Annotated in this window: 54 protein-coding genes and 7 pseudogenes (1 of these 61 running past the window's edge); 42 read left to right on the forward strand and 19 right to left on the reverse strand. The window is 69.2% G+C overall.

Going from position 1 to position 55,895, the window contains the following annotated elements; translation table 11 throughout:
• Positions 1 to 63: 63 nt before the first annotated feature.
• Both ACFVX4_RS31840 and ACFVX4_RS31845 read left to right on the forward strand, forming a co-directional pair.
• On the forward strand, positions 64 to 270 hold the full coding sequence (locus ACFVX4_RS31840; RefSeq protein WP_389983892.1) for a hypothetical protein: 207 nt from the start codon (positions 64 to 66) through the stop codon (positions 268 to 270).
• A gap of 69 nt (positions 271 to 339) precedes the next feature.
• A complete protein-coding gene (locus ACFVX4_RS31845) occupies positions 340 to 681 on the forward strand; it encodes a hypothetical protein (protein WP_389983895.1) in 342 nt (113 codons plus the stop codon).
• 71 nt (positions 682 to 752) lie between these two features.
• Here the strand turns inward: ACFVX4_RS31845 and ACFVX4_RS31850 are convergent, their stop codons facing one another.
• A complete protein-coding gene (locus tag ACFVX4_RS31850; protein WP_389983899.1) occupies positions 753 to 887 on the reverse strand; it encodes a hypothetical protein in 135 nt (44 codons plus the stop codon).
• 55 nt (positions 888 to 942) lie between these two features.
• Between ACFVX4_RS31850 and ACFVX4_RS31855 the strand changes: the two genes are divergently transcribed.
• The 4 genes from ACFVX4_RS31855 (at position 943) to ACFVX4_RS31870 (ending at position 3,998) form a co-directional block, all read left to right on the forward strand.
• Positions 943 to 2,040 carry a thiamine pyrophosphate-dependent enzyme gene (locus tag ACFVX4_RS31855; protein ID WP_389983902.1) on the forward strand — a complete coding sequence of 366 codons (1,098 nt, stop codon included), beginning with the start codon at positions 943 to 945 and terminating at the stop codon, positions 2,038 to 2,040.
• Positions 2,041 to 2,622: 582 nt separating this feature from the next.
• Positions 2,623 to 2,889, forward strand: coding sequence for a hypothetical protein (locus ACFVX4_RS31860; protein WP_389983905.1), 267 nt, complete (start codon positions 2,623 to 2,625; stop codon positions 2,887 to 2,889).
• Between the two features lie 24 nt (positions 2,890 to 2,913).
• Positions 2,914 to 3,786: an IS4 family transposase gene (locus ACFVX4_RS31865; RefSeq protein ID WP_389983907.1), complete on the forward strand. Its 873-nt coding sequence runs from the start codon at positions 2,914 to 2,916 to the stop codon at positions 3,784 to 3,786.
• Positions 3,783 to 3,998 (forward strand): hypothetical protein, encoded by a 216-nt coding sequence (locus ACFVX4_RS31870; RefSeq protein WP_389983910.1) that lies wholly within the window; start codon positions 3,783 to 3,785, stop codon positions 3,996 to 3,998. Before ACFVX4_RS31865 ends, ACFVX4_RS31870 begins: the two co-directional genes overlap by 4 nt.
• A 200-nt stretch (positions 3,999 to 4,198) precedes the next feature.
• On the opposite strand, the pseudogene ACFVX4_RS31875 reads toward ACFVX4_RS31870, so the two are convergent.
• Positions 4,199 to 5,885 (reverse strand): annotated as a pseudogene (locus tag ACFVX4_RS31875) (CocE/NonD family hydrolase).
• A gap of 99 nt (positions 5,886 to 5,984) precedes the next feature.
• Between ACFVX4_RS31875 and ACFVX4_RS31880 the strand changes: the two are divergent.
• From ACFVX4_RS31880 to ACFVX4_RS31905, 6 genes and pseudogenes are all read left to right on the forward strand, one after another.
• Positions 5,985 to 6,701 carry a TetR/AcrR family transcriptional regulator C-terminal domain-containing protein gene (locus ACFVX4_RS31880; RefSeq protein ID WP_389983913.1) on the forward strand — a complete coding sequence of 239 codons (717 nt, stop codon included), beginning with the start codon at positions 5,985 to 5,987 and terminating at the stop codon, positions 6,699 to 6,701.
• Positions 6,701 to 6,928: a helix-turn-helix domain-containing protein gene (locus ACFVX4_RS31885; RefSeq protein WP_389983915.1), complete on the forward strand. Its 228-nt coding sequence runs from the start codon at positions 6,701 to 6,703 to the stop codon at positions 6,926 to 6,928. The genes ACFVX4_RS31880 and ACFVX4_RS31885 overlap by 1 nt, the downstream gene beginning before the upstream one ends.
• 141 nt (positions 6,929 to 7,069) lie before the next feature.
• Positions 7,070 to 7,647, forward strand: a pseudogene (locus ACFVX4_RS31890) (Tn3 family transposase).
• Between the two features lie 175 nt (positions 7,648 to 7,822).
• Positions 7,823 to 8,629: a MerR family transcriptional regulator gene (locus tag ACFVX4_RS31895; RefSeq protein WP_389983918.1), complete on the forward strand. Its 807-nt coding sequence runs from the start codon at positions 7,823 to 7,825 to the stop codon at positions 8,627 to 8,629.
• Complete coding sequence (locus tag ACFVX4_RS31900; RefSeq protein ID WP_389983920.1) at positions 8,626 to 9,639, forward strand: BtrH N-terminal domain-containing protein; 1,014 nt, start codon at positions 8,626 to 8,628, stop codon at positions 9,637 to 9,639. Before ACFVX4_RS31895 ends, ACFVX4_RS31900 begins: the two co-directional genes overlap by 4 nt.
• A 380-nt stretch (positions 9,640 to 10,019) precedes the next feature.
• Entirely contained in the window at positions 10,020 to 10,382 is a 363-nt protein-coding gene (locus ACFVX4_RS31905) for a hypothetical protein (RefSeq protein WP_389983922.1), read from the forward strand.
• An 840-nt stretch (positions 10,383 to 11,222) separates the two neighbouring features.
• Here ACFVX4_RS31905 and ACFVX4_RS31910 read toward each other — a convergent pair.
• Positions 11,223 to 11,780, reverse strand: coding sequence for a TetR/AcrR family transcriptional regulator (locus ACFVX4_RS31910; RefSeq protein WP_389983925.1), 558 nt, complete (start codon positions 11,778 to 11,780; stop codon positions 11,223 to 11,225).
• Between the two features lie 5 nt (positions 11,781 to 11,785).
• Positions 11,786 to 12,013: pseudogene (locus ACFVX4_RS31915) on the reverse strand (DUF1304 domain-containing protein); the annotation flags it as partial.
• A 296-nt stretch (positions 12,014 to 12,309) separates the two neighbouring features.
• On the opposite strand from ACFVX4_RS31915, the gene ACFVX4_RS31920 reads away from it, so the two are divergent.
• Entirely contained in the window at positions 12,310 to 12,672 is a 363-nt protein-coding gene (locus ACFVX4_RS31920; protein ID WP_326763259.1) for a hypothetical protein, read from the forward strand.
• A gap of 120 nt (positions 12,673 to 12,792) precedes the next feature.
• Positions 12,793 to 13,227: a hypothetical protein gene (locus ACFVX4_RS31925; RefSeq protein WP_389983928.1), complete on the forward strand. Its 435-nt coding sequence runs from the start codon at positions 12,793 to 12,795 to the stop codon at positions 13,225 to 13,227.
• Positions 13,228 to 13,230: 3 nt separating this feature from the next.
• On the opposite strand, the gene ACFVX4_RS31930 is transcribed toward ACFVX4_RS31925, so the two are convergent.
• The 3 genes from ACFVX4_RS31930 to ACFVX4_RS31940 form a co-directional block, all read right to left on the reverse strand.
• Positions 13,231 to 13,395, reverse strand: coding sequence for a hypothetical protein (locus tag ACFVX4_RS31930; protein ID WP_389983931.1), 165 nt, complete (start codon positions 13,393 to 13,395; stop codon positions 13,231 to 13,233).
• Positions 13,396 to 13,728: 333 nt separating this feature from the next.
• Positions 13,729 to 14,307 (reverse strand): hypothetical protein, encoded by a 579-nt coding sequence (locus ACFVX4_RS31935; RefSeq protein ID WP_389983934.1) that lies wholly within the window; start codon positions 14,305 to 14,307, stop codon positions 13,729 to 13,731.
• 452 nt (positions 14,308 to 14,759) lie between these two features.
• Complete coding sequence (locus tag ACFVX4_RS31940; RefSeq protein WP_389983937.1) at positions 14,760 to 15,488, reverse strand: SDR family oxidoreductase; 729 nt, start codon at positions 15,486 to 15,488, stop codon at positions 14,760 to 14,762.
• A gap of 734 nt (positions 15,489 to 16,222) precedes the next feature.
• On the opposite strand from ACFVX4_RS31940, the gene ACFVX4_RS31945 reads away from it, so the two are divergent.
• Complete coding sequence (locus tag ACFVX4_RS31945; protein ID WP_389983940.1) at positions 16,223 to 16,630, forward strand: hypothetical protein; 408 nt, start codon at positions 16,223 to 16,225, stop codon at positions 16,628 to 16,630.
• A gap of 451 nt (positions 16,631 to 17,081) precedes the next feature.
• On the opposite strand, the pseudogene ACFVX4_RS31950 reads toward ACFVX4_RS31945, so the two are convergent.
• Positions 17,082 to 17,345 (reverse strand): annotated as a pseudogene (locus tag ACFVX4_RS31950) (VOC family protein); the annotation flags it as partial.
• Positions 17,346 to 17,768: 423 nt separating this feature from the next.
• Here ACFVX4_RS31950 and ACFVX4_RS31955 point away from each other — a divergent pair.
• Together ACFVX4_RS31955 and ACFVX4_RS31960 are read left to right on the forward strand one after the other, a co-directional pair.
• A complete protein-coding gene (locus ACFVX4_RS31955; RefSeq protein ID WP_389983943.1) occupies positions 17,769 to 17,984 on the forward strand; it encodes a hypothetical protein in 216 nt (71 codons plus the stop codon).
• Between the two features lie 33 nt (positions 17,985 to 18,017).
• On the forward strand, positions 18,018 to 18,257 hold the full coding sequence (locus ACFVX4_RS31960) for a hypothetical protein (protein WP_389983946.1): 240 nt from the start codon (positions 18,018 to 18,020) through the stop codon (positions 18,255 to 18,257).
• Between the two features lie 199 nt (positions 18,258 to 18,456).
• Here the strand turns inward: ACFVX4_RS31960 and ACFVX4_RS31965 are convergent, their stop codons facing one another.
• Entirely contained in the window at positions 18,457 to 20,010 is a 1,554-nt protein-coding gene (locus tag ACFVX4_RS31965; RefSeq protein WP_389983949.1) for an MFS transporter, read from the reverse strand.
• 181 nt (positions 20,011 to 20,191) lie between these two features.
• Here ACFVX4_RS31965 and ACFVX4_RS31970 point away from each other — a divergent pair, with 181 nt between their 5' ends.
• The 3 genes from ACFVX4_RS31970 (at position 20,192) to ACFVX4_RS31980 (ending at position 22,741) form a co-directional block, all read left to right on the forward strand.
• Positions 20,192 to 20,560 (forward strand): YciI family protein, encoded by a 369-nt coding sequence (locus ACFVX4_RS31970; RefSeq protein ID WP_389983952.1) that lies wholly within the window; start codon positions 20,192 to 20,194, stop codon positions 20,558 to 20,560.
• Positions 20,557 to 21,858, forward strand: a complete 1,302-nt coding sequence (locus ACFVX4_RS31975) for an RNA polymerase sigma factor (protein ID WP_389983955.1) — start codon at positions 20,557 to 20,559, stop codon at positions 21,856 to 21,858. The genes ACFVX4_RS31970 and ACFVX4_RS31975 overlap by 4 nt, the downstream gene beginning before the upstream one ends.
• Before the next feature lie 322 nt (positions 21,859 to 22,180).
• Entirely contained in the window at positions 22,181 to 22,741 is a 561-nt protein-coding gene (locus ACFVX4_RS31980) for an SMI1/KNR4 family protein (protein ID WP_389983957.1), read from the forward strand.
• 274 nt (positions 22,742 to 23,015) lie between these two features.
• Here ACFVX4_RS31980 and ACFVX4_RS31985 read toward each other — a convergent pair whose 3' ends face one another.
• Positions 23,016 to 23,228 (reverse strand): DUF5988 family protein, encoded by a 213-nt coding sequence (locus ACFVX4_RS31985; protein WP_389983960.1) that lies wholly within the window; start codon positions 23,226 to 23,228, stop codon positions 23,016 to 23,018.
• Positions 23,229 to 23,517: 289 nt separating this feature from the next.
• Positions 23,518 to 23,880, reverse strand: a pseudogene (locus tag ACFVX4_RS31990) (transposase); the annotation flags it as partial.
• Positions 23,881 to 23,937: 57 nt separating this feature from the next.
• Here ACFVX4_RS31990 and ACFVX4_RS31995 point away from each other — a divergent pair.
• Together ACFVX4_RS31995 and ACFVX4_RS32000 are read left to right on the forward strand one after the other, a co-directional pair.
• Positions 23,938 to 24,606: a response regulator transcription factor gene (locus tag ACFVX4_RS31995; RefSeq protein ID WP_389983962.1), complete on the forward strand. Its 669-nt coding sequence runs from the start codon at positions 23,938 to 23,940 to the stop codon at positions 24,604 to 24,606.
• A 191-nt stretch (positions 24,607 to 24,797) separates the two neighbouring features.
• Complete coding sequence (locus tag ACFVX4_RS32000) at positions 24,798 to 25,346, forward strand: GNAT family N-acetyltransferase (protein WP_389983964.1); 549 nt, start codon at positions 24,798 to 24,800, stop codon at positions 25,344 to 25,346.
• A gap of 60 nt (positions 25,347 to 25,406) precedes the next feature.
• On the opposite strand, the pseudogene ACFVX4_RS32005 reads toward ACFVX4_RS32000, so the two are convergent.
• Positions 25,407 to 25,574: pseudogene (locus tag ACFVX4_RS32005) on the reverse strand (ISAzo13 family transposase); the annotation flags it as partial.
• 604 nt (positions 25,575 to 26,178) lie between these two features.
• On the opposite strand from ACFVX4_RS32005, the gene ACFVX4_RS32010 reads away from it, so the two are divergent.
• Together ACFVX4_RS32010 and ACFVX4_RS32015 are read left to right on the forward strand one after the other, a co-directional pair.
• Positions 26,179 to 28,950, forward strand: coding sequence for a hypothetical protein (locus ACFVX4_RS32010; protein ID WP_389983966.1), 2,772 nt, complete (start codon positions 26,179 to 26,181; stop codon positions 28,948 to 28,950).
• A gap of 319 nt (positions 28,951 to 29,269) precedes the next feature.
• A complete protein-coding gene (locus ACFVX4_RS32015) occupies positions 29,270 to 30,334 on the forward strand; it encodes a 2,3-butanediol dehydrogenase (protein ID WP_389983968.1) in 1,065 nt (354 codons plus the stop codon).
• Positions 30,335 to 30,704: 370 nt separating this feature from the next.
• On the opposite strand, the gene ACFVX4_RS32020 is transcribed toward ACFVX4_RS32015, so the two are convergent.
• On the reverse strand, positions 30,705 to 31,649 hold the full coding sequence (locus ACFVX4_RS32020) for a LysR family transcriptional regulator (RefSeq protein ID WP_389983971.1): 945 nt from the start codon (positions 31,647 to 31,649) through the stop codon (positions 30,705 to 30,707).
• A gap of 25 nt (positions 31,650 to 31,674) precedes the next feature.
• On the opposite strand from ACFVX4_RS32020, the gene ACFVX4_RS32025 reads away from it, so the two are divergent.
• Positions 31,675 to 32,466 (forward strand): SDR family NAD(P)-dependent oxidoreductase, encoded by a 792-nt coding sequence (locus ACFVX4_RS32025; RefSeq protein WP_389983974.1) that lies wholly within the window; start codon positions 31,675 to 31,677, stop codon positions 32,464 to 32,466.
• 220 nt (positions 32,467 to 32,686) lie between these two features.
• On the opposite strand, the gene ACFVX4_RS32030 is transcribed toward ACFVX4_RS32025, so the two are convergent.
• Both ACFVX4_RS32030 and ACFVX4_RS32035 read right to left on the reverse strand, forming a co-directional pair.
• A complete protein-coding gene (locus ACFVX4_RS32030) occupies positions 32,687 to 33,673 on the reverse strand; it encodes an LLM class flavin-dependent oxidoreductase (protein ID WP_389983977.1) in 987 nt (328 codons plus the stop codon).
• A gap of 43 nt (positions 33,674 to 33,716) precedes the next feature.
• Entirely contained in the window at positions 33,717 to 34,445 is a 729-nt protein-coding gene (locus tag ACFVX4_RS32035; protein ID WP_385550315.1) for a glucose 1-dehydrogenase, read from the reverse strand.
• Between the two features lie 264 nt (positions 34,446 to 34,709).
• Between ACFVX4_RS32035 and ACFVX4_RS32040 the strand changes: the two genes are divergently transcribed.
• Entirely contained in the window at positions 34,710 to 35,534 is an 825-nt protein-coding gene (locus ACFVX4_RS32040; RefSeq protein ID WP_389983980.1) for an LLM class F420-dependent oxidoreductase, read from the forward strand.
• 63 nt (positions 35,535 to 35,597) lie between these two features.
• Entirely contained in the window at positions 35,598 to 36,026 is a 429-nt protein-coding gene (locus ACFVX4_RS32045; protein ID WP_389983983.1) for a TIGR03668 family PPOX class F420-dependent oxidoreductase, read from the forward strand.
• Positions 36,027 to 36,343: 317 nt separating this feature from the next.
• On the opposite strand, the gene ACFVX4_RS32050 is transcribed toward ACFVX4_RS32045, so the two are convergent.
• Positions 36,344 to 36,811 carry a transposase gene (locus ACFVX4_RS32050; RefSeq protein ID WP_389983986.1) on the reverse strand — a complete coding sequence of 156 codons (468 nt, stop codon included), beginning with the start codon at positions 36,809 to 36,811 and terminating at the stop codon, positions 36,344 to 36,346.
• A gap of 213 nt (positions 36,812 to 37,024) precedes the next feature.
• Here ACFVX4_RS32050 and ACFVX4_RS32055 point away from each other — a divergent pair, with 213 nt between their 5' ends.
• From ACFVX4_RS32055 to ACFVX4_RS32065, 3 genes are all read left to right on the forward strand, one after another.
• A complete protein-coding gene (locus tag ACFVX4_RS32055; protein WP_389983989.1) occupies positions 37,025 to 38,269 on the forward strand; it encodes an MFS transporter in 1,245 nt (414 codons plus the stop codon).
• A gap of 118 nt (positions 38,270 to 38,387) precedes the next feature.
• Positions 38,388 to 38,987, forward strand: coding sequence for a cysteine hydrolase family protein (locus tag ACFVX4_RS32060; RefSeq protein WP_389983992.1), 600 nt, complete (start codon positions 38,388 to 38,390; stop codon positions 38,985 to 38,987).
• Positions 38,988 to 39,281: 294 nt separating this feature from the next.
• Entirely contained in the window at positions 39,282 to 39,521 is a 240-nt protein-coding gene (locus ACFVX4_RS32065; protein WP_389983995.1) for a hypothetical protein, read from the forward strand.
• A 290-nt stretch (positions 39,522 to 39,811) separates the two neighbouring features.
• On the opposite strand, the pseudogene ACFVX4_RS32070 reads toward ACFVX4_RS32065, so the two are convergent.
• Positions 39,812 to 40,909, reverse strand: a pseudogene (locus ACFVX4_RS32070) (methyltransferase domain-containing protein).
• Positions 40,910 to 41,541: 632 nt separating this feature from the next.
• On the opposite strand from ACFVX4_RS32070, the gene ACFVX4_RS32075 reads away from it, so the two are divergent.
• The 3 genes from ACFVX4_RS32075 to ACFVX4_RS32085 all read left to right on the forward strand — a co-directional run bounded on the left by ACFVX4_RS32075 (position 41,542) and on the right by ACFVX4_RS32085 (position 43,803).
• Positions 41,542 to 42,300 carry a GntR family transcriptional regulator gene (locus ACFVX4_RS32075; protein ID WP_389983998.1) on the forward strand — a complete coding sequence of 253 codons (759 nt, stop codon included), beginning with the start codon at positions 41,542 to 41,544 and terminating at the stop codon, positions 42,298 to 42,300.
• A gap of 50 nt (positions 42,301 to 42,350) precedes the next feature.
• A complete protein-coding gene (locus tag ACFVX4_RS32080) occupies positions 42,351 to 43,610 on the forward strand; it encodes an MFS transporter (protein WP_389984001.1) in 1,260 nt (419 codons plus the stop codon).
• A gap of 76 nt (positions 43,611 to 43,686) precedes the next feature.
• Positions 43,687 to 43,803: a DUF6191 domain-containing protein gene (locus tag ACFVX4_RS32085; protein ID WP_389984072.1), complete on the forward strand. Its 117-nt coding sequence runs from the start codon at positions 43,687 to 43,689 to the stop codon at positions 43,801 to 43,803.
• Positions 43,804 to 44,136: 333 nt separating this feature from the next.
• Here the strand turns inward: ACFVX4_RS32085 and ACFVX4_RS32090 are convergent, their stop codons facing one another.
• Positions 44,137 to 44,442, reverse strand: a complete 306-nt coding sequence (locus ACFVX4_RS32090) for a hypothetical protein (RefSeq protein ID WP_389984004.1) — start codon at positions 44,440 to 44,442, stop codon at positions 44,137 to 44,139.
• 311 nt (positions 44,443 to 44,753) lie between these two features.
• Between ACFVX4_RS32090 and ACFVX4_RS32095 the strand changes: the two genes are divergently transcribed.
• A complete protein-coding gene (locus tag ACFVX4_RS32095; protein WP_389984007.1) occupies positions 44,754 to 45,470 on the forward strand; it encodes a hypothetical protein in 717 nt (238 codons plus the stop codon).
• 128 nt (positions 45,471 to 45,598) lie between these two features.
• Here ACFVX4_RS32095 and ACFVX4_RS32100 read toward each other — a convergent pair whose 3' ends face one another.
• Positions 45,599 to 46,372, reverse strand: a complete 774-nt coding sequence (locus ACFVX4_RS32100) for an SMI1/KNR4 family protein (RefSeq protein ID WP_389984010.1) — start codon at positions 46,370 to 46,372, stop codon at positions 45,599 to 45,601.
• Positions 46,373 to 46,818: 446 nt separating this feature from the next.
• On the opposite strand from ACFVX4_RS32100, the gene ACFVX4_RS32105 reads away from it, so the two are divergent.
• The 8 genes from ACFVX4_RS32105 to ACFVX4_RS32140 form a co-directional block, all read left to right on the forward strand.
• Positions 46,819 to 47,595, forward strand: coding sequence for a (5-formylfuran-3-yl)methyl phosphate synthase (locus tag ACFVX4_RS32105; RefSeq protein WP_389984013.1), 777 nt, complete (start codon positions 46,819 to 46,821; stop codon positions 47,593 to 47,595).
• Between the two features lie 7 nt (positions 47,596 to 47,602).
• Positions 47,603 to 49,009, forward strand: coding sequence for an aldehyde dehydrogenase family protein (locus ACFVX4_RS32110; protein ID WP_389984075.1), 1,407 nt, complete (start codon positions 47,603 to 47,605; stop codon positions 49,007 to 49,009).
• 2 nt (positions 49,010 to 49,011) lie between these two features.
• The gene (locus tag ACFVX4_RS32115) at positions 49,012 to 50,115 is read left to right on the forward strand and encodes an NAD(P)-dependent alcohol dehydrogenase (protein WP_389984078.1); all 1,104 of its coding nucleotides are present in this window, start codon (positions 49,012 to 49,014) and stop codon (positions 50,113 to 50,115) included.
• Between the two features lie 165 nt (positions 50,116 to 50,280).
• Entirely contained in the window at positions 50,281 to 51,189 is a 909-nt protein-coding gene (locus ACFVX4_RS32120) for a class I SAM-dependent methyltransferase (RefSeq protein WP_389984015.1), read from the forward strand.
• A 286-nt stretch (positions 51,190 to 51,475) separates the two neighbouring features.
• Positions 51,476 to 53,095 carry a hypothetical protein gene (locus tag ACFVX4_RS32125; RefSeq protein ID WP_389984018.1) on the forward strand — a complete coding sequence of 540 codons (1,620 nt, stop codon included), beginning with the start codon at positions 51,476 to 51,478 and terminating at the stop codon, positions 53,093 to 53,095.
• Positions 53,096 to 53,888: 793 nt separating this feature from the next.
• Entirely contained in the window at positions 53,889 to 54,449 is a 561-nt protein-coding gene (locus ACFVX4_RS32130; RefSeq protein ID WP_389984021.1) for an RNA polymerase sigma factor, read from the forward strand.
• The gene (locus ACFVX4_RS32135; protein ID WP_389984024.1) at positions 54,446 to 55,264 is read left to right on the forward strand and encodes a zf-HC2 domain-containing protein; all 819 of its coding nucleotides are present in this window, start codon (positions 54,446 to 54,448) and stop codon (positions 55,262 to 55,264) included. The genes ACFVX4_RS32130 and ACFVX4_RS32135 overlap by 4 nt, the downstream gene beginning before the upstream one ends.
• A protein-coding gene (locus ACFVX4_RS32140) for an ABC transporter ATP-binding protein (protein ID WP_389984027.1) crosses the window boundary here: on the forward strand, positions 55,261 to 55,895 show its 5' portion. It continues 199 nt past the right edge of the window; only the first 635 of its 834 coding nucleotides appear in the window; the start codon lies at positions 55,261 to 55,263; its stop codon lies off the right edge, out of view. Before ACFVX4_RS32135 ends, ACFVX4_RS32140 begins: the two co-directional genes overlap by 4 nt.

Here is a 55,895-nt window from a genome sequence, read left to right on the forward strand (position 1 = left end):
CGCGTTCACGCAGTTCGTCGGGGTACTTACGGGGAGCAGCCATGATTGGCATCCTTCCGGGTCTTGATGATCTCCATCAAACCCGGGGCGGTTCACACCCCCAACAACGTCGACTTCAAGGTTCGTGTGGTCAACGCGGTCGGCTACAACGACTCACCGTGGGCGCGAGGCGGCACGGGCAACGGACTCTCTGTGGGCGGGATCTGGCCGTCAGACATCCGTGGTGGACATCTGATCTACGCAAACGGACAGGACCTGTCCGTATGGTGATTTAGCCGGGGCGGTGCTGCCATCGGCCAGCTCATGCCAGCGGGTGCACGCTCCGCAGTCGGGCATCGGATGGGAATACCTCACATCCGATGCCCCTTCGAGCGGCTGCAGTCCCGCATGGGCCTGACCGGATCCCCGGCGAAGGCCGCCCGCATGGCCCAGGTCGTGCCCGCCCACCTCGTCCTCTTCGACGCCGTGCACCTGGACGGCCACAGCCTGACCGGGCTGCCGTACACCGAACGCCGGGCCCTCCTGGAGAGCCTGGGACTGGACGGGACGCACTGGTCGACGCCGGCGGCGGTCGTCGGGCACGAGGACGACCCGGACTTCGTCGCCCGGTACCACCAGGCCGTCGAGGACTACCGCGAGCAGCTCGCCCTCGAACGACGCAAGAAGCTCCGGGTCGCCTGACCCTGGTCGTCGAAACGTACGGCGCTGTACCCCCAGGGATGCTGTTGGCGAATTCGGGGCCCGGTGTCGGCTTACCCGAGAACGAACGTGCCCAGCAGCGCGCTGGACAGGCCACCGCCCATGGAGGCCCAGCTGCCCCAGCCGCTGTTCGGTGACTGCTGCTCGATCTTCCAGTTCGCGGTGTCGGTGCCGCAGGCATTGACCACCAGGCGGCCGTCAGCACCTGGCGTGCGGGCTCAACGAGCTCGACGGCCTCCGAACATGCTTCGGCACCATCCGTACGGCGGTCCCGTCGCACTCGCGCGGCCGCACGGCCGGGGTTCAGCGGGGCATGAACGGCGCGAGTGGGAAGAGCGCGCCGGGCTCGAATCGGACCTTCAGAAGGTGCTGGACGCCTCCGGAATCCCCTTCGCCACGATGATGGCCGACAAGGGCGTCCTGAACGAGCACCAGGACTCGTACGTGGGCATGTACGACGGCAAGCTGATGGACGAGAGCGTCCGCGCGTTCGTCGAGGGCGCGGACCGGGTCCTGCTGGTCGGCGCGCTGATGAACGACTTCAACACCGGGGCGTTCACCGCCCGGCTCGACCCGGCCCGGGTCATCGACATCCGCCACCACCACGTCCGGGTGGGCCCAGTCACGTACCAGAGCGTGGAGATGAAGGACCTGCTGGACCGGCTTGCGCGCGAGCTGCCGAAGCGGTCCTGGCCGAAGCCGTCCGGGCCGGTGACGCGTATCGCTGCCGGGAACGGGAACGGGAAGATCACGGCGGACAGCCTCTACCCGAGGTGGGAGGGGTTCCTGAAGCCGGAGGACATCGTGGTCGCGGAGACCGGGACCTCGTCCATGGGCATGGTGTTCGCCAAGCTGCCCGAGGGGGCCACCTTCCACAACCAGACCCTGTGGGGATCGATCGGCTGGGCGACCCCGGCCGCCTTCGGCGCGGCCCTGGCCGCCTCAGCGAACGGCGGGAAGAAGCGGGTCGTCCTGATCACCGGCGAGGGCTCGCACCAGCTCACCGCCCAGGAGATCAGCCAGATGGGCCGCTACGGCCTCAAACCGGTCGTGTTCCTCCTTAACAACAACGGCTTCCTCATCGAACGCCTGCTGTGCAAGGACCCGGACATCGAGTACAACGACCTCGCCCAGTGGCACTACGCGAACTTGCCGAAGACCCTGGGCTGCGACGACTGGTACACCGCCCGCGTCACCACCCTCACCGAACTCGACCAGGCCCTCGAACAGGCCCAGAACGCCGACAGCGGGGTCTACATCGAGATCGTCACCGGTGAGTACGAATCCCCGCCGCTGGCGAAGAAGATGCACGACAGCGTCGACACCCTCTACACCGCATAACCCCGGTGGCTCGGCCATGGATGCTTCTCCCCTCCGGCCGAGCCACAGACCGTTCGCCGAGCACCCTCCACCCGGCGCTCCTTCGGCCACCGCGACGCGGTCCACCTGGCCCCCACCATCGAGCACGACACACCGATGTCCTCGGCCAGACGAAACAGCGAGTCCTTGACCTGCACGACGGCGGTCCCCGCTCGCAGCCCCGGGACGTGCAAACGGTCTGGGGCTACCTCAACCGGATCCGGCCCGTGCTGCTGGAGTGGTCCAACCGGCTACGACCACCTTCGCGAGATCACCCGCGACGACATCCTCGGCCACCTGAGTACCGTCCACGGCTCGCAGCGGAAGCACACGCAGGTCACCCTGCGATCGCTGTTCACCCGGGCGAAGAAGAACGGCACGATCCTCAAGAACCCGACCAGTCGCATACGGGTTGGCCAGCAGGAGCCTGGCGTCATCCAGCCCTTGCCCCCGGGCACGTCCAGGCCTCACTCGCCGTGGTGGCCCGGCCGGCGGACCGGATGGTTCTCGCCCTCGCAGCCGTCCACGCCGCCCGCCCCGGCGCGATCCGCCGCCTGGCTCTTGGTGGACTGCAAAGCCACCATCCGCCCCCACAAGATCGGCCGAGCCGAAGTACAGCAGCTCGCCGGCTACCTCCTGCTCGACTACGACGACACTCATGCGATCAACCGGGTCGGCTTCTGCCTCTCCCGCCAAGGTGCCCTCACAAGCTGGAGCGTGCCCGACCTCCTCACCGCCCTCGGCGCCGAGGTACCGCTCCCCCGGCTTCGTGTGCTGCTACGGACACACTTGCGCCACGCCCGCCACGCGGACCATGGAGGGAAGGCCTGATCCGGCACCCCCCGAGTGGTCGCGGTGGCCGAGTGCTCCTCCCACGCCGTCCTCGACGCCGCGATCGGCGGGTTCAAGGACTCCGAACGCATCGTCTCCGACGCGCTGGAGGCCCATGTCGGGACCGGCACACTCTTGCTGGCCGACCGGGGGCTGTGGGGTCTGGTCCGCTGGCACCGGCTGCGGGACCACGGCACTCACCTCCTGTGGCGAGTCGAACGGCGCAAGGCCCGCCGGGTCCAGGACGTCCTGCCCGACGGCAGCTACCTCGCCCGGATCGAGGCGAACAAACACAGCAAGGCCACCGGGACCGTCAAGGCCCCGCCTGCGCTGGTACGGGTGATCGAGTACCGCGTCGACGGGCAGGCCGACATCGTCCGGCTCATCACCAGCCTGACCGACCACGAGAAGTACCCCGCCGAAGAACTCGCCGTCCTCTATGCCCGGCGATGGGAGATCGAGCTGGTCTTCGACGAGATCAAGACCCACCAACGCGGCCGACCAGTCCTCAGATCGCAGACACCGGACGGCGTACGGCAGATCTACGCGCATCTGATCGTGCACCACGCCACCCGGGATCTGTTCGACGAGGCCGCCCGCCTGCACCACAGCACAGCCGAGCGGACCTCATTCACCCGGGCCCTGCACGTCGTCCGCCGCACGGTGATCTCACCGAGCGGCTTTTCCCCCTCCACCCGTCAGCAGGACCGGATCCTCGGGCTCGCCGAGATCGGTCGCAGCCTGCTGCCCCGCCGCTCTCGGTGCCGGGTACTGCTGCCCAACGGCGACAAGGTCGCCACCGCCCCGCGTTCTCCGGGCAGGCGGTCCGATGCGGGCGCGCTGAAAGCCGCGGAGCGGGGAAGACTGCGGTACACGCGGTCGATGGGGTCGCCGTGACCGCGTCCAGTACTACGGACGCGGCGCTCAAGCAGGCCCGGCTCGCACGGAACATGACGCTGGAGGAGGCCGCCGACGCGCTGAACGCGATCACCGGCGGGCAGTCGGACGCGAACCTGATGAACACGTGTGGGAGTCGGGTCGGCGCCGTACGGGCAAGCGGAACCGCGTGGGCCTGTGCCAGCTGTGCCGCGAACGGCCGGAAGTACTGACCGCCCACCAGGACGGCGTGGCCACCAGCATGCGGGAGACCTCCGGCACCGCGGTGGCGGTCAGGATGCCGAGCCGCCGGACGGACCTGGTCGAGGTGATGGTCGATGTCGCCGCCGGGGCGCGCGAGCAGTTGGTCGTCGAGGAGCGAGCCGGGCCGTCCGGCCCGGCTCGTCAGTCCGTTCTCCGGAGAGCAGAGGAATTACGCGAGCCCAGAGCTAAAAGGGAGCATCAGTGCCGAGTTCGTGTGGAGTGTGATGCGCGCCGGTGTGAAGGTGGTGGCGTCCACCGGCGAGTCCCCGGTGCCGGGATTGCGGGCGTAGCGCGGATGGGCGCCTCCGCTGATCTGCCAGCGTATGCGGTGACCCGCGGCGAAGCGATGGGCGGTGGAGCTCATCGGCACGGTGACCTGCGAGGGCACATGTGCAGTCGTTTCGAATTCGGCCCAGCCCGTCACAGACGTTGACTGAGCGTCCATGTGCGTCCACGTCGCACAAGCGGGTGAAGACATCAGCGTGCCCGGTGTCCGTGGAGATACTCAGCCGTGCGGAGACCTGGCCCAGGATGTCCACGGGCTCGGTCAGCGGTGGGCCGGTGAATGTCAGGACATCGTCTCGGGCCTCCAGGCTGCTGTTGTCGCGAGGTCCGGCGGTGCGGGAGAGCAGCGGACCGCCGATGGACGGGGTTGGGTCGGCCGGGTCGTAGCGGAATGACGTCAGTGGTGCGGAGTCCGTGGGGGCCTGTTCGGTGAGGTGCCCGCCGGAGATGGGGTACCACGAGGTGGCAGCAAGGGCCGGTGGCCAGTTGTCGAGGTCCCGCCAGGTGTGGTCGCCGCCGATGTACACGCGCACCCCGGTGGGGCGCAGGCCGGATGGGTCGGCGTAAAGGTGGGCACGCAGCCAGGCGAGGCTTTCGGCGAACACCTCGGGCCATCCCTGTTGCAGGGCGGAGGTGTGGGTCCAGGGGCCGACGAGCAGGGCGGTCTCGCATCCGGCCCGACGCAGCCGGTCGTACTGCTCGAAGGTCTGGTCGACCAGTGCGTCGTGCCATCCGGTGATCAGAGCTGTGGGCACGCGGAGCCGCTCTGCCGAATCCGCCAACGACGCGCTGGCCCAGTAGGCGTCGTTGGCGTCCGGGTGCGTCATCACGTCGTCCAGCCAGGGCACTTCGCCCCCGAAGGCGGACTCGTACGCACCGCGCAGGGGCTGAGCGGTGGTGACGGCGCGCAGGCGGCGCTGAAGGCGCAGCGTCGCCCTCAGGAACGGTCCCATGCCCTGGTGCTGGTAGGTCATGCCCATACCGACGGCGAGGGCGTTCTCCAGGCGTAGCGCACCGTCCGCGTGGAACAGGGCGTAGGGATCGTGCAGGCCCACCTGCACCACCATTGCCTTCAGTTCTGGTGGCGGGTCCAGGGCAAGGGCCCATTGCACGTAGCCCAGGTAACTGGGGCCGACGGTCCCCAGTGTTCCGTTGAACCAGGGTTGCTCGCGCAGCCACGACACCGTGGCCTGCCCGTCGGCGGCCTCGTTGCGCCACAGGTCGAACGCGCCTCCCGAACCGCCGGTGCCGCGGCAGCTCTGCAGGACCACGTGAAAGCCCTGTTCGGCGAAGAGCAGGCCGTACTGGGGAGCCCATGGCAGGCCGCGGCCATAAGGGGAGCGGACCAGGAGGGTCGGGAAGTTGCCCTCCGTACGCGGGAAGTAGTGATCAGTGATCAAGGGGCTGCTGTCGGCGGCCGACACCACCAGCCCCGGTTCCCATCCGACCTCGTGCCGTTTCGCCGGCAGGCCGCGCCAGGTCGCCCTCATCATCCGTGAGGACAGCGGCGGTTTTCCGGCAGGTGGCACCCATGCCGGTCCGGCTACGGCGTCGGGCGTGCGTGATGGCATCGTTCCCCTCCTCTATTCTCGTACGATGTACGAGAATAGAGGATGCTTGGATGGCCTTCGCAAGAACCGTCTCAGGAACAGGGGAAGGAGCGCGAGACCGTGCCCAGTGACGGAAGGTCCGGTGCCGCGGGCGCCGACCCCGAACAGCTCTGGCTGCGCACCACCGAACCCCGCAGGGGCCGCAGGCCCTCCTTCAGCCGGGAGGCGGTCACCGCAGCAGCCGTCACCCTGGCGGACGCCGAAGGCCTCGAAGCGGTCACCATGCGGCGGGTGGCCGCCCAGGTCGGAGCCGGCGTCATGTCGCTCTACAGCTACGCCCCCGACAAGGAGACACTGCTGGAACTGATGGTCGACCACGTCAGCGGAGAACTCACGTTCACGGACCCACCCAGTGGTGACTGGCGTACCGATCTGAAGACCATCGCCCACCTGCAGCGCGCCCACATGCTGCGGCACCCCTGGCTGCCCGCCGCCTTGTCCACCCGTCGCGTTCCAGGCCCTAACACGCTGGCCTTTTTGGAACATGCTCTCGCCGCCTTGCGGCCCACCGGGCTGGACGGTGCAGCGAAGCTAGAGGTCTTCGCCCAACTCACCGCATTCGTGGCCGGACACGTCGCTCACGAGATCACGCAGGCCGCAGCCTCACAATCCCCGGACCGGGTCGCAGCCGAGGCCCGCTACCTCGCCGCTGTCGCCGCCGACGGCCGCCACCCGGAACTCGCCGAAGCCCTCTCCGCCCCCGGACGCCCGCTCACCGCCGAAGCCACCTTCGCCCGGTTCCTGGGCCGCCTGGTTGACGGTCTCGACGCTGGCTGATGCCACGCACCTGTGGATGCGCCCTGTCCACGGCACCTCGGAGAAACAAGCCGTCGACCTTGTGCTCTCCGCACGAGCGGAGGCGAGCCGAGGTCGCACTCCGGGTTGGCATCACGCTCGGCCCGTACAACCGGATCGAGCAAGGCCACGCCGCGACGCGCATCAACACCCTGACCCTCATCGCCGACGCAATCGGCGTACCGCTCGCTGACCTTGTCCGCGAGTAGGGGTCCCTGGAGGGATCGCAGCGGTGTCATCCGTAGACCGTGCCGCACTTCTGGCACGTGCCCCGAACCCTGAGAGTCCGTGTACACGGGCCGTCCGCACCAGCAGATCTCGCGCTGTTCACGCACTTCGTGCCGTGCGGCATGTGGGAGGCCGTCTACACCATCGAGGGCCTGCTGAAGAACACCTCCGAGGTCCGCCCGACCACGATCCACGCGGACACCCAGGGCCAGAGCTACCCGGTCTTCGCCATCGCCCACCTGCTCGGCATCGATCTGATGCCCCGCATCCGCAACTGGAAGGACCTGCTGTTCTTCCGCCCCTCCCGCACCACGCAGTACGAGCACATCGACGCCCTGTTCGGCGAGACGGGGCGCACCGTCATCGACTGGCGCCTGATCGAGACCCACTTCCGGGACTTGATGCGCGTGATCGTCTCGATCCGCGAGGGCACCATCTCCTCCGTCCTGCTGCTTCGGCGGCTGCGGTCCGGCTCGCGGCGCAACGCCCCTACACGGGCTTCCGCGAGGTCGGCAAGGTGATCCGTACTGTCCAGCTGCTGCGCTACCTCTCGGACGCGCCGCTGCGGGACCGGGTGACGGCGGCGACCCACAAGGTCGAGGCGTTCAACGGCTTCTCGGACTGGGTGCGCTTCGGCCAACACGGCACGGTGGCGGCGAACGACCCGGTCATTCTCGGCGGCCACGAGGCGGCGGCATAGCGATGAAGCCAACCGGCGACAAGCCCAGTCGGCCATACGCCGCCTCGCTGCCCGGGGACTGTGCCCGCTTGTATGACCCGTACGCCCGAAACGATGACGGTAGCGAAGAGGACGTCCTCGAGCCCGTTGAGGCAGCGCTGGACTCTCCCATCGTGGGAGAGTCCACCATGATGGTGTGCAAGACGAACTTCTCACCATCGGGCGCTTCGCCCGCCTGTGCCGCCTCAGCGTCAAACAGCTACGGCACTACGACGAAATAAGATTGTTGGCCCCGGTCCGCGTAGACGTCAGCTCGGGCTACCGCTATTACGCACCCGAACAGGCGCGTGATGCCCTGACCATCGCCCTGCTCCGCGAGATGGACCTTCCCTTGGCTGTGATCGCCCGGGCGCTGGCTGCCGAACCTGAGCGCAGGGCACACATCCTGCACGCTGAGCGGGACCGGCTGGCCGAGCGGATCAGCAGGGACCAGGCCCGGCTGGAGATGCTGGAGCGACTGGCGGAGGGCGGTCTGCCCGGCTATGAGGTGACGATGAACAGAGAGCCGGAGCGACGGCTGGCAGTGGTGCGAGCGGTCTGCACCCCTGCGGAGATCGGAGGCAAGGTCGAGGAGTGCGTAGGCCGACTGCTGCCCGTGCTCGGTAGGACGGGAATCGCATGGGAGCCGCCGCTGTGGGGACTGTACCCGCTGGATCTGGAAGAGCGGATGGAGATCACCGTCGGAGCGCAGACCCCGCAGGGAGAAGGCATGCCCGGCCTGGAATTTGAGGTGCTGCCCGGCGGACTCGTTGCCGAGACCATGCACATCGGGCCCTACGCGCAACTGCCTTTGGCCTACAACGCGCTCTTCGCCGCCATCCACGAGCGCGGACTGCGCCCGCAAGCACCCGTACGCGAGGCGTATCTCGTCGGACCGGCAGAGGCACCGCAAGAAGAACTGATGACCCGATTGATCATCCCCGTCAAGGAGAGCATGGCATGACCGCGATAATAGACATCGATGCCCACGGTACGCAGCACTGCGAGACGGCAGCCCTGGGGGTGCTGCTGCGGCACCAAGGACTTGATCTGTCCGAGCCCATGCTGTTCGGCCTCGGCTCTGGTCTGTCCTTCATCTACTGGGACGGCAAGAACATGGGCTTCCCCTTCCTCGGGGGACGGGTCAAGCCTTTCGACCTCACCAGAAAACCGGCCACCAGGCTCGGGCTGGAGCTCCTGGTCCAGGAGACCACCTCCCCGCGCAAGGCATGGGACAACGTGGTGGCCTCCATCGACGCCGGCCGCCCGGTCGGGCTGCAGCTAGACAACTACTACCTGGACTACTTCGGCTCGAAGATCCACTTCGGTGGCCACGTCCTAGCCATGTACGGCTACGACGACCACAACGCCTACCTGGTGGACACCGACCAGCAAGGCGGAGCGGTATCCACCAGCCTGACCAGCCTCGCCCAGGCCAGGGCCGCGCGCGGACCGATGACCGCCAAGCACCGCTCCTTCACCCTCACCGTACCGAGGAACCCGCCCTCCCCACAGGGCCAGATCATCCCCGCCATCACCGCCTGCGCCGACGCCTTCCTCAACCCGCCCATTGCCAACCTCGGCCACCGAGGCGTTGAGAAGGCGGGCAAGCTGGTGCGTACATGGTTACAGCGCACCGACGCCCCGCAGCGGGACCTGCCGCAGGCTGCCCTCTTGATGGAGAAGGCCGGCACCGGCGGCGCCCTGTTCCGTAACCTCTACCGCGACTTCCTCGCCGAATGCACCAATCTGCTCGACAGTAGCCACCTGCGCACCGGCCACACGCTGTACACCGAGGCAGCCAGCCTGTGGACGGAAGCGGCAGCAGTGATCGAGAAGGCTGGCGAATCGGGCAATGCGCAGTGCCTCGTCCAGGCCGGCTCGGTCCTCGACGATCTTTCACGTATAGAGCGAGAGGCCATGCAGGCGCTGAGCTGCCTGGGGAGTGAGACCCCAAGAGTGATCCAGCCCTGACAGCCTTCAAGAAACCTTGGGGAGTTCAGGTGAACGACGTGCGGCCCAGTCAGCGAATGCGAGACCTCGGCGTCGTCCAATTATTGGATGTGCCGCAGGCCGCAGGGCTCGCGGGACTGGCTCGGCCGGGTGCCGGATCCGGTGGGCGAGGTCCGGGCGACGGCCGCCGCCGGTGGGGCATCGGTGTGCCCCATGGCCTGGAGCGGGTGCTGCAGGTGCTTGGTGATTGTGGGCGCTGATTCGACCGTGGTGTCGCACTCGCATTGGCCGTGTCACTCACAAGGGCGGACTGTGTCATCCCTTGGGGGTAGGCCTGCTCTGTCTGGGGCGAGAACGATCTACGTTCGCTCCAGGTGGAGTCCACGGAAGGAAGATCCCTCATGCGCCTGTCCCCAACTCTTCGTACCGCTCTGGCTGCTGTTGTGCTGGTCGGTGGGGCGGTGGTGAGCACCGCCCCACCGGCCAGTGCGGCAACGTGCCCGCGCAGCGATTCCCCCAAGATCGATGGCGGGGTGGCCTCGTGGAAGCTGTCGTGCAGGAAGGTCGAGGGCGTCGAGACGCTGTTCATCGACGGGTGGGTGGAGGACACCCGGACTGACGGGGTGTGTGCAGCCGTGACGATCAGGCCTGACGGGATGACGTACCCGGACGTGGTGAAGGCGTGCGGGTCCGGTACGCGCGAGCAGATCCACAAGTCGTACACCGGCAGGAGCGCCACGGTGAAGCTGAGCTTGAGCCGCTGAGCGGAAGGTTCGGCGCGTTCCTGCGCCGCGGTCTGACCTACGCTTCGCTGGCGGCCGGCTGGAAGAGGACGGCCTGGTCGACAGGCGTGCAACACATGGCGCGGCATCCGGCTGCAACAGACCTCTGTTGCAGCCCTGAACTGCGGAAACAGGAACCGTACGGGTGCGCGTCGCCCGGCCGGTCCGGAACCGGCCGGGCACGTTCGCGATTCGCCCTACCCCGCGCGCGGGCCCTCTGCCCGCCGGCTGCCTTTCACCTCCCAGATCGCCCGGGGCCGGGACTGCAGTTCGCGGGTCTTGGGAGTCCCGAAGGAACCGGTCCCCCGCAGGGCTTGGGAGGAGGACTTGGTCTCCACGAGAACGACATTGCCGTCGGGGCCGAGGAAACTGACGTCCGGGCCCCGCCGGGCTGGCAGGCGGTCCGCTTCGATGAGCAGAGCCCTTGCTGTTCGCATGATGTGGTCCAGAGCGCGGGGTGGGGCAGTGCCGTTGCGGTGCGCCTCGTCAGCGATGAGGAAGGCGGTGCCAGCCGTGAGGGCGGTCTCGATGTCCTCGGGGACATGGCGTCCAGCAGGTCCTTGAACCAGGGGGTGATCTTGTCGGTGCCCCGGCCGCGTACGGCAACGGGCGCGGGGCGGACGCTGTGGCGCGGAGGTGCGGGGCGCCGGCCTCGGGCCGCGGGCGAGGGGCCGCGGGCGAGCCGATCGGTCGAGGCGGAACCAGAAGCGCGGGGTCGGAACATGCAAGAAGACCACTCCACGGGCGTGCGGAGGGGGCAGGGGACATACCGAGGACGGGTGAACGCACTGCAGACGACAGCCGGTTGGGACGGCTGGCTCGTCAGGGCAGCGGGGTGCGGTGCAGGGTGACGAGCAGGCGCCAGACCCGGTGTGTGATCTCGGCGGGGGCGGCCTGAATAAGGCCGTGCAGCCAGTCGGCGAGCACTCCGGTGAAGGTCGCGGCCACGGCTGAGGCGACCAGGTCGGGCTCCGGCGCGCCGGCCAGAGTGCGCTCGGTGTGGCTGCGGGCGCGCAGGTCCTGGTGGAGTACCAGGCCGAGCGGGCCGCCGCCGCCCGGACGCAGCAGTTCCCGGTAGAGCCCGGCGTGCGGGGCCAGGCCGTCGAAGAAGGCGAGCAGGGCGGGTGGCGGGGCAGCGGGGTCGGGGGTGCCACGCCAGGAGTGCAGGGCGTCCACGGCGTCTCGGACCACATCAGCGCAGGCGTCGACGGCCAGCGCTTCCAGGTCGACATAGTGAAGGTAGAACGTGGCGCGGCCGACCCCGGCCCTGCGCACCAGAGCGGCGACGCTGACCTTGGTCAGCGGGCGCAGGGCGCACTCCTCCAACAGGGCCCGGCGCAGCTTGGCCCGGGTCCGGGCCGTACGGGGATCTCCTGGCACCGCGGTCACCGGGCCGCCAGGACGGCGGCCAGCGCCAGCGCCCCGGGCAGCGCCTGGGCCAGGAGGATGCGCCGGTTGGTGGTGATGCCGCCGTACAGGCCGGCGACGAGCACGCAGGCAAGGAAGAAGACCTGGACCCGGAACCCCGTCGAATCCCCGGCGATCAGACCCCAGACCAGCCCCGCCGCCAGGAACCCGTTGTAGAGGCCCTGGTTCGCGGCCAGCGGCGCAGTGAGGCACGACCGGAAAGGCACCGGGAACTGGCCTGCCCCGGGCTTTTCCGGGGCAGGCCAGGATAGGTCGGCGGCCCGCGCGGCGGCTTCGGCTTCAGCAGGCACGCAACAGCAGGTGCCCTGGTCTCCGGGTACTGAACCCGGTGCGCGGGGGAAGAGGCGTGCGGGCGCGATGGAAACCTCCAGGCGTACTTCAGGTCCGCTCAAACCGGGGGTTTGACCTCAGCAGGGGGTCAAGAGAGCAGTCCTGCTCATACCGTGTGATGTGCCGCACCCCTGCTGAGCAAGGAGTATCCGTGGCCAACAACTTTCAACTCGGTGAGATCCCGCACGGCTTCGCGTTCACCGAGACCGGCGGTCTCATCCACTACAAGCACACCATCATCCTGACCGTGCCGCCGCCCAACGCCGGCCCATGGGGCGACTGCTGGCTCAGCTTCGGCTGCGCCTGGGCGGACACCAAACTCGGCGTAAGCATCTACACCGGCAGCACCTGGGGCGGTGTCCAGCCCCGAACCGTCCCCGACAACGGCAACCGCCTCGGCGAACGGCTACCCGCCGGCACCCAGAAGGTCGTCATCGGCCGCATGAAGAAAGACGGCGGAGACTCGGCGGACGACGTACCCATCAGCTGGCTCCTCGAATACCTCGGAACCTGACACACCCCCACCGGTGCCCCGGCCCGGCCAAGGGCCCGTCCATTACGGACGGGCCCCCCCTAGGACTTGTCCGGGCGATTGCGGTGGAGGTCGGTCGGGGCAGTCAGACATCATGCCCCGGTGAGTATCGTGGTCAAGTTCTTCGTAGCGCCGGATGACACGTCAGCGGCTCTGGCGCTTCAAACCGGGCCGGGACGTGCATTCGAGTCCCGCTCGTTCGGCAACTTCGATCCTGAGGAGGCCGTCGTCGAGTGGGAATGCCTCCTTGTCGGCGGCAGCTTCGAGGAACTTGTCCAAGTGGGTGAGCCACGTATCGTTGCTGGTCAGGATGATGACGGGTGCGTCGTGTTCGCGATCTCGTCGCGTCTGCTCACCGCCCTCGCCGGGGCCGAGCGGTCCCGGTTGCGTGACGTCGCCGCATCGTGGGTCAAGCAGCGTTCGGAGGACGGCGAGGTGGTCGAGGCTGAGATCGCCCATGGGATCGTGAGTGGACTGGCTGCCCTTGCCAGAAGTGCCAGAAGTCAGAGCCAAGGCGTCTACTGCTGGGTCGCGTAGTGATCACGTTCGGAGCCGGATGACCAGGGCTGCGGCGGTCGCGGTGACGAGAAAGACGCAGCCGCGCTTGTCGTCTCTGGTGGCCACGGCTCGGCACTGCTTGAGCTGGTTGATTGCTCGTTCGACGGTGTTGCGTTTCTTGTACCGCCCCACGTCGAAGCCGGGCATTCGCCCGCCCCGTGAGCCTTTGCGCAGGCGGGGCGGGCGGCCTGGCGGTCGGTCTCTTCCGGAATGGTGTGCCGGATGCCGCGTCGTCTCAGGTATTCGCGGCAGGGCGTTGCTGTATGCCTTGTCCGCCGCGAGGCTGTCGGGTTTCTTTCAGGGTCGGCCAGGTCCGGCCCGGCCCACGCTTCGGAACGCGGATCTTCTCCAGCACGAGCTTGAACTGTGTGCAGTCCGCCCGCCGCCCTGGCGTGACGATCAGGGAGGGGGGTCGGCCGCGGCCGTCCGCGCTCCGGTGGATCTTGCTGGTGAACCCGCCCCGCGAGCGGCCCAGGCCCCTCACCTGCCGCACCACCCCCACCAGACGGGCGTGCAGACTCTGCCACGCGATTTCGCCCTGGTGATCTGGCAGTTCGGCCCCTTTGACTCCGGGGCCGACGGTGGATCGGTGCGGGCGCCGGCCGCGTGCTGATGCGCGCGGACGATGGTGGAGTCCACCGAGATGTCCCAGACGACCTCACCTACGGCGTCCGCACCTACGGCGTCCGCCGCGGCCTGGACCTGCAGGAGTAGGCGCTCCCAGGTGCCGTCGGCCGACCACAGCCGGTGCCAAGGGGGGTGTCGTAGCAGTCCCGCCCGGATCCCGGTCGCGTAGCGAGCTTCGCCGACCGAACGCGGTAACACCCACCGCGCTTCGCCGATCGAACGCGGAGACACCCACCGCGCTTCGGCCGTGCCCGGCGCCGTCTCGAAGGGGCACTCGTCGATTCCTGCGACTTCGAGCAGGCCGGCGAGTGTGGTGCGTTCGGTGTCGCTCCATCCGGTGCCGACGCTGCCCACGTACCGCAGGCCGCACCCATGCGCCTCTCCTACCACCAGGGCGCCGGGCAGGCCGGTGGGCCGGCCGTGGCCGGGCACTCACCCGCCCGCGATGCGCATCCACCGACGACATGGACGTTTCGGAACTTGACCCGTGCGCGGGATCCGAAGCCGAGCACGTTTCCCCGCCTGCGAACCGGCCTTGCCGTCACATCTCGCCCCGGGTAGGAGCGCATTCCGTCGCAGAGACGGCCCTCCTGATGTCCGGCCCGCCAACTGGCGGTCCGGAGTGGCGTGTTGCGGACCCGACCGACGCGACGGACAGTGCTGCTCCCGGCGGGAAGACCCTCTCGCCGAGGGTGTGCGGGCTGTACGCGGGGCGCTGGCTGTCCCCGGCGAGATCGCGCCGCACCGCCATCCTGGCGCGGACCGCCACCCATTGTCGCCGGGTAGCCGGACCGCGTCCGTTGTGACGCTCGGAACGTGGAGCGCTGTCGGCTACCCGGATCGTCCGCGTCTGGCCGAACTGGAAGGTCGAGAGCGCGAGCGGTTCAGGAGAGCCAGTCGGCGTAGCGGGTAGGGGCGAGGTGAGCGTCCTTGTCGGTGAGGACGTCACCCTTGACGACGGCGAACATGCCAGCGGTCGGGTCGGTGACGACGGTACGGCCGTCGCCTTTGCGGGACAGGGTGATCCGGCCCAGCTCGTCCAGGGAGAAGATCTCGGGGCCGGCGATGTTGCGAATGCCATTCAGCGGGGCGCCCGCGGCGACCTCCGCCACCGCGTTGGCCACGTCCTTGGAGGCGATCGGCTGGATCGGTGTTGCGGGCAACCCGACGGTGTCGCCGTCGGCGGTCCAGGACAGGACGGCGTCCATGAACTCCATGAACTGCGTCGCCCGGACGATCGAGTAGGGGATCGGCCCGGCCGCGAGGAGCTTCTCCTGGAGCACCTTGGCCCGGTAGTAGTCCAGCTCCGGCACCTGGTCCGCGCCGACGATCGAGAGGATGACGAAGTGGCCGACGCCACTCTTATGGGCCGCGGCCAGAAGGTTGTCCATCGAGGTCTGGAAGAAGGCCGGGGAGGCTTCGTCGAAGGTCGGGGAATTCGTCAGGTTGACGACCACGTCGGCTCCCGCCACCGCCGCGTCCAGTCCCTGGCCGGTGAGGACGTCGACACCGGTGGACTGCGAGTGCGGTACCGCCTCGTGCCCGGCGGCGTTCAGATTCTTGACGACCTGCGACCCGATCAGCCCGGTACCGCCGATGACCGCGAACTTCATGACATGCCTTTCATCGGGAGGAGTGTCCGCAATATGGCACATGATTCCTATATGAGTGTTTGATATGAAGCTAGGGTCGTATATCTGGACAACTTGTTGCTCAACTGGCCGACTCCCGCACTCAGTGGCCAACTGCGACGCTCAAGTTTCCGCAGGCATTCGGCGCGGCCCGGAAACCCCGTAACCGGCGGAACCGCAGCGCCTGGTCCCCGCCGCCGTCGACCCGTACATCGACCGTGCCGCACTCGCGCAGCAGGATCGCGTCGCCGGTGTGCAGTGGTTCCGGTCGGCGGTACTGCCGCAGCCGGTAGAAGCGAACCGTCGGCGTCGTTGAACCCGAGGCGCTGGTCGCCGTGCGGGTTGATTAGCTGGATGGTGAAGGGCACATCGTTCGGGCCCGGCTGCCAGGTTGTTCCTGCTGGCTCAACGCGTCCTTCGCCAGCATTTCGGTGATCACAACGGTGTCGAGTGTGCCAGCGCGGTTCGGGGACGGGCAGGGCTTCCGGACACCTCGGCCGCCCCCGCCCCGACCAGCACCCATCACGCCGGGACCGCGCCCGGCTTCGGGCGAAGCGAGCCGAGCCGAACCCCGATCAAGACTGAAGACCGCCCCGCGCACCTCTCCGGCGTCGAAACTCCCGCACGGGACTATGCAGTGTCCTGTCGATCAAGGCTTGCTCATGAGCAGAAGAAGTCAGTGGCTTCGGTGCCTACCGCGCTGGGATGCTCGGGTCGTGAGCGACTTCAATGAGATGCCGCCACCCAGCCGTGAAGAAGTATCGGCTCGCTGGAAGGCGCTGATCTCTGGCGACCTGAGCCGCGAGGCTGCCCATGCCTGGGCGAGTCCCTGGGTGGAAGGCCCCAGTGATCCCGACTGCCCGGACCCCCTGGTCCTGACAGCCCTGCAGTACCTGCACGGTTTTGACCTGAGTGTCGACCCGCAGCACCCCGGGCTCATGAGACATGGACAGGGCATCGCCTGGTACCGCTCGATCAAGGAGTTCAGCGACGAGTTCAGCCGATGGCAGGCGAACTGCGCCCTCTACGATTCCGACCCTCAGCTCTGGCAACAGTCCAGGTTGAGGCGGGCTCGGTCCTTTGCCGAGGCAGAGAGGGCCGACGGCCGCCAGGACGGCGAATGATCACTCCCGGCGAGCCGGTCAGGAGCGGAGCCGGACGACGAGAGCGGCCGTTGTGACGGTGCCGAGGCGGACGTAGGCGCGCTTGTCGTACCTGGTCGCCCCGCACGAAAGGCCTTGACCTTGTTGATCGCACGCTCAGCGGTGTTGCGTTTCTCGTACCTCTCCTTGTCGAATCCGGGAGGTCGGCCGTCGGCGCTTACCCGGCGGACCCGGTTGGCCACTTGGCCGGCCTTCTCCGGGATCCCATGGCGAATTCCACGTCTGCGCAGCTAGAGCGTGTCTCTTTGAACGGCTGGCAAGTTGATCGGATGTGTCTGTCCGGATAGTGATCACTGATGCGATGTGGGATCGGATCGAGCCGCTGATGCCGGCCGATCCGGTCCGAGGGAGTAATTGTCAATACCTGTGGATCAGTTGATCTCGCATTCGCCCGGGTGGGTGGGCTGACTATGACGGGTTCGACCTCGAAGCCGTCGTCGTTCTCCAGGTAGGCGGCGTAGTGCTGTCCGCCGCCGGCGTGTGGGTGCAGCTCGGGGAACATCAGGCGCCAGCCATGCTGGGCGGCCTCGACGGCCGGCTTCTCGACAGCAGCGGCGTCCTCGACGTGGAACGCGAGGTGGTTCAGGCCGGGGTGATGGCGGTCGTGTCGGTCGGTGGTGAGGGCCGGAGACTGTTCGAGGACGAGGTAGGTCGGCCCGAGCAGCCAGCTGCGACCGGTCGCCAAGCTGGTGGATGAAAGAGCTGCCGCCATCTTGAAGTGGCAGGTCAGGGGCCTGGTGTGACGTTGTTCGGGGGTGCTCGTGCTGGTCGGGGGCGGCAGTCTGCCGTGCAGATCGTTTGGCAGGGCGGTTTCGGGGTTTTCCGCTCGACGTCGCCGGTGTTGTTCGCACGATCAGGCCCATGACGAACCCCGAGGTGCTGGAGCGGATCGCCACGCGTCGTGCGGAGCTGGACGGACTCGAAGAGCAGTTGGCCAAGCAGCTGGAGGAGGTGCGCGCCGAGCGGGACGAGCTCGCAGTCGCCGAGAAGGTGCTGGCCCGGATGAGCCAGCAGGTCGCCGCGGAACAGGCGTCGACCGAGCCAGTGTCTGCGCAGGTGGGCGGGCGCGGGGTGCTGTTGGTCCCGCACCGCGCCGGGGGTGGACAAGGGAGCGCTGCCGCCGGAGTACCAGCGCATCCTCGCCGTCGTGCAGCAGGCCGCGGGGCCGGTGATGACCCGACAGGTCGGCGAGGCGCTCGGGCTGGACACCGGGGGGCGGGGAGCCCTGGAGCCGCTGCGCGGGATGCTGACCAAGCTGGCCGACCGTGGCTGGCTGCGGAAGCTCACCGCCGGGAAGTTCACCGCCCGGCTGTGAGCGCAACCGCAGTGCGCCGGGCGGACGTTGAGTTTGTGCGACCAAAACCAAAGAGCCCGCAGGGGCGCCGTCTCCCTTGTCTACCAGTGTCGTCTGCCGCTGTCCACGTGCACCCTGACCCACGTCGCCGACCTGCTGCGCCGCCACCTGAAGGCGATACGCTCACGCTGGCGGGCGCTGCCGCCCGGGAAGATCGCGCTGATCGTCCTCGCGGTGTTGCGACACGACCAGCGCCTGGCCGACATGGCCGGCGGCAACAACATCTCGGCATGAAGTGCCCGTGCACGGGGCCGCCCTGGGACGGGCCGCGGACAGGCCTTCCTCGAACGCGACGTCCTGGTGAGACCACACCTCCGACGGTTGTCATCTGGGTGTCGGGCACGGCGCTTTGGGCGAGGAACCGCAGGTGGAACGCTTCCTCGGCCGCAGCGATGACCCGCTCCGGGGCCGGTGCGGATGCGCCGGGCGCCGGTCAGCCCCGCTGGGATCGGCAGTGCACCCGCAGGAACCACACCGCAAGGCCCGCGAAGATGACCGCGCCGGCGACGCCGGCCACCTGCAGCCCGGCGGTGAACGCGTCGTGCGCCGCGCGCAGCAGGCCGGCCGCAGCCCGGTCGGGAAGCTGGTGCGCCGCGCCGACTGCGCCGGCCAGCGTCTCCCGGGCCGGGCGTGCCGCTTCCGCGGGCAGACCGGCCGACGTTGCGTTCGCCACCGGGCCTGCCATCCGCTGGTGGTAGAGGCCGGCGCCTGCCGCGCCTAGCAGCGCCATGCCCAGCGACGCGCCGAAGAAGTTGCTGGTCTCCGACATCGACGCGGCCGAGCCGGCCCGCTCCGCCGGCACCGCGCCCACGACCACGCCGATGCCGAGCGCGAACAGCGGACCGGTTCCCAGCGCCAGCACCGCCACCCCGATTGCCAACGGCAGTGGCCCGCCGCCGGCGCCGACCTGGGTGATCAGCAGACAGCCCAGCACCGAGCCGGCCAGCCCGACCGCGATCGCGGCGGACGTCGTCAGCCTCCGGCCCAGCGCCGGTGCCAGCATCGTGCCCAGCCCAACGGCCAGCCCCATCGGCGCGAACCACAGCGCCGCGGTGCTCGGCGACAGGTCGAGCACGCTCTGCAGGAACTGGGTGCCCAGCAGCGCGGTGCCAGCCATCACGAGGCCGGCCAGCACCAGCGCGCACAGCACTGCGGCGAAGGTCGGGTTCCGGAACAGTCGCAGGTCCAGCAGCGGTGTGGCCAGGCGCAGTTGCCGCCGGACGAACAGCGCGCCGACGCCGGCGCCGACCACGATCGCGACCACCGGTAGCGCCGGGCCGCCGCCCTCGGGCACGGCCAGTCGCTTGATCCCGTAGACGATCGGCAACACGGCCGCCATCGACAGCGCCGCGCTGACCAGATCCAGCCTGCCCCGGTCCGGGTTGCGGTACTCCGGCAGCAGCACCGGCCCGGCCACCAGCACCAGCAGCATCACCGGCGCGGCCACCAGGAACACCGAACCCCACCAGAAGTGCTGCAGCAGGAACCCGCCGAGCACCGGCCCGACAGCCGCGCTGGTGAAGTTGCAGGTGGCCCAGATCGAGATGGCCCGCCCGCGCTGCCGGCCGTCGGCGAACATGCTGGTGATCAGCGCCAGCGTGGACGGCATCAGGGCGGCAGCGGCCAGGCCGAGCAGCAGCCGCGCCGCGATCAGCATCGTCGCGCCCGTCGAGAACGCGGCCAGCACGGACGCGGCGCCGAACCCGGCCGCGCCGATCAGCAGCAGCCTTCGCCGGCCGATCCGGTCGCCCAGGGTGCCCATCGTGATCACGAACCCGGCCGTCATGAACCCGTAGCTGTCGGTGATCCACAACTGCTCGGTGCCGCTCGGCCCCAGGTCCGCCGTCAGCCTCGGCAGTGCCAGGAACAGAACGTTCATGTCCAGGCCGACCAACAGGGTGGGCAGCGCCAGCAGGGCCAGGCCGAGCCAGGCCCGCCGCCCGGCGCGGTCCACGGCTGGTGCCGTCTTGGTCGTCGTCGTGCTCATGGGGCAACCTCCTCTGAGTGGATCGTCGCGGTACGGTCGGAGCCGATCGACGGATCTTGACCCGCGCCAGCAGAAACATCTGATCTGCTGAACCCGTCGCCGGTATGTCAAGACCGTTCGGTCCGCGACGACTACCCGATGACGGGGCCCGACCGGGCGCCGCGACGGTGAGGAGTTGGACATGAAGTTCCTGCTGATCATGCACATCAACCCGGCCATCATGGAGGAACTGACGGAGGTCGAGCGCCAGGAGATCATGGACGGCCACGGCACGTTCATGAAGACGACCCGCGAGTCCGGCGAGATGATCGGCACCGAGGCGCTGGCCGACCCGTCCCAGAGCTCGGTGGTCCGCGTACGCGACGGTGTGCCGGTCGTCACCGACGGCCCCTACTTGGAGGCCAAGGAGTTCCTGGGCGGCTACTACCTGGTCGACGTCGCGAGCAGGGACCGCGCGCTGGAACTGGCCGCGATGATCCCGGACGCCCGGTTCAACGGCCTGGGCATCGAGGTCCGCCAGGTGATCTTCTCCGGCGGCCCGACCGCGTGAGCGCCGACCGCGCCACCGTCGAGGGCCTGCTGCGCGCACTCGCGCCGCAGGCCCTCGGCGTGCTGGTGCGCCGGTACGGGCAGTTCGACCTGAGCGAGGACGCCGTGCAGGAGGCGCTGCTCGCCGCGGCGACACGCTGGCCGGCCGAGGGCGTCCCGGACAACCCGCACGGCTGGCTGACCACAGTCGCCGGCCGCCGCCTGGTCGACCAGATTCGCAGCGAACAGGCCCGGCGCCGGCGCGAGGACGCGGTGGCCGCCCGGGAGCCGGAGCCGACATCGCCCGGCCCCGGCGAGGACACCCCGGCCGACCGGGACGACACCCTCACCCTGCTGTTCCTGTGCTGCCACCCGGCGCTGAGCCCGGCCTCGCAGGTCGCGCTGACACTGCGCGCGGTCGGCGGCCTGACCACCGCGGAGATCGCCCGCGCCTACTTCGTGCCGGAACCGACCATGGCGTCCCGGATCAGCCGGGCCAAGCAACGGATCAGGGCCGCCGGCAGCGAGTTCACCATGCCGGTCGGGCAGGACCGGGCGGAACGACTGCGGGTCGTACTGCACGTGCTGTACGTGATCTTCAACGAGGGCTACACCGCCAGCTCCGGCGACCGGCTGCGCCGCGACGACCTGGCCGCCGAGGCCATCCGGCTGACCAGGCTGCTGCACCGGCTGCTGCCGGACGACGGCGCGGTGGCCGGCCTGCTGGCCCTGATGCTGCTCACCGACGCCCGCCGGGCCGCCCGCACCGGCCCACACGGCGAGCTGATCCCGCTCGACGAGCAGGACCGCTCGCGCTGGGACCGCGGTCGCATCGTCGAGGGCGTCGCGCTGGTCACCGACGCGATGACCCGCTCGACGCTCGGCCCCTACCAGTTGCAGGCCGCCATCGCCGCGCTGCACGACGAGGCGCCCAGCACCGGCGAGACGGACTGGCGCCAGATCAACACGCTGTACAAGATCCTGGAGCGGCTCTCGCCGAACCCGATGGCCAGCCTGAACCGGGCGGTGGCGGTCGCCGTGATCGACGGACCGCAGGCCGGCCTGGCCCTGCTGGACCATCTGGCCGCGGACGACCGGATCACCGACCACCACCGGCTGCACGCGGTCCGCGCACACCTGCTGGAGATGGCCGGCGACCACCCGGCGGCCCGGGAGTACTACCACCGCGCCGCCCACGGCACGACCAGCCTGACCGAGCGCCGTTACCTGGAAACCCGCGCCGCCCGACTGACGCCACGTCCCGCCTCCGGCCGGCCCTTACCACGCCACCCGGTCGGGACCGCCACCACGCCGTCCTGAGGGCACCAAGCTCGACCGCCCCGAACACGCCCCGGAGGACGTCATCGAGCTGTCCAAGCGGCTGGAGGCCGACGGCGCCGACCCGGTCGTCCTCGACCAGAGGCATCGACACCTCCACCGCCATCGACATCTCCACCGCCATCGACTCGATGCTCTTCCGGTCCTGCTCCTGGGCGCCATCACCGAGTTCGAGTACCCCTTGATGTCCGGACGCACCATGGACGGCCTCGCCGCCACCCGCGCACGGGGCCGCACCGGCAGACAGAGACCCAAGCCGATGTGCTGGGGTCGCTGTCACTGCTGGCTGATACCAATAGGCCGCATGAACACCGAGCACGCAGACCCTGACGACCTCGCTGCGATTCGTGCGGCCTTCGACATCGACGACGGCGGTGAGTCCGCGCTGGGTTGGGAAGCGGTGCAAGCCTTCGAAGCGGAGCACGGCATAGTCCTGCCGGAGCCCTATCGGACCTTCGTTGCGGAGGTCACCGACGGGTCGCACTCCGGTCCACCGGATTATGGGTTGGTGGGACTGGCAGAGCTGCCTGCCGACTGGGGTGACGGCCGGGACGAACGCGACCTGAGTCGGCCCTTCCCGCTCACCTCGAGTTGGCTGTGGGATGAGGACTCAAGGCCGTCGGAGGAGATTGAACCGATCCTGGACCAGATGTTCAATCACGGGACAATCGTGCTCGGGACGGACGGCTGCGGTATGTACTGGCATCTCGTCGTCACCGGCCCGCATCGCGGACACGTTTGGTTCATCACTGGCGAGGGGGCGACTCCATTCGGAGCCGGGTTCGGGTTCACCACGGCTGAACCCGGGTTCGCAGGGTGGGTCGAGCACTGGGCTGCCAACAAGCCCTGGTTCGACTTGGAATGACGCGTAAATGATGCTGATCACGGTCGGCCTGCGCTGCCGGAATTGACTCCACGACCTGGGCCGGCATGAGGCCCGCCTCGACGCGTTCCGCCGGCCTCGGATTCCCGGCCGGTCGGGACCGCTGCCGAGCGAGTACGGCCCGTTCCCGCGGTGGTGCGGACAGAGAAGGGCAGCGGTCCGGTACGGTGCCGGGCCGCTGCCTCGTGGATCGTTTCGTGTCGCCGGCCGGAGCTGACCGGTTCCGGCCGCGTTCGGCCTGTTCAGGCTGTTCGGTTTACTCGGCGACGTAGGTGCAGCCGCTCCAGGCGAACACCTGGAGCTCCTGGTTGTCTTCGACGACGGTCTCGTCGGTCGGCTCGAAGTGCCCGTACCGGTTGCCCGAGAGCACCTTCACCTTGGAGTTCGTGTTCGCGACGTAGCGCACGCGGTCCTCCTCGTGGATGAGGAACGTAGGACCACCAGTGAGAATGACGTTGGGATTCTCCATGACTGCCGTCTCCTTCGGCGCAGGTGCGGATTGTTCGGAAGTCCTCATTGCTTCGGCTTGGCAGTAGGGGTGCTTCGCTGCGCGCAGGATCGGCGGCTGCTCTAAAGCTCGTCTAAAGCGTTTTCCGGTCAGCCTGCCCCGCTGCGGTGCCGACGGCCTGACCGGTCCGGGGGGCCGGCCTCGGCCGGAGGAGCGACAGGGGGCATGGCCGGGTTGGCGGCCGGTGTGCGGGACTTGGTGTGGTCGCGGATCAGGAGGCAGGCGAGCAGACCGACCATCAGGACCGAGAGCCAGCGTCGAGGTGCACGGTGATCTCGTCGGGCAGCGGCCCGAGATCCTTCAGGAGATCGAGGGTCGGGGCCAGCAGTGTCGAGTCGTGGCGGTTGGCTCCGGTCAGGATTCGGCCGCGAGGGATGCCGTAGCCGTCGGTCATCCCCGAGCGCTTCAGACCCTGCTTGCCACGATCAACCGGGGAGCGTCCAGCCGCCTCCCCGCCACCAGGTGCCTTCGTGATGGAGCCGTCCACGGCGATCTGGTCCAGGATGAGACCGACGATGCGGTTGTAGGCGTCGAGGGCGATCTGCTTGAGACGGGCGAAGACGCCCAGGCCTATCCACTCATCCCGACGGTTGCGGATGGTCGTCGCCGAGCATGGGCTGCTCACCGCATAGCATTCGCCTCCGGCACTCACCGCCTAGAATCGGACGGCATGCGCATACTCGTCGTGCAGCACGACTCGGAGCTTGCGGCAGTGATTGCCGAGTGCCTGCGAAGGATCGGCTTCGACGTCGACGTGGCCGCCGACCTCACCGACGCCGACCTCAAGTTGGGTGCCACCACCTGCCACGGTCTTGTTGCCGACCGAGCCCAGCCCGACGGAGACGTCCTCCGCCTGGTCGCCGCCCACCGCCGGGCCGGCTGGACCCGCCCGGTCCTGATGCTCACCACCCTCGATTCGCACGGCGAACGGGCGGCCCTCATCGAACAGGGCGCGGACGACTACCTGGTCAAGCCTTTCAACACCGCCGAACTGGCCACCCGGATGCGCAGCCTCTGCCGCGCCCCCGTGGTTCCCGCCCAGGCGTCCCGGCTACGCGTCGGCGCCCTGGAATGGAGCCAACACGACAACGCGTTCACCTGCGGCGGGGTACCGCTGACCTTGACCGTCACGGAGGCTGCTGTCCTTCGGGCCCTGATGCTGGCCGGCGGCGCGCTGGTCACCCGTGACCAGCTGGCCAAGTGCTGCGCCGCCGAACAGCACCAGCCGGAATCCCACCCGGTCGACGCGCTGATCGGCCGACTTCGCCGTCGGCTCGGTCCCCCGGATCCGATCCAGACCGTCCGCAGGATCGGCTACCGCCTGGTCGAGCCTGCCTGAGACGGCGACGCACCGGTGCGCGTGACGGTGGCCGTCCGACCCGACACCACCGAGGCGCTGCGCGCCGCGATCAGCGCCGGACCGCCCGGCCATGGACACCGACATCCAGATCGGGCCGACGGGTCAGAAGCTGCTGCCGCTGTCGGTCGGCTGAGGCTCCTGGCCGGCGGGCGTGCGATGGGTTGCCCGCCATGACCGAACCCGGAGCCAACGCCTGGCCACCTGCCCCGATCAGGACCGAGCGGCTCGTGCTCCGCGAGCCCGAGGCCCGGGACCGTGCGGCGTTCATCGAGCTGTTCGCCTCGCCGGAGGTGGGCGCCTACATCGGTGGCCCTCGACCGCGTGATGAGTGCGAGCGCGCGTTGCCTGAGACGCCCGAGAGGCGCCCCGGCCTTTTCGTGATCGAGCTCGACGGAGCGATGATCGGCACCATCGAGCTCAACCGGCGCGACGCGGAGCGTCGGAGTCATGTCCGTCCGGATGCCGGGGAGGCCGAACTCGGCTACCTGCTCCTGCCAGAGGCATGGGGACGCGGGTACGCCGCCGAGGCGTGCGCGGCGGCGCTCGGCTGGTTCGCCGACGCGCTTCCCGGCGAGCCGGTGGTGCTCTGCACCCAGACCGCCAACGACCGCTCGATGCGCCTCGCGGCGAAGCTGGGGTTCACCGAGGTGCAACGGTACGAGGCGTGGGGCGCCGAACAGTGGATGGGCGTGTGGTCCTTGGTCACGCCGTCCGGTTGAGGCCCCTGACTCCCGTTCTCGTGCCGGGGCCGGTAGCTGCGCAACCGCCGGCAAGGCGACGGGGCTCTCGGCTCCATCCCACGGCCTGCGATGCCGTCCGACGAGTTCCTTCTTCTTCGTGTCCACGCTTGTCACCGGCTGGCCGACGCCCATGTGTTCCCTGGCCCGCTCGTTGATGTAGCGGAACTGGGCGTCACGATCCGGGTGTTGCTTGCCGGAGAGCAGCCGAACAAGGTGGCAGGCTGCCGCATCGCGAGCTCACGCGGGGCGACCGTGGCCGTCCGCCGCTCTTCGTCTCCTGCTCCCCGCACCCGCGAGAGAATGCGAGCGAGGGTCAGCTCTCGATTCCGAAGGTCGTCCAGGCGGCCTTGATGTGGGTGGTGTGTTCCTGGCCGTGCAGGTCCTGGGAGGCTGCGACCGTGGCCCGTCGGCAGCAGTGAGACGTGTGAGGCCCTCCCGCTGGGTTGGTGACCAGGGCCCTTGCCGGGCACCCGCCTCGGGGGACCGGAAGCTGCCGACGTTTTGGAATGTTGCTTTTTTGAGGAGTTCGCTCCCACTGGCAGTGCCGGGCCCTCACTACCCGCCGGACATCTCTGTCGCAGCTCACACCGCCGCCCGGAGCTTCGCTCCGGGTCCAGGCCCCCTTGATCAGCGGACCGGCCCCATGACTCCCGTCTGACCCCGTCTGACTCCTGTCAGATTCCTGTCAGATTCCTGTCAGGTTCCCCGAGGTGGGGCAACCGGTGATGGCACGTCACTCTCTCCTGGTGCGGGGGGTGCTCCTGGGATTCCTGGGGCGCTGAAGCATGACCAACGATGAGGAGAAACCATCGTGAGACAGGTCTCACGCGCGCTGACGGTTGCCTTGGCGGCCGTGGCGCTGGCGGCGGGTGTGCCAGGGCCGGCGCATGCGCAGCCGGCCGCCGAGTCCATACCCGGTGCGCCGCCGGGCGCCTCCGGGGAGCGGCTGCCGGAGGGGTGGCGTATCGAGGGCAGGGAGCTGGTCTGGAGCTCACCCGAGCCTGTGGGCATGGGTGGCGCCCTGGTCGAGTTCCGCTCGGGGGAGCGGACCCTCGGCGTCCCGAAGCCCTCCCCCGACCAACGCACCTTCCGTCTCAGCCTCGACGGGGCGAAGGTCGGCCCCGTGAGCGAACTCCAGGTGGTCGCCGGTTCGCGGCGGCTGGACGCCGCAAGGGCCGACCAGGCACCCGGTCAGCGGCGCTCGTCGGCTGCGGCGGCGCCCCAGGACCCGTTCCCCGCCAACCCGGTCGACCCCGGTGTCGCCGGTAAGTACCGCACCATCAGCGGTGAGTACGTCCTGAAGTCGGTGAGGCTGCCGGGCTACGCCGAGCCCGTGGAGATGCGCGCCACGGTCGTCGGCCCGACGGACGCGCCGGGGAAGCGACCGCTGGCGCTCTTCCTCCACGGCCGCAGCGCCACCTGCTACGAGCCCGGTAAGAACAGTGCCGGCATGGAGTGGCCGTGCAAGCCGGGCAACAAGGCGGTTCCGAGCTACCGCGGCTTTCTGCACGACCAGAAGCGCCTGGCGTCCCAGGGCTATGTGACGGTCTCCATCTCCGCGAACGGTGTCAACGCGCAGGACGGCCGCGCGGCCGACTTCGGGGCGCAGGCCCGTTCGTCCCTGGTGCGCCAGCACCTCGCCCGCTGGGCGGAGTGGGGCGCGAACCCCGCGAAGGCACCGAAGGCCGTGCGCGCGACGGAGCCCGCGGACCTCTCGAAGGTGCTCCTGGTCGGCCACTCCCGGGGCGGCGAGGGTGTCAACCGGGCCGCTCTCGACAGCGTCTCCCCGCCGCCGCCCGCCGAGGACGGCTACCGGGGGCCGGTGAGCTGGCGGATCCGCGGCACGGTCCTGATCGGCCCCACCATCTTCGGTCAGAACCCCACGCCCGACGTGCCCTCCATGACCATCCTGCCGGGCTGTGACGGCGATGTGAGCGACCTCCAGGGCCAGATCTACCTCGACGGCACCCGGGGCATCGGCCAGGGCACGGCGCTGCACAGCGCGGTGTACATGGTCGGCGCCAACCACAACTTCTTCAACACGGAGTGGACGCCCGGCCAGGCCGAGGCCCCGGCCGCCGACGACTTCTGGGACGACAAGAACAACCCGGACCCGGTCTGCTCGGCACGGGCCAAGACCCGGCTGAGCGCCAAGCAGCAGCAGGCGGCGGGCACCACCTACATCGCTGCCGCCGCGCGACTCTTCCTCGCGGGCGACGACCGGGTCCGCCCGCTGCTCGACGGCTCCGACCGGCGCGCGCCCTCGGCCGGCCCCGCCCGGGTGCTGACCCACGCCGTCGGCGGCAACCGCACCCCGGCGATCCGGCCCGACGACCCGCTCTCGGTGACGAACGGGCGCGTGTGCCAGCAGATCACGACGAGTACCACCCGGGCGTGTAGGCCGGACTCCGCCCCTGGTAGGTCGCCGCACTTCGCGTCCTGGGCGGACACCACCAGTGAGCCGGGCCGCAACGCGGTCACGGCCCGCTGGACCAAGCCGGGCACCCCGGTCCGGCTGACGCCGGAGCGCGCCTTCTCGCTGGCGGGCTCCGACGCGCTCGCCCTGCGGGTGATGGTGCCGCCGAACACCCGGGGCACCCGGCTCGACGTCGCCCTCACCGACACCTCCGGCAAGCGGGTGAGGCTCGGTCAGGTCACCGTCGACGGCCTTCCCGGCTCCGACTCGACGGCCGCGCACTGGGCGCGTGAGGTCCGCGTCCCGCTGAAGGCCGCCGTCGGCGCCGGTGTCGACCTGAAGCGGACACAGTCGCTGGAGCTCACCCCGCGCAGCAGCTCCGGCGAGCTCTGGCTGATGGACGCCTGGGGCTGGCGCCCCGGCACCCCGGCGATACGCCCCGTCGCGCTCCCGCGTGTCGACATCGGCAGGCTGACGGTCAAGGAGGGCGATTCCGGCACCCGCACCTACCGCGTGCCCGTCCAGGTCACCGGCAAGGGCACCGGCGTGATCAAGCTCGCTGTCCGCGACCCGGAGACCTACAAGTCCACCGTCCGCACCGTGACGGTGAAGGCCGGTGGCTCCGCGGGCGTGTCGATCACGGTCAAGGGCAACTCCCGCTACAACTACGACCTCCGCCACGAGGTCGCGGCCAAGGCCGTGCGTGGCACGGTGGTCGGCGACGCCTTCGGGGGCGTGCTCGTCGAGAACGACGACCCCACGCCCACGGTCACCGTGACCCCGGTCGCCGACTCGGTCACCGAGGGCCAGAAGCTCACCTGGAAGGTGGAGCTCTCCCAGCCCGCCGACACCAACATCGAGACGCGGTTCGACCTCCTGCCGGTGCGCGAGGGCACGGAGCTGTCCACGAAGGACGTCGACAAGGAGTGGCTCTCCGAGCTCGGCGAGGCAGCCGACCCGGAGCGGCCCCTGTCCAAGGACAGTCCCTCCCTCTGGGTGTCCATCCCCAAGGGCGAGACGAGCACCGAAGTGTCCGTGCCCACGGTCACCGACGCGCTGACCGAGCCGGAGGAGTCCCTGCGGATGCAGGCGTACATCCTCAAGCAAGACGAGTGGATGGAGGGCCCCCTCCTCACCGGGAAGGTCACGGACGCGCGCCAGGGCTGACGCCCTGGGTCCACGTACCGCGCTGACGGTGCCTGAGCGCACCACCTGGCCGATGGCACCGGCCCCCGCCACGGGGGCCGGTGCCATCGGCGTGAGGGCGCCAGGCGAGGGCCGCGGAAGCCCGTACGGTCCAAGACGTCATCCCGACGGCAGACACCGAGTGCGCCCTTGGGCCCAGGAGGACGGCGCGAGCGCCTGACCGTATTGAACCGTACTGTTAGCTTTTAGCGTGAATGCGTCGCGCGAGGTGCGTGCCTCATTCCACGGCAAGACTCGACACGAGGCGTGAGCAGAAAACAGACGAAGGAGCCAGCCCAACGTGAAGGCTGCACGCTATTACGACCGCGGTGACATCCGCATCGAGGACATCCCGGAACCCACTGTAGGACCGGGCACGGTGGGCATCGACGTCGCGTACTGCGGGATCTGCGGCACCGACCTGCACGAGTACCTCGACGGACCGATCTTCGTCCCGCCGGCCGGCCACCCGCACCCGGTCTCGGGCGAGTCCGCCCCCGTGACGCTCGGGCACGAGATGTCCGGCGTCGTGTACGCGGTGGGCGATGGTGTCGAGGGCCTGAAGCCGGGCGACCGCGTCGTCGTCGAGCCCTACATCCTGCGCCCCGACGTCGACACGAGCAAGAACAACCCGACCTATCACATCTCGCCTGACATGAACTTCATCGGGCTGGGCGGCCGCGGCGGCGGGCTCGCGGAGAAGATCGTCGTCGAACGCCGGTGGGTCCACCCGGTCGGAGACGTCCCGCTGGACCAGGCGGCACTCATCGAGCCGCTGTCGGTGGGATACCACGCGTTCCAGCGCTCGGGCGCGAAGGCGGGCGACTTCGCCCTCGTCGGCGGCGCCGGTCCTATCGGGCTGCTCACCTGCGCGGTGCTCAAGACGATGGGCGTCGAGGTCGCGGTCACCGAGCTCAGCTCGTTGCGCCGGCAGAAGGCACTGGACACCAGGGTCGCCGACCACGTCATCGACCCCGCCGTCACCGACGTTGCCGAGGAGGTCCGGCGCCTCACCGGCGGCAAGGGCGCGGACGTCGCATTCGAGGCCACGTCCGCCAACGTCGTCCTCGACACACTGCTGGACGCCATCAGGCCCAGCGGCGTCATCACCGTCATCTCGATCTGGGGCAAGCCGGCGTCGCTCGACATGCAGAAACTCGTCCTCAAGGAGGTCGACCTGCGCGGCACGATCGCCTACGTCAACTCCCACCCGCAAACCATCAAGCTCGTACAGGAAGGGCGCATCGACCTGGCGCCGTTCATCACCAAGACCATCGGCCTGGACGACCTCGTGACCGAAGGCTTCGAGACCCTGATCCACCACAACGAGACGGCCGTCAAGATCTTGGTGGACCCCCACTCCTGACCCGTCGGCAGACCCGGCCACGGGCTCCGGGGCTCGTTCAGCACCGCCTCATCCACTGGCGCCATTGGTCCGATGCTCATGGCGAAGTCCCGGCAAAAGGAGCCGGAGAACGTCCACCGCCACTTCAAGCCCTCCCCAGAGGCGATCGCCGAGCCAACGAGCCTGCTCGCTCCCGGCGATAGCAGCCGATGAGCCTCACTCCTTGATCGTTCTCAGCGCTGACTGCGCCATCTCGTGAGATTGGTTCCACGGCCGCGATCACAGCATGGTCGAGCCCGTCTCCTCGCGTGCAACTGATGCCGGATGGAGGGGAAGGCTGTTGGTGTCGCCGACTGGTCAGTGCGGGAAGCCGATGATGTGCGCGCCTCGCTCATGACCTCGGGACTGCCCGTTCCCATTTCGGTATCCAGACGCTGGTATCGGGTGAGTCCGTTCGTCTGGAGTCGAGGTAGCTGTGAAGTTCGATGAGCGCGGGATGGGGGTTGTCATCGCGCCAGATCAGTGACATCGGATAGACCGGTGCCGGGTCACGTATCGGTATGCGCCGCAGGTCATAGCTGTCCGGCCACAGATACCGCGAGCCTTCGCCGACCAGGGTCGCCAGATCCGAAGAGTCGGCGATCTCATCCAGCAGTGCCTCGTTCCCGAAGACGGGTCCGACCACGTCGATCGTGACGCCGAAGGCGGTGGCGAGTTCGTCGTAGTAGGCGGCCACCTCGCCGCGGGCGTCCAGGCCGGGCACCCGGATTCGGTGTCCGGCGAGTTGCCCTGGCGCGACGGCACGGGCGTTGGCGAGCGGGTGGCGCGGCCCGACGAGCAGCTGGTGCGGCTCGTCGATCACTCGAGCAGTGTTGATCGCGTCTGGTAGGTGCTGCTGCGGGGGAACCGCGTGGAAGGTGGCGTCGATCGTCCCGGCTTCGACAGCGGCGATTGCGCCGTCGACGTCGGCGTCCAGGGTTACGACATCCAGTTCGATCTCGGGATGCATGCGATAGAAGTCCTGGAGAAGCCCCGCTGTCACGATCCGCCGGTTGACGACATCGACGCGTAGAGCGCGCCGGCCAGGACGGACGGACGCATCAGCCCGCTCTGCCACCCGGAGAAGTTCACGGGCGTGGGGCAGGAACGCCTGGCCGTCGATGGTGAGCCGGGCGCCGCGGGCGGTGCGGGTGAACAGGCGCACGTCCAGGTCTTTCTCCAGCCCGGCGATGCGCTTGGAGACGGCCTGCTGGGTGATCGACAGGCCGGCGGCGGCCTCCTGGAACTGGCCCGCTTCCGCGACGGCGACGAAGGTACGTACGGCTTCGAGATCCATGCCGGTCCACCCTAGAGGCTGTCGGGTGACCTCGGACCGGGCGGCCACGCCCTGGCACGCACGCTTCCCGCGTTGTCGTCGGTCGACCACGAACCCCGATCTGCACCCCGTTACTGCCCTGGTCACCGGGGCCACGTCCGGCATCGGCCGGGCGGTCGCCAAGCGGCTCGCCGCCGACGGAATGTCCGTCGTCGTGGCCAGCCGCAACGCCCGGCGCGGCGCCGAGACCGTCAACGAGATCACCGCGGACGGCGGCCGGGCGCGGTTTGTCGAGGCGGACCTGGAGGACCCGGCCGGCATCGACCGGCTCGCCTCGGAGGTCGGCGAGATCGACGTCCTGGTCAACAACGCCGGGCAGGCCGTCTGGGCGCCGACCGAGGAGATGAAGGTCTCCGACTACGACGCGATGTTCGCCGGCAACGTCCGCGCACCGTTCTTCCTCGTGGCGGCTTTCGCCCCGGCGATGGCGGCGAAGGGATCGGGCAGCGTGATCAACATCGGCAGCATGGCCGGCAGTCTCGGCTTGGCCACCGGCGCCGCGTACGGCGCGACCAAGGCCGCGCTGGCGTCACTGACGCGAGGCTGGACGGCCGAGTACAGCGGCCGCGGCGTCCGCTTCAACACCGTCGCCCCCGGCCCCGTCTACACCCGCCCCGAGGCCCGCGACCTGTTCGACGCACTCGCCGAGACCACTGCGATGAAGCGGGCGGCCAAGCCCGCCGAGATCGCCGAAGTCGTCGCATTCCTCGCCTCGCTGAAGGCCGGCTACGTCACCGGCGCGACCGTCGCCGTCGACGGCGGCCGCACCGCCATCTGAACCCGCCTGCTCTGACAGGAAAGCTCATGAACAACGCCGTGTGCGGCCTGAGCGTCGACGCCGCCGACGACGAGAGACTCGCCCACTTCTGGTCGAGGCACCCGGGAGGGATGTTGCCTCAGGTGCGAGCCCCGGATTCGCCGCACCCGACCCGTGCGGGGCACCCCGCAAGGAGGGCCACCGTACGTGCCGCGCACGAGGTGGGGCGACGCGTCGGTCCCTATACGTCGCGGGCGATGGTGATGAATCGTTCGAGTTCGCCGGGGATGTCGGGGCCGGTGGGCTGGTAGGCGATTTCGGTGATGCCGTCCCGGGCGTAGGCGCTGAGCCTGTCGCGGATGCGGTCGGGGGTACCGGTAACGGTGGTGGAGGTGATGGCCTGCCAGCTTCCTGCGTTCCAGGCAGCGATGTCGGCCGCGTTGAGGTCGGTGAGGTGCTGGTCGTGCACGGCCAAGTGGCGTTGGGTGCGGGGATGGGCGGTGATGGCGTCGAGCCAGGCTTTTCCGCCGGGCAGGGCGGTGGGGTCGCCGCCGAATTCGTAGGCGGCGTGGTGGGCCAGAGCGTTGCCGGGGCCGGCGGCGGCGCGGACGCGCAGGGAGTCGAGTGGTTCGTCCTCGCCCAGGACGGTGCCGTGGATGCCCAGGGCGGCCCAGGTGAATTCGTGGGCGTGGGTGGTCTCGCCGTTGACGCTGAAGAGGCCGTCAGCGATCTCGCGGGTGACAGCGAGACCTTTGGGGCCGAGCGCGGAGACCAGCACCGGAATGTCGATGGGGCGCTGCGGTGCGTTCGTGCCGGGATGCATCATGCGCATGGGGGCCCCGTCCCATTCCACGGTCCCACCGCGCAGCAGACCGCGTACCGTCCGGACGTAGGCGCTGAGATAGGACCAGGTGGCCGGGGGTGCGCCGAGGGCGCGCGTGCCGTTGAAGCCGGTGCCGAAGGCGAGGGTCACTCGGCCCGGTGCGAGGGCGGCGAGGGTGGCGGCGCCGGAGGCGTTGACCATCGGATGGCGCAGTGTCGGGACGAGGACACCGGGGGCGAGGCCGATGCGATGGGTGCGTTCGGCGGCCAGTGCCAGCATCGCCCACACGTCGGGGCTTTGGGCGGGAGTGTCGTGAAGCCAGGCACGGTGGTAGCCCAACTGATCGGCGACGGCGATGTGTTCGGGCGAGTGCAGGGATGTGGCGAACTGACAGGAGATGTCCATCGGTCAGGCTCCTTGGGCTGGAAGGAAATTCCCAGTTGCGTTATCAGATTTGCGCTCTGCCGCCATCAACGAAAAGTTCGATTCCCGTGACGAAGCTGGAGTCGTCCGAGGCCAGGAAAAGCGCCGCCTTGGCGACTTCGTCGGGCTCCCCCATGCGGCCCATCGGGATGGTGGACGCAATCCTCTCGATGGCGTCCTGGGGTTGCGCCGCCACAAGCGGCGTTTCGATCGGGCCAGGGCTGAGGACGTTGGACCGGATACGGCGATCCTTCAGCTCTACCGTCCATCCTCGAACGAAATTTCGGATGGCAGCCTTACTGGCGCCGTAGACCGAGAACTCGGGGGTTCCTTTGACGCTCGCAACGGAGCCCGTGAGAATGACAGAAGCGCCGTCATTCAATAGCGGTAGGGCCTTCTGTACCGTAAAGAGCGCCCCCTTCACGTTGATGTCGAAAATTTTGTCGAAATGGTCTTCCGTGATGTCTTCCAGTGAAGCGAACTCACCCAGACCGGCGTTGGCGAAAACGACATCGATCCGCCCCTTCGCCTTGACGGTCTCGTAGAGGCGGTCAAGGTCGGCCAGTTCGGCGACGTCGCCCTGAACGCCGGTTACGTTGCTGCCGATTGCCTGCACGCCTTCATCGAGTTCTTTCTGGCGGCGGCCCGTGATGAAGACATAGGCGCCCTCTCTGACGAAGAGCTTCGCTGTGGCCAGCCCGATCCCTGTGGTGCCGCCGGTGATGACCGCAATTTTTCCCTGCAGCTTGCCCATGGTCACTGCTCCCGATAGTGGTGGATACGGATGGTCGGACGGCCCGGGTTCATCCCGGAGGATGCAATCATCATTCGGAAAGATCAGGTCGAGTCGATACACCCACGCCCAATGGCGAATTAATCCACCGAGCGGCTGCAGGTCCGGATCCCTGCTCCGCGATGGTTCTCCCGGGTGGTCATGGGGGCGGGATCATCCGGGGCGGGTAGTCAGGGATCTGTGCCACCAGTTTCTTTCCCGTACTCGCCCCTTTGAGGAGCCGTCGTGAAATTCGGGGTCTCGACCTTCATCACCGACCAGGGCATCAGCCCGACCTCGTTCGGAACCGCCCTTGAGGAACGCACATTCGACTCGTTGTTCATCGCCGAGCACAGCCATATCCCGGCGAGCCGCGAGACGCCCTACCCGGGGGGTGGTGAGCTGCCGGACATCTACTACCGCACCCTCGACCCCTTCGTGGCCCTGACCGCGATCGGTGTGGTGACCGAGCGGCTGCTACTGGGGACCGGCATCGCGCTGATCCCGCAGCGCGACCCGATCATCACGGCGAAGGAGGTGGCCTCGCTCGACCTGGTCTCCGGTGGTCGCGTGATTCTCGGCGTCGGTGTCGGCTGGAACCGTGAGGAGATGAGGAACCACGGCACCGACCCCTCCACCCGCGGCCGGCTCACCGACGAGCGGCTGCGTGCCATGCGGGAGCTGTGGACCGCGGAGAAGGCCGATTTCCACGGCGAGTTCGTGAACTTCGATCCGGTCTTCGCCTGGCCCAAGCCCGTGCAGCGCCCCCACCCACCGATCTACGTCGGCGGCGGCGAGGGCGCGTTCCGACGGGTGGCGCAGCTCGGAGACGCGTGGCTGGCCAACAGCGTGTCGCCGCAGGAGCTCGGTCCGCAGATCCAGCGGCTGCGCGCCCTCGCCGACCGCGAGGTGCCAGTGACGGTGTACGCGGCTCCCGACGATCCCGAGCAGATCGAGGGCTACATCGGTCTGGGGGTCGAGCGGCTGCTGTTCTACGTACCGACGATGCCTGAACGGGAGACGTTGGAGTACCTGGACCGACTGGCCGAAGTCGCTGCCCGGTACCGCTGAGGCGCCGGGAATGCGGGACCGGTTTGCGATTCCGTACCGCCGTGACTACCGGGGTGGGGTGCGATGCCCGCTCTGACGAGAGCCGAGGCACGGGAGCGGTTCGCCGCGGCGCGCATCGCCCACCTCGCGACGGCCGACACGGAGGGCCGCCCGCACCTGGTTCCGGTGGTGTTCGCTCTGGACGGCGACACGGTGATGCTGGCCGTGGACCACAAACCGAAGCGGACGACGCGGCTGAAACGCCTGGCCAACATCACCGCCAACCCGTCGGTCTGTCTGCTCACCGACCACTACGAGGATGACTGGGACCGCCTGTGGTGGGCCCGGGCCGATGGCGAAGCCCGAGTGCTTCCGCCGGCGGACCGGTCCCCCGAAGCGGTCCGCTGCATCAGCCTGCTCACGGCGAAATACCAGCAGTACGCCGACCGGCCACCCGGCGGACCGGTGGTCGAGGTCTCGGTCCTGCGCTGGAGCGGCTGGCGGGCGTCGTGACAGCACGTCGTCAGAGTGTGCGAGCACTTCGGCCTTCAAATCCAGGAGGCGGCCCGGGCCCCTGCGGGCGAGCAGCCGCGCTGTCGCGCGCCTGATGCCGGAAGTGCCCCGGGGCACCACTGCCGGGAGCCCTCGACGCAATGGGCGGACATGCCTGTTCCGCCCGCCCGGGTTCCTCCTGGCTGTTCAGCCGCGTACGCCGTCCCGTCCGGGCCTCCCTGGGTCGCCCTCCGGGCGGACCGGCCGCCTCTCGCACCGCGCTGCCGTCGTGGGTTCGAGGCGGACAGGGGCGACCGCGGCAAGCCAGGCGTCGGCGATCAGCCTGTGGCCGAGGGGGCTCGGATGGACCCCGTCCGGGGCCAGCTCCGCTGCCCCTTGCTCCTCTGCGGCGCGGAGCAGGGCGAGGTCCGCACGAACCACCTGGGCTTCGTTGGCCAGTGCGGCGCGAAGGACGGCGTCGGTACGGGGCGACAAGTCCTCGTACCAAGCCTCCTGGTCGGAGGCGACCGGGAGCAGAAAAGGGGGGCCGCCGCGCGGCGCAGGACCTCGTTCTCCTGCTCCGGCAGCCGGATCCGCTTCTTCAGCTCCCGGTTCTCCGCCGACTCGGACCTGGCGACGCCGGGCTTCTCATTGTCGTCCACAGCGGCCTGGCGCAGCCACTTCGACAGCGTCATCTCATGGACGCCGAAATCCTTCGCGATCTGCGCAAGGGTGACGCCCTTCTCGCGGTTGCGCGCCACGCGCACGACATCGTCACGGAACTCTTCGGGATAGGGAACAGGCACAGCAACATCCTTCCAGGCCGCCCCACGGGCAAGCCAGGCCAGGTGTCACCTCAACGTGCAGCAGTCCCAGGCGGTGGATCGAGGCATAGTGAACAACGGATGGTTGTGGATCGCTGGCAGGGCAGTTGTTTGACCTGCTGCTGTGCTGCTCGCTTAGCTCTCACTGGTCAACGTCAGTCTGTTCGGATGGGACATCAAGGGGGCGCGCTGAGCATGGTGGGCAGGAGACCGTTGGGCCGGCAGTTCGGCTGGTTGTGGGCGGCATATGCGGTCAGCGCCTACGGGTCCGGGCTGGGGTTCGGAGCATTCCCGCTGATCGCCGTGCTGGCGTTGCACGCCAGCCCCGCTGAGGTGTCCGCGCTGTCCGCGGTGGGGCCCGCGGTGGGCGCGCTGATCGCGCTGCCACTCGCGCCGTGGGTGGAGTTTCGACGCAAGCGCCCGGTCATGATCGCGATGGACCTGACCCGGTTTGCGGTCATGGCGACGATCCCGGTCGCCTACGCCTTCGGATGGCTCGGTTTCGCCCAACTGCTCGTGATCTCGGCCCTGGTCGCCGCAGCCAAGATCGCCTTCAACGCGGCCAGCGGCGCCTACCTCAAGGCCCTCGTCCGGCCGGATGACCTGCTCGTGGCCAACGCGCGGTTCGAGTCCACGAACTGGAGCTCCATCGCGGTCGGGCCACCGCTGGGCGGGGCGGCGATCGCCCTGTTCGGGCCGGTCATCACCGTGGTGGCCGACGCGCTCAGCTACCTGCTCTCTGCGCTGAGCATCACCGCGATCCGCGGCCGAGAAGAAGCGCCGCAACCAACCGACAGAAGCCCGGCCCGGGCGGGCGCATTGCTTGACGGCTGGCGACACATCATGGGTCATCCCGGCTTGCGGGCGCTCTACCTCAACCAAATGCTCGTCGCCGGTCTGATCATGGCCACCGAGCCGCTGCTGGCCGTGCTCCTGCTTCGCCAGCTCGGGTTCCCGCCCTGGCAGTACGGCCTCGCCTTCGCCGCTCCCTGCGTCGGCGGACTCATCGGCTCGCGGCTGGCCCGCCGTGTCGTGGCCCGCTACGGCCAGCACTGGGTCTTCCGGACCGTCGGCACCCTGCGCGCCATCTGGCTGATCGGCCTGGCCTTCGTCCGTCCCGGCGTCGTCGGCCTCGTCACCGTGATAGCTGTCGAGCTGGCGGTCATCATCAACATGAGCCTGTACACCCCGGTGCTCGCCACCTACCGGCTCGAACGCACCCCCAAGCATCTCGTCGCACGCACCTTGTCGGCCTGGTCGATCGGCCAGCAGGCGTCCATCGCCATCCTCACCGCGCTCGGTGGGCTGCTCGCCGACGTCACCAGCCCACGCACCGCTCTCACGGTCGCGGGACTGCTCATCCTGACCACCCCGCTCCTGCTTCCCCGACACGGTCACACGCCGCAGCACGAGCCGGAACTGGACCGTAGCCACTCATGACACCTCGCAACTCGCCGCTGAAGCCCGCAGGCCGCAGCCCGCAGCCCGCAGCCCGCCGCTTGTCCGCCGATGGGCGCCCGCGTCGACCAGGCACACCACCAGCAAGGAGAACACTCGCGTGAGCACTGTCCCCGCACTTGACCCCACGCACACTGCCCTTCTCGTCATGGACTGCCAGCCCGCGATCCTGGCCCTTCTGCCCGAAGGTGGGGACGGTGAAGCCCTGATCGGTCGCGTGGAAGGCGCCATCGCCGACGTTCGCGGGAACGGCGGCACCATCGCCTACGTGCGCGTCGGCTTCACCGAGGCCGACTGGGACGCGATCCCGGCCACCAACAAGTCCTTCGCCCCGCTGGCCCAACACCGCGTCATGCACCACGAGGACCCTGCCGCTGCCATCCACGAGCGCCTAACTCCCCAGGACGGCGACATCCTCGTGCGCAAGATCCGCTATAGCGGCATGTCCACCACCGACCTCGACCAGCAGCTGCGCGAGCGCGGCATCACCACTCTGGTCGTCTCCGGCATCAGTACCAGCGGCGTCGTCCTGTCCACCGTCATCGACGCGGCCGACCGCGACTACCAGCTCTACGTTTTGTCCGACGGCGTCGCCGATCCGGACACCGAAGTCCACAACATCCTGCTCCATCAAGTTTTCCCCTCACGGGCCCACATCATCGACACCGCCGAGCTGCACGCCCTGCTCGGGGCTGACTGACTCGGACCACGAGCCGATCCCACCCACGGCCGCCGCACCCACCTGGTGTGGCGGCCGCCCACATCCCAGTGCCGGCCCAGCAGCAGCTCGGAGCTCACACCGGCCGCCTACCGCACCCGCCGCCACGCCCTCCGTCGGTGTTACGGCTCCCGGCCCCCTGCGTGCCGGTGACCAATACAAACGTCGCCGCCGGGGCCTTGCTGAGGAGTTGTGGGCGCTCAACTGATGGAAACGGCTGGTGAGTTGGTGAGATCTTGTTGAGGGAGCACCGCTCCGGCGCGTTCGGAGGCCGTGGTGCCCCTCTCCGCCACTACAGACGTGCTCGCCGCGACCTGCCGTCGCCTGCTCGCCGAGACGGCGGCCGATGCGGCGCTGGTCGTGCCGCGGGCAGCGCCCGGGCGGTCCAATCACTCCGGGAAGGCCGCGCGGCCCAAAGGCAGTGGGAAACACACCGGTTTCGGTTCATGGGTGATCATCGCCTGCGTCGCCGGCGTGATAGCCCTGTACGTCTACAGCACCGCGATGCACGGCTAGTAGGGATGTGTTGCGTCTCTGGGCAAGTGGTTGCTCTGGTGGTTTCCCGCTGCTATGAGGGCGGATGAACTCGCGGAGTGCCGGGGCCGGTTGGAGGAGTTCGCCGGGGAGGTGTTGGCGCCGCTGACGTGTGCTGACCAGCGGGTGAAGGGCGGGCTGTATCTGCATGGGCCGACCGGTCCATGCTCGACCTGTACGGCGAGGGCCTCCAGGTCGAGCGCGCTTCGAGACCAAGTGCCGCCGCGGCAACGTCTACTGATTCTCCTTGCGGCGTCCTCGCGCACGATGGTTCAGGCTACGAGAAGGCGGAGGCCGAGCTCTGCCGCGTCGAGGGCGACGAGGTCGCGGTTGCGCTCAGCCCACCGGCCTGAGGAAAGGTCGTCGCGAAGCCTGTCCACCGCCCGCTGCTAGGCCTCCGGCCCGACTCTGGTCCATACCGATACCGCGCGGCGCACATGTTCGTCGAGGTACGCCTCGGGCCGGCGCCAGTGGGCCTCGAAGAAGCCGTCAGCGCAGTCCCACGGGATGAGCACCGGCTCCGCGCGGCCCCCGATCGCGTGGGCCAGGTCGGCCAGTGAAGGCCAGCCGGCGAGAAGGCCAGCGAATTCAGGCAGGTAGTCGCGGGTGAGCCAGAACCGCTCACGCCAGCCGGTGGCACTGGCGTCGTACGTGAACACCACCACCCGGCGGGCCACGCGTCGCATCTCGCGCAGCCCGGCGACCGGGTCCGGCCAGTGATGAACGGTGCTGACCGCCATCGCGGCGTCGAAGGACTGGTCCTCGAACGGGAGGCTCTCCGCACCGGCGGCCACGCACGGCGCCGCGCCCGCGGGACGCTGTGCCCGCATGACCGCCGACGGTTCCACCGCCGTGACGTCGCGATCCGGGGGTTCGTAGGAGCCGGTGCCGGCGCCCACGCTCAGTACCGTCCGTGCGTCCCCGAGCGCCTCCCAGATCCTCGCGGCGATCCGCGGCTCGGTGCGCCGCGTCGCCGGGTAAGCGGACCCGATGGCTTCGTACAACTGCGCGCCGAACACCTTGAGTTGTTCCTCCGGCGTCGTCCTGATCCCCATTGCCCGTGCCTCCAGTTCCCTGTCTATCGCCGTCACCATGGCAGCAGCGCGGTCACGCTGTTCCAGCAGCAGGCCGCGCAGCCGGTACAGGTGCGCGACCGCGTCGGTGGCCGGGTCGTCAACCAGATCCGCGATCTCGCGCAATGCGAAGCCCAGTCGCCGGTAGGCGAGCACCTCCCGCAGTCGCTCCACGTCGCCCGCCGAGTAGGCCCGGTACCCGGCCGCGGTCCGCGCGGACGGCTGTACGAGGCCGATCCCGTCATAGTGATGCAGCGTGCGGACGCTCACGCCGGCCAGCTCGGCCACACGTCCCACGGTCAGGTGCTCTTCCACGCCCCCGACAATGCGGCATGACGCCACGTGAGGGTCAAGCGCTGCGCTCCTGGTACCGCGCGTGGCTCCACCGCCGCGCCCGCCAGTAGTCTCCCGCGGCGGCCGTCCCCCGCGTTCCGCCCCGGTCGACTACCGCCAGCGCCACGCGGTCGACTCGGGCAAGGCGGTCATCCGCCCTATGATCAGGCACGACGCGCCCCAACGGCTCGTTACGTCACCACCCGCCGTGCACCGTTGGCAGGAGTTCCTCGGCTTCCTTCAGGTCCTGCGCACCTACTGGCCCGACAGAAGCTGTTCGTAGTGCTTGACAACTTCTCCCGCACAATCACGCCAAGGTCCGCGACTGGGCGCCCGATCGGAGAATCCAGTTGGTCTTCCTGCCGACCTACGGCTCCTGGCTGAATTGGATCGAAGCGATCACCAGCGAAGGTGCGCGGCCCGACTCCGCGCCGGGTGCCGCGGCGGGCGATCACGGGCACGATGCCGCAAACCTCCGTAGGCGCATGAGCGCCGAGCGTATTTCTACTCCAGCAGCTTTCACCCGGTGCAGTAGCTTGCCAACGCCCCCTGGGAACGACCAGCTGCCGCAGCGCAGGACAACCGGAGGATCGCCCATGCCCCGAGAGGCGCCGTACCTCGCAGTAGCCGACGTGCTGCGCGCACGGATTCTCGCGGGAGAGTGGGAGATCGGGGAGCGCCTGCCGTCCCGGGCACGGCTCGCCGAGGAGTACGGGGTCGGACGCAACGTCATGCAGAGGGCCATGGACCGTTTGATCATCGACGGTCTCCTCGAAGGACGCGCCGGCTCGGGCACCTACGTCCGCCTGCCGCGCGAGCGCCTGCGGCTGGTCCGCTCGCGGCACCGCGAACGCCGGGAGGGCTCTCCCTCCTGGCCCGACAGGAGAGAGCGGGGCAGGGCCGACGCCTGGGATTCACACAGCCAGGTGCGCGTCCCCGCCCCCGAGGCAATCGCCGAGCGGCTCGCCATCAGTCCCGGAGACCTCTGCGTCAATACGCATTACGAGTTCCTCGCCGACGGGCAACCCGTCCAGCTTTCCGAATCCTGGGAGCCGATGGCTATCACGGATGGAACGCCGATCGTGCTGCCCGAGATGGGTCCCCTGGGGGGAAAGGGGGTGGCCGAGCGCATGCGCTCCATAGGCGTGGGCATCTCGACTGTGGTCGAGGTGCCGCGCCCGGCTCGTGCCACCCAGGTGCAGGCGAACCTCCTGGGGATCAGCGTGGGGGCCCTCGTGCTTCAGATCGAGCGGACCATCTACGACACGGATGGACATCCGGTGGAAACGGCCGACATGGTCATTCCGGACGTGCGCCGGGAAGTGGTCTACGAGTTCGGAGTCGACCATCCGTAGTCGTTGAAGCCATCAGAGAGACATCGCAAATTCGACAGTGGGGTATTCGAATGTCAAAATCCTCCCGGCTCGGCCTCTTACGCGATCGGGACTTCGGGCGATTGTTTGCCGCCACCGCGCTCGGTCAGTTGGGCGACCGCATCATCTTCCTGGCCATGCCTCTGGTTGCCATCGCGGCATTGCGCGCCGACGAGTTCCAGGTCGGATTGCTGGCCGCGATGACCACGGCAGGCTCGCTCCTGGTCGGGCTGCCGGCAGGCGCGTGGGTGGATCGCATGCGGAAGCGATCGGTGATGATCAGCACTGATCTCGTTCGCGCGCTGGTCCTCCTGACGATACCGGTGGCGTGGTGGGCAGGCCTTCTCACCATCTGGTGGCTCTACGCATTCGCCTTGGTTCATGGCGTGTTGACTGTTTTCTTCGATGTCGCGTACGTCAGCTATCTCCCGCACTTGGTGGGACGTAGAAATCTCGTGGAGGGAAACTCAAAACTTTCGACAATGCGCTCGGTGACCAGTATCAGCGGGCCGACGGTGGCAGGACCGCTGGTCGGCCTGATTGGAGCCCCTGCAACGCTTTTGGTGAGTTCGGCCGGGATGGCTATGTCGGGGCTGTTCGCGATCACTATCCGGAAACGCGAACAGAAGCCAGAGCAAAGTGAGCATCATCAATTGGGTCGAGAGATCAAGGAGGGATTGAAGTTCGTTCTAAAACATCCCACCCTGCGTGCAATAATGCTCGGAGATGCAGTATTCAACCTCTTCCTGGTCATGTATCAGAGTATGTTGCTGGTCTTTTTGGGGCGGGAGATAGGTCTCCAGCCCTTCGGTATTGGCCTCATTCTGTCGGGAATGGGTTGTGGCGCCTTGCTGGGCGCACTGTTGGCAACCACGGTCTCCAAGCGGGTCGGGCAAGGCCCAGTCATCTGGCTCGCGTCACTGGTCACCTGTCCGTTGACCGTCCTCATGCCACTGGCGCGACCAGGTTGGAGCGTGTATGTGGCTGCGATCGGACTGGCGGCTCTTTCGCTGGGCGGAGTCGTCCGCGTTGTGTCTCAATCAAGCTTCCAACAGGCCGTGACACCGGATCGGCTTCTGGGCCGGATGAGCGCAACGACTCGCTTCGTGTCCTGGGGTGGCATTCCTCTTGGTGGACTGTTGGGTGGAGCCTCGGGCTCTGTGTTCGGAGCAACAGGCACCTTGTGGATCGGTGCAGCCGGTATGACTTTGAGCGTCCTCCCCAACTTCCTGTCACCGCTTCGAACAATGCGCACATTGCCCACGGGAAAGGCCCCCGAGCTCGCGCGCTGAGGCTTCACAAGTGGCTGACAAACAAGCGCTCACGTATCACCTGCAGAGCCAAAGTGAGGTTCCCCCGACAAAGCAGGTGCAGCGGGAGCAGGGGGAGTGGGAGGCCGTCCAGCGGGCCGGCGACCAGGACGGGGCCCCGCCGCGGATGGGCATCGGCCTGGATTCCGGGAGGGCCGTGATCCGGCGGTTGTGATCCCGGCGGCGGACTGCCGACGCCCGTTCAGGACTTGGGCGCCCCGGGACCGAAGGTCGCGGTCCAGGCCCGGGTCGGTAGCGCGGTGGCCCCGTCGTCCAGCAGCCGCGGTGCGCCGAAGGCCATCGCGGTGTCGGCCAGGGCCGGCAGGGCCGTGTTTCACGGATCGGCGAGGAGGCAGTCGCCGTCCTCGTCGACGGTGACGGTCCCCGGGCCGCTCCGCCGCTCCGCCGCTCGACGTTCTCCTCGCCCAGGACCCGGACCAGCGAGAGGCCGGAACCGACCGGAGATCCCGAGGAACTGGCCCGGGGGGCCAGGAGGGTTGACGAGTGGTCATGGTCGCGGTGCTGTGCGGCTGCCGAGCGCTCGTCGAGCCAGCGGTCGAGGCGGAGCAGTGCACCTGCTCGGTGTCGGGGTGGCGGGCGGCGGCAAGCCCCCGCGCGCGCCGTCCTGGCCCAGGGCGGTCCCGGCCTCGATGACACGGACCACGATGTCCCCGTGGGCACCGAAGAGGATCGCCGGGGAGAGCTCCTCCAGCAGGTTGACGGAGGCGGTGCGGGCGTGGTCGGCGCCGGGTACCAACTGCTCGGCGATCCAGGTGAGTTCGCGCCGATCCTCAGGCGTCGCCGGAGGCGTCACGCGGGCCCGGATGAGCTGCCCGGCCACACAACAGGCCCAAGTAGAAGCCGGGACCAGGCCACCGCGCCCGCCGTAGTCGGTCGGGGCCACAACCCATAAGCACCGAGGCGACTTCGGCTTACCGTCCGGCCCCATGAACTTGCCCGTGATCCTGGCCGAAGAGCCCACGCCGACGGGACGAACCCACTCGTCTCCGGCCGGCCCCTGCCGACCATCTGACCGGCGCGGCCTGCCAAGGTGGATCGCGCACCGCACCACGCGCGCCGTCCGACCACACACCCAGCACGGACCACACCACAGGAGGGGACACCATGGGCAAACAGCGCATCACCGTCTGTCTGCCGCCCGTCGGCCCCGACGGGCTGAAGCAGGCGATAGAACAGGCGATGGCCCCCTTCTGGTACGACCGTGAGGACCACCCGCACCCGGACTGGGTGGGAGAGTGGAGCTACTGGTTCGTCTCCGGGGCGGGCTGTCTCTTCGATGTACTGCCCGGCCACGAGGACGATTCCCGGCTCGTGCGGTACGACGACTGGACCGAACCCCCCGAGGACCTGCCGCCCTCGCGCTGTCACGGCGGCCCGCGCGGCATTCTCGACCTCGACACGCCCCGCGCTGCCGAGGCCCGCCGGGCGGCCGGTACCTGGACGGCGTACCGTGCCTTCGCCGACCGCCACCCGCCCGCGCTGCCCTTCCACCACTTCGCCGAGCGGGTCAGGAACCTGGAGCCCGAACACGCCAGGGAGGCGGCCGTGGCCGCCTTCCGTGAACAGCCCCTGATCCAGGCGATCGAGGCCGATCCCGCCCTGGAGGAGCGGTTCACCTTCGACCCCGTCCTCCACTTCGACGAGGACCGGGAGCCGTACGTGACCCGCCATGTGGCCGCCGTGCTGCCCACCCCCGCCCTGTTGACCCTCGACGGGCGTTGGGTGGAGGGCGGTGGCCCCGACTACGAGCGGATGTTCAACGCCTGCCTGGACGGCCTGCCCGGCGACACGATGGTCGTGCGGGTGCTTTACCACTCGTGACGCAGTGGTACTCCAGCCGGGGTTCTTCACCAGTGCTGGTCAACGGGCTCGGGTGTGGAGAGTGGGGCGGGCTGGGACGGGGTGGGGCGGTCTTTACGGGCTCGTCCCATGAACGTCGCAGCTCCCGGTCAACGCCCGATGTCGGCCCCGGCGGCCAGCCAGCCGAGAAGGTCATCGGTCACCCACTCGCCGACGCCGGGGCTGTCGATGTCGCTGTCACCCGCACCGAGGTCAAGGCTGTGGACGGACGCCCGGTAACCGCCCCCGCGACGCATGAACAGACCGCGCCCGCCGCTGTCGTCGCCGATGAGCACCCAGTCCGGCTGGTACGTGCTCACCTCGTAGGTCTCGTTGCGTTCGAGGATGTCCAGCGGACCGTAGACCTGGACACCGTTGGGGAGGAGGACACCGGGCGTGGACCGCCAGAGCCGGGCCAGCGCCGGAGTGGGGGTGTCGCCGAGCCCGGCGGTCCGTGCCACGTGCAGGGTCAGGAAGCCCGCGAACGAGCCCGCCACCAGTTCCTCCGCGCCGTTGTGGCGATCGCGCCGGATCACCGCGTGCTCCTCGCCCGTACTCGACTCCGCGGAACGGTCGAGCGCGAAGTGGTAGGTGCCGTCGCCGTCCGGTTCGGTGGAGAAGCAGAGCCGGTCCTCGTCGAGGCGCCACTCGGCGGTGAGGTCGTCGGTGCCCCGCTCGCCGGGTGGGGCGAGCGTCGCGAGCGGCTCGCCGTCGAGCTCGCCGTCGTTGTATTCGGCCAGCCACCACCGGTACGACGGCGCGAGCGGGCCCACGGCCGACTCGGCCGAGCGGATCCACGCCTCCGGCGCACCACATCCGGGCCGAGTGGCGATTGCGGGCGATTCGTCGATCAACGCTCGAAGAAGGACAAGGTCGGGGGTCACGGCCACGAGCCTGTCACATGGCCGTGCCGCACAGGCAGGGGAGACCCGGGCCTCGCACCTCGCACCTCGGCCCCGGAGGCGCACACTCCACACCGAGGCTGTGCCCGACGTGCTCTGCCGTTCGGCTGCCGCCCGCCGACAGGGACTGCGCCGGGCAGGTCGGCGGGCGGCCCGGCATCCACCCGCCGACGGTCACGTCGATGGCCCGCACATGCCGGATCCTGATCCGGGAACGAGGGCGGACGCCGGGCTCGTCGAGGGAAGTGAGCCTCCTCGCGACCAGCCCCTTCGTCTGGTTCGAACCGGCGTGCACGGCGCACCGGGTACGCCGTGACAACACCGTTCGGGATCCGCGCGCCCTACCGGTGGTCACGGGCCCTGGGAATGATGAGCTGACCGCAAGGGATCCAGACGACACCGCACACCTGCCTCTCGGCCGGGTGGACATGCGGTGGAAGGAGTCCACATTGTTGCTTCTCATCTCCCCGGACAGCGTCGAGGAAGCCCTCGACTGCGCGAAGGCGGCGGACCACCTCGACATCGTCGATGTCAAGAAGCCCGACGAGGGCTCGCTCGGCGCGAACTTCCCGTGGGTCATCAAGGAGATTCGTGACGCTGTCCCGGCGGACAAGCCGGTGTCCGCCACCGTGGGAGACGTGCCGTACAAGCCCGGCACGGTGGCCCAGGCGGCGCTCGGTGCGGCTGTCTCCGGAGCCACGTACATCAAAGTCGGCCTCTACGGATGCACGACGCCCGAACAGGCCATCGACGTCATGCGGGGGGTCGTCCGGGCGGTGAAGGACTACCGGCCGGACGCGTTCGTCGTCGCCTCGGGCTACGCCGACGCCCACCGGATCGGTTGCGTCAACCCGCTCGCCCTGCCCGACATCGCCCTCCGCTCCGGCTCCGACGCGGCCATGCTCGACACCGCGGTCAAGGACGGGACCCGGCTGTTCGACCACGTTCCGCCGGAGGTCTGCGCGGAGTTCGTCCGGCGGGCCCACGAGGCCGAGCTGCTCGCCGCCCTCGCGGGCAGTGTGAAGGTGGGAGACCTCGGCACGCTGACCCGTATCGGCACGGACATCGTGGGGGTGCGCGGGGCGGTCTGCGAGGGGGGCGACCGCACCACCGGAAGGATTCAGCCGCAGTTGGTGGCTGCCTTCCGGGCGGAGATGGACCGGCATGCCCGGGAACACACGGCTGCCGTTGCCGCCGCGAGTTGACCGCGGCATGGCGACAGGCCAGCCCCGTCAGGCGTCGCCCGGCACCGTCGGCGAGCGCTTCGCCGTCCTCGATCCGGCAACGGGCGAGGCATTCGAGGAGGCCCCCGACCAGCAGCCGGACGAGTTGGACGTCGTTGTCGGCCGGGCCCACGAGGCCTGGCGCAGTTGGCGGACCGACCGCGGCGCCCGCGCCACCGCTCTGCTGGCGGCAGCCGACGCCGTGGAGGCCGCCGGGGCGGAGATCGCTCCTCTGCTCACCCGTGAACAGGGCAAACCCCTGTCCGAGTCGTATGCGGAGATCGCCCGCACGGCGGCCCGCCTGCGCTACTTCGCCGAACTCGACCCCGGGCCCCGGCCCATCACGGACGGTCGCCCGGTACGGAGCGAGATCCGCTGGCGACCGCTCGGGCCCGTCGCCGCGATCGTCCCGTGGAACTTTCCCCTCCAACTGGCGTCGGCGAAGCTGGCGCCCGCGCTCGCCGCAGGCAACACGGTGGTGCTCAAGCCCTCGCCCTTCACGCCCCTCGCCACACGGCTGCTGGGATCCGTCATCTCCACCGCCCTCCCCGAGGACGTGCTCACGATCATCACTGGTCATGAACCCCTCGGGGCCCGCCTGGCCTCCCACCCGGGAATCCGTCACGTGACCTTCACCGGTTCGATTCCCACCGGACGGGCCGTCGCGGCAGGCGCGGCGGCGTCGCTCGGCCGCGTCACCCTGGAGCTGGGTGGCAACGATGCCGCCATCCTGCTGGAGGACGTGGATGTGGAGCGGATCGCGGACCGGCTGTTCTGGGCGGCGTTCCGCAACTGCGGGCAGGTCTGCATGGCGGTCAAGCGCGTCTACGCGCCGGCCCGGCTCTACTCCGACGTTGTCGAGGCCCTCGCGCAGCGCGCGAAGACCACCGTCATCGGATCCGGCCTCGACCCGCGTACGCAGCTGGGTCCGGTCAACAACATCCCCCAGCTGGCCCGGGTCGAGCGCTACACGGCCCTGGCCCTGGCAGACGGTGCCCGAGCCGTGGCCGGTGGCCACCGGCCGGACCGACCGGGCTACTTCTACGCCCCGACGATCCTGGCCGATGTCCCGCCCCGCAGTCCGGTGGTGACGGACGAACAGTTCGGTCCGGTCCTGCCGGTGCTGCCGTACCGAAGCCTCGACGAAGCCGTCGAGGCGGCCAACGACACCGGCTTCGGGCTGGGCGGCTCGGTATGGGGGACCGATCTCGACCGGGCCGAGGCGGTGGCCGACCGGCTGGAGTGCGGGACGGCGTGGATCAACCACCACGCCGAACTGTCCCTCGCTCAGCCCTTCGCGGGTATCAAGCAGAGCGGTGTCGGCGTCGCGGGCGGGCCGTGGGGGCTCTACGGGAACCTCAGGCCGTTCGTCGTGCACCGTCCGGAGGAGGCGTGACGATGAGGTTCGGCGCGGCGGTACTGCGCTCGTACGAGAGCCGATTCGCCGTCGAGGAGGTGATCCTGAACACGGGACCGGCCGACGGCGAGATCCTGGTCAGGATCGCGGGCTGCGGGATGTGCCGCACCGATCTCGCGGTCCGGCATTCGGACGGCCGCTCACCGCTGCCGGCGGTGCTCGGCCACGAGGGGGCCGGGGTCGTGGTGGAGACGGGCGGCCCGCACACCGGCCTGAGCAACGGCGACCACGTCGTGCTGAGCTTCGACTCCTGCGGACACTGCCGGAACTGCATGAACGCGGCCCCCGCCTACTGCGACTCCTTCGCCTCGATCAACCTCTTCGGAGGGCGCAAGGAGAAGGCCGCGCGGTTCACCGACGCGGCCGGGGACGAACTGGCCCCCCGGTGGTTCGGTCAGTCCTCGTTCGCCGAGTACGCGGTGGTCCCCGCCCGCAATGCCGTCCGGGCCGACCCCTCGCTGCCCATCGAACTGCTCGGGCCGCTCGGCTGCGGCTTCCTCACCGGCGCCGGAGCGGTCTTCAACTCCTTCGGCGCCGGGCCCGGCGACACCATCGCGGTCCTTGGCGCAGGAGCGGTGGGCCTGGCCGCGGTGATGGCGGCCACCGCCTCCGGAGCGGTCACCGTGGCCGTCGACCGGCACCCCGAACGGCTGGCCCTCGCCGAACGATTCGGCGCGATCCCACTGCATGCCGCATCGGCCGACCTGCCCGGTCGCATCCGGCGACTGACCGACGGCGGCGCGCAGTACGCGCTGGACACCACGGCCTCCGTCCAGCTGATCAACGACGCGCTCCGGGCCCTGCGCCCGACTGGCCACCTCGGTCTGGTGGCACGGCTCCGCACCGCGCTGCCGCTCGAACCGGGGGCACTGGACCGAGGCAGGAGAATCTCCCACATCTGCGAGGGGGACGCGGTGCCGGGACTGCTGATTCCGCGGCTGACCGGGCTGTGGCAGGCCGGGCGGTTTCCCTTCGACGAGCTGATCCGTACGTACCCACTCGATGACATCAACGAGGCCGAACGCGACTGCGACGCGGGCCGCGTGGTCAAACCCGTCCTGCTTCCGGAGGGGAGGAGCCGATGAGCGAGGCATTCGGCGCCGCTGCCCATCCGGTGGCCGCAGGACTGTGCGCTGTCGGGCGCTCCCCAAGGAACGGGGCGCCCGGAGCGGTGGCGTCGTGCGTCCACCGTTGATCCATCATTCGCATTCCTCGCTGTTCATGGTCTCAACTTGCCCGAAGGAGGACACGTGGTCGGCACAACGTCGCGGAACACCGGGGTGGAAGGCGTGGAAGGAGGTGTCGGCCTGACCGCTCTCCTGGTCGCCGCGGCACGGGCGATCGAGACCCACCGCCACGACACCCTGGCACGGGACGTCTATGCGGAGCACTTCGTGCTCGCCGCACCGGCGTCCGCCGGCTGGCCGGTCCGGATACAACAGGTTCCGGACGGGGACACCAACCCGCTGTGGGGGCGGTTCGCGCGTTACTTCGGTCTGCGGACGAGGGTCCTCGACGACTTTCTCCTCCAGTCGGTGCACACGGGTGACGTCCGACAAGTGGTCCTGCTCGGGGCGGGGTTGGATTCGCGGGCGTTCCGACTCGACTGGCCTCCCGGCTGTGTGGTCTTCGAGATCGACAGGGAAGGCGTGCTGGCGTTCAAGCACAAGGTGCTCGACGGACTGTCGGCCACCCCGAAGGCAGCGCGCGTACCCGTCCCGATCGATCTGCGCGACGACTGGGTCGGAGCGCTGGCCGACGCCGGGTTCGACACGGACGCACCGAGCGTCTGGCTGGCCGAGGGGCTGCTGTTCTACCTGCCCGCCGCCGCCGAGACGGACCTCATCGACACGGTGGACCGGTTGAGCACGGGAGGAAGCGCGCTGGCGTTCGAGGTCAAGCTCGACAAGGACCTGCTGGAGTACCGGGACAGCCCGCTGTACACCTCGACGGCACACCAGATCGGCATCGACCTGCTCAACCTGTTCGACAGAGAGCCGCGGCCCGACTCCGCCGGTGACCTGGTGCGCAGGGGCTGGGACACATCGGTCCGGACCCCCTTCGACTTCACCCGCCATCACGGACGAGGCCCGTTGCCCGAGCAGAACGACGCGTTGGCGGGCAACCGCTGGGTATTCGCGAACAAGCCCCGACCGTAACGCTGCCACCGACGGCCGGGCCGCCGATCGTGCGGCGGACCCGACCGGGCAAGCCGACGGCGGCCCTGGGCGGGTTCCCCCGCGCGGCGACGGGGCGGCCGGCCCTTGCCGAAGGCCCCGATCAGGATCCGGGTCCGGGTTCGGGGCCGGTGATCTGGGTCCAGTGATCTGGGTCCGGGGGGCGGGCCCCCGGACCCTACCTGTGGGTCCGGGTGTCGTCGTTACAGTTCGAGCCCCGGCAGGCATACGGCTCCGGTGACGCGAGTAATCCACGACGAGGTGACGCGTGAAACGCAGTGACCGGATACGCCTGGACATGCGCGCGAGCGCGGGGCAGACGGCAATCGAGTACCTGGCCCTGCTGGGGATCGTCGCCGTCGTGGTCGGCGCGATCGCCGCCGCGACCATCGGGGGCGACATCTCCCGCGTCGCACACGATCAGGTCTGCCGCATCGGTGCGGCGGCGGGCGGCGGCAGTGGCTGCCTCGATGACAACGATGTCAAGCGCGAACGCGACTATCGGCGGACGGGTTCCGACGACGACCCCGTCAAGCCCGGCACCCTCTTCCGTGCCGAAGCCGGCGAGCCCGTCGGCAAGTCCGTCAGAAAGTCCGTCGGCAAGGCCCCCGGCAAGACGGTGAACGCACTCCCCGACCTGTGCTTCGAGCCGCGGGAATCGCAGTCGTCGGTGTCCGTTCCGGGCAGCGGCGTTCTGGGCAAGGCGGCCGCCTGGGGGTACTCCTGGCTGGTCAACTTCGTCATCGACAAGATCGACAACGAGAAGAACAAGGAGAAGCGGGTCAAGCTGGCGCTTGCGGACCTCGCCCACTGCCTCCCCGACTACAACATCGTCATCGCGCAGCCGCACGAGGGCAACCTGCAGGAGATGGACGGTACGGCGCTGATCGAGACAGTGGAGATCAGCGGCACCACGTACCGCGTGTACGCGTTCAAGACCGGCAAGTTCACCTGGGCGGACGACGCCGACCTCGGATGGAAGAACCGCGCGTTCCACGGCGTGTTCGACGTCAGCGAGGACCGCCGCACCGTCACGTTCCAGGAGCCGCCCCGTCCCAAGCGGAAGGAGGGCTGGAAGCCCGGCGACGAGGGCTGCCAGGTCGAGGGACAGGAACCGCCCGATCGGAGCCGGTACTACGACACGTATTCCCCGCTGGACGACGAGGGATCGACGCAGGCGGTGCGGATGCTCGTGAACGACATGCGTCGTTGCTACCCCGACTACAACGTGGTCGCGATGCACTCGGAACAGGCGTCGCACTGGGTCGAGGAGCCGGATTCGTTCGTCCATCGGGGCAGGTACCGGCTGAACTCCAACGAATACCATGGCGCCGAGAACGGGGACGACATCGCTTTGGGCCGGGGCGTGTTCGACATCTACGTCTTCGACAAGGGCAAGTTCAGCAACGACGGCGACGGCGGCTACATCAACTGGGCCTTTTACGGCGACTTCACCCGCGACGGCTCGGAGGTGGCCTTCGACCAGCCGGAACCCGCCGACCTGGAGGCCGATTCCACTGCCACCGGATCGGGCACGGTCAATTTCGACGACGAGTCGCCGAAGTACGCGGACGGCGGGCCGTACCCCGGTACCGACTACTCCGGCAAGGTGCCGGGTGACAACGCCGAGCTGACCCATTCACTGATCGACGAGTACAGCCGCAGCTTCCCCGGCAAGAACATCATCGTGGCGAAATCGTTCAACAACCTCTCCTTCTCCGGGGTGTCCGGCCTCGAACATCTTGCGGTGGTGGACGGTGTCGATGTGTTCGCCCTCGACAGCGGAACCATCACCAACAAGGGGGACGGCGGCTGGAAGAACTGGGGCTTCACCGGCAACTTCGAGTACGCCGAGGACGCGAAGGAGGTGACATTCAGCGACCGGTGAGGAAGAGGTCGACCGCGCGCCCGTCGAGGGCTGAGGGGTGCCGTCGGAGACGCTGATCGGAGGACTGCCCACCACCTGGCCGGGCGCAATGCCCGGCAGGGTCGGGGGTAGTCCCGCACCACGTGGATGTGCGCGAACGGCCCCGCCGCCGAGGCCCGCTCCGAAGGGCGCGAGCCCGAGCAGCCGAGCCGGGCGGCGGGTTGCCGGACCCATGACGTCCCCCGTCGACCGGACGGGCTCCGAGCCGTCCGGTGCGGCGTTCGGTCTCGTTCCCGGGCGGCTTCGGACGGTTGTTGAACGCCAGTGGGGACAGCACCCGCGGAGACTTTTGCCCGGGCGGCGACAACGTGGACCGTGACCCGAGGGACGGGGATGCTCACCACGAGCGACCACCTATGAGACACCGATTGGGCCGGCACCGGCCTTCGTTCGGATGTTCCCCGTCCGTCCGGGCGTGGCCATGCCATCGATATCCGGGCAGTTGTGCGGGTGACGCCATGCCGACTCGGCCCATCGGGGAGCAATCGAACGCTCATTGGCGATGGCGAGCATTCGGTGCTCCCGATGGGGCATCTCCATCGAAGTCCTGGTCACCGCGTTCCTGCGAGCTCGGACAACCGAAGCCACCGCGGCTCAAGCCACCCCGCCCTATTCAGCGAGACCCTCCGGACCAGCGAAGCTACCGCTGCGCAGCGGCGAAACCTCAGTTGAGTGGAGCCCACGGGTTTTCCCACATGTGGCGGGGATCACGTCGGGAGGAAAACCTGCGGCCGGCCCCGGGCGTCTAGCCGGTGTGAGATCAGTCAGGAAGGCACCGCGCGCGCTGGACGAGGAGCGTCTCGTCCAGCTGGTGGCCAGGGGTGACCGCGCGGCGTTCGAGGAGCTGTACCGGCGCACCGCGCCGTGGATGGCGTTGCGGCTGCGCCGTCGCTGCGCCGACGAGCAGATCGTTGCCGAGGTCATGCAGGAGACGTATCTGGCGGTGTGGCGCGCGGCGGGCGCGTTCGCGGGGTCCTCGGCGGGCGGGACGGCCGCCGGATGGCTGTGGACGATCGCGGCACGCCGCCTCGTGGACGCCTTCCGGCGCAGGGCCCACCACGCCGAGCCGCCGGCGGCCGCCGCTCTCCCCGACGCGGCGCCCGCCGCCGAGGAGGAGGCGCTCGCGACGACCGTCGGCGGTGACGTCGGCGACGCGCTGCGGCGCCTCGCGCCGGAACTCAGACAGGTACTGCAGGCCATGGTGCTCGACGGGCTGTCCGTCCGGGAGACCTCGGTCCTGCTCGGGCTGCCCGAGGGCACGGTCAAGACCCGTGCCCGCCGGGCCCGGATCGCGATGCGGAAGGCGCTGGCATGAGCGTGGAACACGCGTCGATGCGGATCATCGACGGTTACGCACGCGGCGACACGGACATCGCCGCCGACGAGGTGTGGGCCCTGGAGGCCCATCTGGAGGCGTGCGGGGTGTGCCGTGACCGGCTGTCGGCCGCCGTCACTGCCGAGGCGCCCGCCGTGGCGGCGCTGGTCGGCACCGTGTGGTCCGACCTCGAACCCCAGCTGGCCGCCACCGCCACGATGCCGCGCCGACGGCGCCGGTCGGCGTGGCTGTCGAGGTGGATGACGCCCACGATGGTGCCGTGGCTGGCCATGGTCGTGAGCGTGACACTGCTCGCGCTCCTGCTCGACCTGGTCGACACCGGCTTCGGCGAGGTGTCGCTGGTGCTGCTGCTCGCCCCGATCCTGCCCGTCCTCGGCGTCGCGGCGTCGTGGTCGCGCGGCCTGGACCCGGCGTACGAGCTGACGGCCTCCGCGCCGAGGGCGGGACTGTACCTGGTGCTGCGGCGCACCGCGTCCGTGCTCGCCGTGGTCGTCCCCGTGCTGCTGGTGGCCGGATGGGTGACCGGTGTGACGGCCGCGCAGTGGCTGCTGCCCTGTCTGGCCTTCACCTCGACGACCCTGGCGCTCGGCGGCGTCGTCGGCGTCACCCGCGCCGCTGTCGCACTGGCGGCCGTGTGGGCCGCCGCGATCGTGGCGCCGACCCTGGTTACCAGCCGTACGACCTTCGCCCTGCACACGGGCAGCCTGCCCGTGTGGGGGCTGATCCTCGCGCTCGGCATCGGTGTCGTGATCGCCCGCAGAGGCGCGTACTCCGTGCTGGGAGCCCATCGATGACCATCGGAAAGGAACACCACATGACGTCCGCGGTGAGTGCGGCCGACATCGCACCGACGGCCTACGCCTGGGAGATCCAGGCGACCGGGCTGAAGGTCAGGGTCGGTAGGAACCGGATGGCCGTCGACGGGCTCGACCTGTCGCTGGGCACCGGCGTACACGGCCTCCTCGGCCCCAACGGGGCGGGCAAGACCACCCTCCTCCGGACGCTGGCCACCGTGCTGCGCCCCACCGAGGGCAGCCTGGAGCTGCTCGGCGAGTACGTGGGCGGCGTGGGCGAGCACCGTGCGGTGCGCCGCCGGATCGGCTACCTGCCGCAGGAGTTCGGCTACTACAAGCGCTTCACGGTGCGCGAGTTCGTCGAGTACATGGCGTGGCTGAAGGAGGTGCCCAAGGCGGACATCCCCGCCGCCGTGCAGCGCGCCGTGGAGAGGGTGGGGCTGGCGGACCGCGCCGACGAGAGGATGAAGTCCCTGTCGGGCGGCATGGTGCGCAGGGTCGGCATCGCCCAGGCCATCGTCAACGACCCGACGATCCTGCTGCTGGACGAGCCGACGGTCGGCCTGGACCCGGCGCAGCGGCTGCGCTTCCGTGAGCTGCTGCAGGAGTTGGGTACGGACACCTGCGTGCT

The organism is Streptomyces sp. NPDC058240, assembly GCF_042882135.1.
Lineage (GTDB): Bacteria > Actinomycetota > Actinomycetes > Streptomycetales > Streptomycetaceae > Streptomyces.

What these genes read in the sequence shown, in the direction of transcription:
- ACFVX4_RS31970 (WP_389983952.1), top strand. Translation starts at nt 20,192, where the DNA reads ATGAAGTTCCTGCTGATCATGCACATCAACCCGGCCATCATGGAGGAA.
- ACFVX4_RS32035 (WP_385550315.1), bottom strand. Translation starts at nt 34,445, where the DNA reads ATGGGCAAGCTGCAGGGAAAAATTGCGGTCATCACCGGCGGCACCACA.
- ACFVX4_RS32030 (WP_389983977.1), bottom strand. Translation starts at nt 33,673, where the DNA reads ATGGACATCTCCTGTCAGTTCGCCACATCCCTGCACTCGCCCGAACAC.
- ACFVX4_RS32020 (WP_389983971.1), bottom strand. Translation starts at nt 31,649, where the DNA reads ATGGATCTCGAAGCCGTACGTACCTTCGTCGCCGTCGCGGAAGCGGGC.
- ACFVX4_RS31940 (WP_389983937.1), bottom strand. Translation starts at nt 15,488, where the DNA reads ATGAAGTTCGCGGTCATCGGCGGTACCGGGCTGATCGGGTCGCAGGTC.
- ACFVX4_RS32055 (WP_389983989.1), top strand. Translation starts at nt 37,025, where the DNA reads ATGGTGGGCAGGAGACCGTTGGGCCGGCAGTTCGGCTGGTTGTGGGCG.
- ACFVX4_RS31905 (WP_389983922.1), top strand. Translation starts at nt 10,020, where the DNA reads ATGCGCCTGTCCCCAACTCTTCGTACCGCTCTGGCTGCTGTTGTGCTG.
- ACFVX4_RS31985 (WP_389983960.1), bottom strand. Translation starts at nt 23,228, where the DNA reads ATGGAGAATCCCAACGTCATTCTCACTGGTGGTCCTACGTTCCTCATC.
- ACFVX4_RS31900 (WP_389983920.1), top strand. Translation starts at nt 8,626, where the DNA reads ATGACCGCGATAATAGACATCGATGCCCACGGTACGCAGCACTGCGAG.
- ACFVX4_RS32115 (WP_389984078.1), top strand. Translation starts at nt 49,012, where the DNA reads ATGAGGTTCGGCGCGGCGGTACTGCGCTCGTACGAGAGCCGATTCGCC.
- ACFVX4_RS32080 (WP_389984001.1), top strand. Translation starts at nt 42,351, where the DNA reads ATGTCAAAATCCTCCCGGCTCGGCCTCTTACGCGATCGGGACTTCGGG.
- ACFVX4_RS31930 (WP_389983931.1), bottom strand. Translation starts at nt 13,395, where the DNA reads ATGCCCGGCTTCGACGTGGGGCGGTACAAGAAACGCAACACCGTCGAA.
- ACFVX4_RS31995 (WP_389983962.1), top strand. Translation starts at nt 23,938, where the DNA reads ATGCGCATACTCGTCGTGCAGCACGACTCGGAGCTTGCGGCAGTGATT.
- ACFVX4_RS32105 (WP_389984013.1), top strand. Translation starts at nt 46,819, where the DNA reads ATGCGGTGGAAGGAGTCCACATTGTTGCTTCTCATCTCCCCGGACAGC.
- ACFVX4_RS32045 (WP_389983983.1), top strand. Translation starts at nt 35,598, where the DNA reads ATGCCCGCTCTGACGAGAGCCGAGGCACGGGAGCGGTTCGCCGCGGCG.
- ACFVX4_RS32095 (WP_389984007.1), top strand. Translation starts at nt 44,754, where the DNA reads ATGGGCAAACAGCGCATCACCGTCTGTCTGCCGCCCGTCGGCCCCGAC.
- ACFVX4_RS31855 (WP_389983902.1), top strand. Translation starts at nt 943, where the DNA reads ATGCTTCGGCACCATCCGTACGGCGGTCCCGTCGCACTCGCGCGGCCG.
- ACFVX4_RS32000 (WP_389983964.1), top strand. Translation starts at nt 24,798, where the DNA reads ATGACCGAACCCGGAGCCAACGCCTGGCCACCTGCCCCGATCAGGACC.
- ACFVX4_RS32135 (WP_389984024.1), top strand. Translation starts at nt 54,446, where the DNA reads ATGAGCGTGGAACACGCGTCGATGCGGATCATCGACGGTTACGCACGC.
- ACFVX4_RS32075 (WP_389983998.1), top strand. Translation starts at nt 41,542, where the DNA reads ATGCCCCGAGAGGCGCCGTACCTCGCAGTAGCCGACGTGCTGCGCGCA.
- ACFVX4_RS31980 (WP_389983957.1), top strand. Translation starts at nt 22,181, where the DNA reads ATGAACACCGAGCACGCAGACCCTGACGACCTCGCTGCGATTCGTGCG.
- ACFVX4_RS32110 (WP_389984075.1), top strand. Translation starts at nt 47,603, where the DNA reads ATGGCGACAGGCCAGCCCCGTCAGGCGTCGCCCGGCACCGTCGGCGAG.
- ACFVX4_RS31965 (WP_389983949.1), bottom strand. Translation starts at nt 20,010, where the DNA reads ATGAGCACGACGACGACCAAGACGGCACCAGCCGTGGACCGCGCCGGG.
- ACFVX4_RS31845 (WP_389983895.1), top strand. Translation starts at nt 340, where the DNA reads ATGGGAATACCTCACATCCGATGCCCCTTCGAGCGGCTGCAGTCCCGC.
- ACFVX4_RS31885 (WP_389983915.1), top strand. Translation starts at nt 6,701, where the DNA reads ATGCCACGCACCTGTGGATGCGCCCTGTCCACGGCACCTCGGAGAAAC.